Source organism: Kitasatospora sp. cg17-2, from assembly GCF_054031055.1.
Genome location: NZ_JBSSXW010000003.1, coordinates 1 through 57,671 on the forward strand (window position 1 = coordinate 1; position 57,671 = coordinate 57,671).

At 74.0% G+C, this 57,671-nt stretch carries 44 protein-coding genes and 1 pseudogene (1 of these 45 running past the window's edge); 16 read left to right on the forward strand and 29 right to left on the reverse strand.

Annotated features, from left to right (window positions below):
- Window positions 1–543: 543 nt before the first annotated feature.
- The 9 genes from ACW14Y_RS41840 to ACW14Y_RS41880 all read left to right on the forward strand — a co-directional run bounded on the left by ACW14Y_RS41840 (window position 544) and on the right by ACW14Y_RS41880 (window position 16,988).
- Window positions 544–2,994, forward strand: coding sequence for a Helicase associated domain protein (locus ACW14Y_RS41840; protein WP_456988790.1), 2,451 nt, complete (start codon window positions 544–546; stop codon window positions 2,992–2,994).
- 110 nt (window positions 2,995–3,104) lie between these two features.
- Window positions 3,105–3,620, forward strand: coding sequence for a hypothetical protein (locus tag ACW14Y_RS41845; protein ID WP_456988792.1), 516 nt, complete (start codon window positions 3,105–3,107; stop codon window positions 3,618–3,620).
- Window positions 3,621–3,754: 134 nt separating this feature from the next.
- A complete protein-coding gene (locus ACW14Y_RS41850; protein ID WP_456988794.1) occupies window positions 3,755–4,648 on the forward strand; it encodes a hypothetical protein in 894 nt (297 codons plus the stop codon).
- Entirely contained in the window at window positions 4,633–8,181 is a 3,549-nt protein-coding gene (locus ACW14Y_RS41855; protein ID WP_456988796.1) for a DEAD/DEAH box helicase, read from the forward strand. Before ACW14Y_RS41850 ends, ACW14Y_RS41855 begins: the two co-directional genes overlap by 16 nt.
- Window positions 8,182–8,378: 197 nt before the next feature.
- On the forward strand, window positions 8,379–8,765 hold the full coding sequence (locus ACW14Y_RS41860; protein ID WP_456988798.1) for a hypothetical protein: 387 nt from the start codon (window positions 8,379–8,381) through the stop codon (window positions 8,763–8,765).
- A gap of 185 nt (window positions 8,766–8,950) precedes the next feature.
- The gene (locus ACW14Y_RS41865) at window positions 8,951–9,358 is read left to right on the forward strand and encodes a hypothetical protein (protein ID WP_456988800.1); all 408 of its coding nucleotides are present in this window, start codon (window positions 8,951–8,953) and stop codon (window positions 9,356–9,358) included.
- A 282-nt stretch (window positions 9,359–9,640) separates the two neighbouring features.
- Window positions 9,641–10,873 carry a restriction endonuclease-related protein gene (locus ACW14Y_RS41870; protein WP_456988802.1) on the forward strand — a complete coding sequence of 411 codons (1,233 nt, stop codon included), beginning with the start codon at window positions 9,641–9,643 and terminating at the stop codon, window positions 10,871–10,873.
- Complete coding sequence (locus ACW14Y_RS41875; protein ID WP_456988804.1) at window positions 10,870–14,238, forward strand: hypothetical protein; 3,369 nt, start codon at window positions 10,870–10,872, stop codon at window positions 14,236–14,238. Before ACW14Y_RS41870 ends, ACW14Y_RS41875 begins: the two co-directional genes overlap by 4 nt.
- On the forward strand, window positions 14,235–16,988 hold the full coding sequence (locus ACW14Y_RS41880) for an RNaseH domain-containing protein (protein WP_456988806.1): 2,754 nt from the start codon (window positions 14,235–14,237) through the stop codon (window positions 16,986–16,988). The genes ACW14Y_RS41875 and ACW14Y_RS41880 overlap by 4 nt, the downstream gene beginning before the upstream one ends.
- Window positions 16,989–17,471: 483 nt before the next feature.
- On the opposite strand, the gene ACW14Y_RS41885 is transcribed toward ACW14Y_RS41880, so the two are convergent.
- The 5 genes from ACW14Y_RS41885 to tap all read right to left on the reverse strand — a co-directional run bounded on the left by ACW14Y_RS41885 (window position 17,472) and on the right by tap (window position 22,387).
- Window positions 17,472–17,696: a hypothetical protein gene (locus ACW14Y_RS41885; RefSeq protein WP_456988808.1), complete on the reverse strand. Its 225-nt coding sequence runs from the start codon at window positions 17,694–17,696 to the stop codon at window positions 17,472–17,474.
- 25 nt (window positions 17,697–17,721) lie between these two features.
- Window positions 17,722–17,946 (reverse strand): hypothetical protein, encoded by a 225-nt coding sequence (locus tag ACW14Y_RS41890; RefSeq protein ID WP_456988810.1) that lies wholly within the window; start codon window positions 17,944–17,946, stop codon window positions 17,722–17,724.
- 357 nt (window positions 17,947–18,303) lie between these two features.
- On the reverse strand, window positions 18,304–19,230 hold the full coding sequence (locus tag ACW14Y_RS41895) for a hypothetical protein (RefSeq protein WP_456988812.1): 927 nt from the start codon (window positions 19,228–19,230) through the stop codon (window positions 18,304–18,306).
- Window positions 19,231–19,576: 346 nt separating this feature from the next.
- Entirely contained in the window at window positions 19,577–20,131 is a 555-nt protein-coding gene (gene tpg / locus ACW14Y_RS41900; protein WP_456988814.1) for a telomere-protecting terminal protein Tpg, read from the reverse strand.
- A gap of 6 nt (window positions 20,132–20,137) precedes the next feature.
- Window positions 20,138–22,387 (reverse strand): telomere-associated protein Tap, encoded by a 2,250-nt coding sequence (tap, locus tag ACW14Y_RS41905; RefSeq protein WP_456988816.1) that lies wholly within the window; start codon window positions 22,385–22,387, stop codon window positions 20,138–20,140.
- A gap of 613 nt (window positions 22,388–23,000) precedes the next feature.
- Between tap and ACW14Y_RS41910 the strand changes: the two genes are divergently transcribed.
- A complete protein-coding gene (locus ACW14Y_RS41910) occupies window positions 23,001–23,546 on the forward strand; it encodes an NUDIX domain-containing protein (protein WP_456988818.1) in 546 nt (181 codons plus the stop codon).
- A gap of 133 nt (window positions 23,547–23,679) precedes the next feature.
- On the opposite strand, the gene ACW14Y_RS41915 is transcribed toward ACW14Y_RS41910, so the two are convergent.
- On the reverse strand, window positions 23,680–24,123 hold the full coding sequence (locus tag ACW14Y_RS41915) for a hypothetical protein (protein WP_456988820.1): 444 nt from the start codon (window positions 24,121–24,123) through the stop codon (window positions 23,680–23,682).
- 152 nt (window positions 24,124–24,275) lie between these two features.
- The gene (locus tag ACW14Y_RS41920; protein ID WP_456988822.1) at window positions 24,276–26,009 is read right to left on the reverse strand and encodes a helix-turn-helix domain-containing protein; all 1,734 of its coding nucleotides are present in this window, start codon (window positions 26,007–26,009) and stop codon (window positions 24,276–24,278) included.
- A 371-nt stretch (window positions 26,010–26,380) separates the two neighbouring features.
- On the opposite strand from ACW14Y_RS41920, the gene ACW14Y_RS41925 reads away from it, so the two are divergent.
- Window positions 26,381–26,782 carry a hypothetical protein gene (locus ACW14Y_RS41925; RefSeq protein ID WP_456988824.1) on the forward strand — a complete coding sequence of 134 codons (402 nt, stop codon included), beginning with the start codon at window positions 26,381–26,383 and terminating at the stop codon, window positions 26,780–26,782.
- 236 nt (window positions 26,783–27,018) lie between these two features.
- Window positions 27,019–27,279 (forward strand): helix-turn-helix transcriptional regulator, encoded by a 261-nt coding sequence (locus tag ACW14Y_RS41930; RefSeq protein ID WP_456988826.1) that lies wholly within the window; start codon window positions 27,019–27,021, stop codon window positions 27,277–27,279.
- Window positions 27,280–27,321: 42 nt separating this feature from the next.
- Here ACW14Y_RS41930 and ACW14Y_RS41935 read toward each other — a convergent pair whose 3' ends face one another.
- Window positions 27,322–28,854, reverse strand: a complete 1,533-nt coding sequence (locus ACW14Y_RS41935; RefSeq protein WP_456988828.1) for a hypothetical protein — start codon at window positions 28,852–28,854, stop codon at window positions 27,322–27,324.
- A 488-nt stretch (window positions 28,855–29,342) separates the two neighbouring features.
- On the opposite strand from ACW14Y_RS41935, the gene ACW14Y_RS41940 reads away from it, so the two are divergent.
- Window positions 29,343–29,654, forward strand: a complete 312-nt coding sequence (locus tag ACW14Y_RS41940) for a hypothetical protein (protein WP_456988830.1) — start codon at window positions 29,343–29,345, stop codon at window positions 29,652–29,654.
- Complete coding sequence (locus tag ACW14Y_RS41945) at window positions 29,651–31,096, forward strand: DnaB-like helicase N-terminal domain-containing protein (protein ID WP_456988832.1); 1,446 nt, start codon at window positions 29,651–29,653, stop codon at window positions 31,094–31,096. Before ACW14Y_RS41940 ends, ACW14Y_RS41945 begins: the two co-directional genes overlap by 4 nt.
- 809 nt (window positions 31,097–31,905) lie before the next feature.
- Here the strand turns inward: ACW14Y_RS41945 and ACW14Y_RS41950 are convergent.
- The 5 genes and pseudogenes from ACW14Y_RS41950 to mobF form a co-directional block, all read right to left on the reverse strand.
- Window positions 31,906–32,970 (reverse strand): PhlD, encoded by a 1,065-nt coding sequence (locus ACW14Y_RS41950; protein ID WP_456988834.1) that lies wholly within the window; start codon window positions 32,968–32,970, stop codon window positions 31,906–31,908.
- Window positions 32,971–33,525: 555 nt separating this feature from the next.
- Window positions 33,526–34,200, reverse strand: coding sequence for a hypothetical protein (locus ACW14Y_RS41955; protein ID WP_456988836.1), 675 nt, complete (start codon window positions 34,198–34,200; stop codon window positions 33,526–33,528).
- A 526-nt stretch (window positions 34,201–34,726) separates the two neighbouring features.
- Window positions 34,727–35,008: pseudogene (locus ACW14Y_RS41960) on the reverse strand (WhiB family transcriptional regulator); the annotation flags it as partial.
- Window positions 35,005–36,930 carry a hypothetical protein gene (locus tag ACW14Y_RS41965; RefSeq protein WP_456988838.1) on the reverse strand — a complete coding sequence of 642 codons (1,926 nt, stop codon included), beginning with the start codon at window positions 36,928–36,930 and terminating at the stop codon, window positions 35,005–35,007. The gene ACW14Y_RS41965 and the pseudogene ACW14Y_RS41960, both read right to left, overlap by 4 nt.
- Window positions 36,931–37,109: 179 nt before the next feature.
- Entirely contained in the window at window positions 37,110–41,918 is a 4,809-nt protein-coding gene (gene mobF, locus ACW14Y_RS41970; protein WP_456988840.1) for a MobF family relaxase, read from the reverse strand.
- Window positions 41,919–42,313: 395 nt separating this feature from the next.
- Here mobF and ACW14Y_RS41975 point away from each other — a divergent pair, with 395 nt between their 5' ends.
- Window positions 42,314–42,919 (forward strand): hypothetical protein, encoded by a 606-nt coding sequence (locus tag ACW14Y_RS41975; protein ID WP_456988842.1) that lies wholly within the window; start codon window positions 42,314–42,316, stop codon window positions 42,917–42,919.
- The gene (locus tag ACW14Y_RS41980) at window positions 42,919–43,377 is read left to right on the forward strand and encodes a hypothetical protein (protein WP_456988844.1); all 459 of its coding nucleotides are present in this window, start codon (window positions 42,919–42,921) and stop codon (window positions 43,375–43,377) included. Before ACW14Y_RS41975 ends, ACW14Y_RS41980 begins: the two co-directional genes overlap by 1 nt.
- Window positions 43,378–43,468: 91 nt before the next feature.
- Here ACW14Y_RS41980 and ACW14Y_RS41985 read toward each other — a convergent pair whose 3' ends face one another.
- The 16 genes from ACW14Y_RS41985 to ACW14Y_RS42060 all read right to left on the reverse strand — a co-directional run.
- Window positions 43,469–44,047: a hypothetical protein gene (locus ACW14Y_RS41985; RefSeq protein WP_456988846.1), complete on the reverse strand. Its 579-nt coding sequence runs from the start codon at window positions 44,045–44,047 to the stop codon at window positions 43,469–43,471.
- A gap of 135 nt (window positions 44,048–44,182) precedes the next feature.
- Window positions 44,183–45,640, reverse strand: a complete 1,458-nt coding sequence (locus ACW14Y_RS41990; protein ID WP_456988848.1) for a hypothetical protein — start codon at window positions 45,638–45,640, stop codon at window positions 44,183–44,185.
- Window positions 45,641–46,456: 816 nt separating this feature from the next.
- Entirely contained in the window at window positions 46,457–46,933 is a 477-nt protein-coding gene (locus tag ACW14Y_RS41995; RefSeq protein WP_456988850.1) for a hypothetical protein, read from the reverse strand.
- A 284-nt stretch (window positions 46,934–47,217) separates the two neighbouring features.
- Window positions 47,218–47,775: a hypothetical protein gene (locus ACW14Y_RS42000; protein ID WP_456988852.1), complete on the reverse strand. Its 558-nt coding sequence runs from the start codon at window positions 47,773–47,775 to the stop codon at window positions 47,218–47,220.
- Between the two features lie 118 nt (window positions 47,776–47,893).
- Complete coding sequence (locus ACW14Y_RS42005; RefSeq protein ID WP_456988854.1) at window positions 47,894–48,475, reverse strand: hypothetical protein; 582 nt, start codon at window positions 48,473–48,475, stop codon at window positions 47,894–47,896.
- Window positions 48,476–48,904: 429 nt separating this feature from the next.
- Window positions 48,905–49,399, reverse strand: a complete 495-nt coding sequence (locus tag ACW14Y_RS42010; RefSeq protein ID WP_456988856.1) for a hypothetical protein — start codon at window positions 49,397–49,399, stop codon at window positions 48,905–48,907.
- 465 nt (window positions 49,400–49,864) lie between these two features.
- On the reverse strand, window positions 49,865–50,299 hold the full coding sequence (locus ACW14Y_RS42015; RefSeq protein ID WP_456988858.1) for a DUF6283 family protein: 435 nt from the start codon (window positions 50,297–50,299) through the stop codon (window positions 49,865–49,867).
- Between the two features lie 160 nt (window positions 50,300–50,459).
- The gene (locus tag ACW14Y_RS42020) at window positions 50,460–50,987 is read right to left on the reverse strand and encodes a hypothetical protein (RefSeq protein ID WP_456988860.1); all 528 of its coding nucleotides are present in this window, start codon (window positions 50,985–50,987) and stop codon (window positions 50,460–50,462) included.
- A 687-nt stretch (window positions 50,988–51,674) separates the two neighbouring features.
- Window positions 51,675–51,974, reverse strand: a complete 300-nt coding sequence (locus tag ACW14Y_RS42025) for a hypothetical protein (RefSeq protein WP_456988862.1) — start codon at window positions 51,972–51,974, stop codon at window positions 51,675–51,677.
- Between the two features lie 223 nt (window positions 51,975–52,197).
- Window positions 52,198–52,935 (reverse strand): hypothetical protein, encoded by a 738-nt coding sequence (locus ACW14Y_RS42030; RefSeq protein WP_456988864.1) that lies wholly within the window; start codon window positions 52,933–52,935, stop codon window positions 52,198–52,200.
- 55 nt (window positions 52,936–52,990) lie between these two features.
- The gene (locus ACW14Y_RS42035; protein WP_456988866.1) at window positions 52,991–53,803 is read right to left on the reverse strand and encodes a hypothetical protein; all 813 of its coding nucleotides are present in this window, start codon (window positions 53,801–53,803) and stop codon (window positions 52,991–52,993) included.
- A 407-nt stretch (window positions 53,804–54,210) separates the two neighbouring features.
- A complete protein-coding gene (locus ACW14Y_RS42040; RefSeq protein ID WP_456988868.1) occupies window positions 54,211–54,675 on the reverse strand; it encodes a hypothetical protein in 465 nt (154 codons plus the stop codon).
- A gap of 225 nt (window positions 54,676–54,900) precedes the next feature.
- Window positions 54,901–55,059 carry a hypothetical protein gene (locus ACW14Y_RS42045; protein ID WP_456988870.1) on the reverse strand — a complete coding sequence of 53 codons (159 nt, stop codon included), beginning with the start codon at window positions 55,057–55,059 and terminating at the stop codon, window positions 54,901–54,903.
- A gap of 450 nt (window positions 55,060–55,509) precedes the next feature.
- Complete coding sequence (locus ACW14Y_RS42050; protein ID WP_456988872.1) at window positions 55,510–56,298, reverse strand: diguanylate cyclase domain-containing protein; 789 nt, start codon at window positions 56,296–56,298, stop codon at window positions 55,510–55,512.
- A gap of 532 nt (window positions 56,299–56,830) precedes the next feature.
- Window positions 56,831–57,202 carry a hypothetical protein gene (locus tag ACW14Y_RS42055; protein WP_456988874.1) on the reverse strand — a complete coding sequence of 124 codons (372 nt, stop codon included), beginning with the start codon at window positions 57,200–57,202 and terminating at the stop codon, window positions 56,831–56,833.
- Between the two features lie 217 nt (window positions 57,203–57,419).
- Window positions 57,420–57,671, reverse strand: the 3' portion of a protein-coding gene (locus ACW14Y_RS42060) for a hypothetical protein (RefSeq protein WP_456988876.1). 30 nt of this gene lie beyond the right edge of the window; only the last 252 of its 282 coding nucleotides appear in the window; its start codon lies off the right edge, out of view; it ends in the stop codon at window positions 57,420–57,422.

The window sequence follows — 57,671 nt, forward strand, 5'->3', positions numbered from 1 at the left end:
GCGGCAAGCCGCTGCATAGGGAACGCCTTCGCTTCGCTTCGGCGGGTTTTCCGCGCAAGCGCGGAAATCGGATTCCGCAAGCGGAATCACTGGTGGTGAACCAATTCGCGCAAGCGCGAATTGGTGGGATTCCCGCAAGCGGGAATCCGGCTGGCTGGGAGGGGTGGTGGCTCGCTCTGATGCACCGTGTAGGTTTTGACTTGGCTTGCCATTGCCTCTCTTGTCGTCTTGTTCGGTTCCTCTCGGTGAAGGCGTGCGCCAGAGGAGCCGCAGGGTGTGGTCGTCGGAACGGTCCGGTCTCGGCCGGCCTCCGGGGTTGCAGCTTGACCTGATGCCGTGGCGGAGACCGTGTTCGACTCGCTCTTGAGTTGACTCTCGGGGCCGACTGCTTCGATCCGGTGAAGCCTGTTCGGCGACTCTTGATGCACTATGATGCACTGTGTAGCTTTTGATTTCTGGTGCCACCCCCTCCTCGGAGGGTCTCCTGTTTTCCGATCTTCAGCCCGTTCGACTCGCGCCATGCACTGGGAAGGGAATTCAGAAATGGCTGTGAAGCTCCGGCCCCATCAGGTGGAAATGGTGGAGGCGATCGTGCGCGGTCTCGACATCCCGCCCGGCGGCCTGGTGCCCGCCGGGGGGCTGCGGGTGACGGCGGTCTCGCCGTGCGGTAGCGGGAAGACGATCAGTGCCGCCTCGGTGGCGCTGCGGATCGCGGGGGGCGGGCGGGTGCTGGTCCTGCTGCCCACGCTGGACCTGCTGACCCAGACCGTGCAGGAGTGGCGGAGGGTCGGGCACGAGGGGCCGGCGGTGGCGGTGTGCTCGTTGCAGGACGACGTGCTGCTCTTCTCCCTGGGTATCCGGTGCACCACCAACCCCCTGCAGCTCGCGCTGTGGTTCGGTACCGGACCGGTGACGATCTACGCGACCTACGCCAGTCTCGACGTGCTCGCGGCCGCCTTCCAGGGCGCCTACGGGCAGCGGCTGGAACCGCTGGACCTCGCCGTGGTGGACGAAGCGCACCGGACGTCGGGTTCGTTGGGGAAGGCGTGGGCCGACATCCATCACCAGGGGGTGATCCCGGCGGTGCGGCGGCTCTACATGACGGCGACGCCGCGGGTGTGGCAGGAGCGGGCGGGGCGGCGGCCGCGGGAGGGGGCGAGGGATCCGCTGCCGGAGGAGCTGGCGGCGTCGATGGACGACGAGACGATCTTCGGTCCTGTCGTGTACAGACTGACGATGGGGGAAGCGGTCTCCAGAGGGATCCTGGCGCGGTATCAGATCATCGTGGTGGAGATCCCCGACCCCTACCTGACACCGGAGCGCCTGAGCGGGCCCGAGCGCAACGAGGAAGAGGTGCGGGGGCTGCGGCTGGGCGCCGTCCAGGCCGCGATGATGCGCACCGCGGTGGAGCACCGCCTCCGCACCATGATCACTTTTCATCACCGGACCGTGGAGGCGGAGGCTTTCGCCGCCGGCCTGCCGAAGGTGGCCGCGCAGCTGCACGCGGACATCCCGAGCTTCTATCCGGCGCCGGAGGAGGTGTGGGTGGACTGGCTGTGCGGGGAGCACGCAGCGGACCAGCGGCGCAGCGTGCTGGGGGCGTTCGGCAGTTGGCCTGGCATGGCGGTGCTGTGCAACTGCCGGGTCCTGGGTGAGGGCGTGGACGTGCGGGCGGTGGACTCGGTGGCCTTCCTGGATCCGAAGGGCTCCCCCGTCGAGATCGTGCAGGCGATCGGGCGGGCGCTGCGCAAGAGGCCGGAGGACGAGAAGCTGGCGTCGCTGGTGGTGGTGTGCTTCACCCGGCCCGGGGAGAGTGAGGAGGACATGGTGACCTCCGCGTCCTACCGGCCGCTGGTGCGGGTCCTGCAGGGCCTGCGGGCCCACGACGAGGAGGCCGTGGACCTGCTGGCCGTCCCCACCACGAACACCCCCAACCAGCCGCCGGTGAGGATCGGCGCCGCGCCGGGCGAGGGTGAGGCGGAGGACCGGTTGCTGGTGCGGTTCTCCTCGCAGCGGGACCCGTACTTCCTTGCGGATCTGGTGCAGTTCAACGTGATCGACACCGAGCGGATGGACTGGGCGCGCGGCTACATGGCGGCCAGGGCGTTCCGGAAGCGGGAGAAGCACCTGCGGGTGCCGTACGAGCACCAGGAGGGCGGGTACGGGCTGGGGCGGTGGATCAGCGTGCAGCGCCGTGTCCACGGGGCCGGCGGTATGGAGGGCGGGCGGTACCGGCGTCTTCAGGCGCTGGGGATGGTGTGGGACGAGCAGGAGGCCGCGTTCCAGGAGAACCTGGCCGCGGCCCGGGCCTGGTACGCCGAGCACGGCACCCTGGCCGCCCCGCGGGGCGCGGTGGTGCTCGGGCGGGCGGTGGGTCAGTGGCTGTCGAACTGCCGCCGGCCAGGAGCGATGGACGGGCAGCCCGGGCGGGCTGAGGCCCTCTCCGGGATCGATCCGGACTGGAACCCGGACTGGCCCCTCGCCTGGCAGCGGCACTGGGCCGGCGTCGCCCTGTGCCTGGACGGCGGCGCCACCCTGGCCGACCTGGTCCCCGGGGTCAGCGTCGACGGTGACGACATCGGACGCTGGCTGGAACGCCAGCGCCGGCCCTCGGTGTGGAACGGTCTGCTGCCCGGCCAGCGCGAACGCCTCACCCGCCTCGGCATCCACCCCCACCCCTCCCCCGGCATGCAGGGCGCGGCGCAGGGCGGGGATGGTGGGGTGGAGAGCGGTGGGGGCGCGCGTGGTGGTGGAAAGGGTTCGGGTGGGGGTGGTGCGGCGTTCCGGCGGGGTGTTTCTGCCCTGCGGCAGTACGCGGAGCGGGAAGCGCGGGTCGTCGTCCCGCGGGGCCATGTCGAGGCCTTGGCGGACGGCAGTGAGGTGAAGCTCGGGGTGTGGCTGTCGAACGTGAAGAGCCGCCGGGATCGTCTCGATGAGGCGCAGCTCGCCGAGTTGGCGGCTCTCGGCCTGTCTTGGGCTGTGGTGGTGGTCTGACGGGTTCGTGTGGGGGCTTGAATGGCTGTTGGTGGCTGTCATGGTGGGGCGGGTCGGTCTGCAGAGGGTCGGTCGACGACGAGTGGTACGTTCCGGGGAGGGGTGCGCGGATGGGGTACGAGGTGGAGGCCGAGGCCACCCTGCGCCAGTGGGTGGATGCCTACGCGAAGCTGCGGGTGGGAGAGGCGGGCTGGCGGTTCCGGTCGTTCGCGCAGGCCGTTGGCGAGCTCGGCACCGTGCAGCGGCCGGCGCCGTGGCCAGGGGACAGGGGGCAGTGGGCGCGCGGGCGGTGCTTCGCTGCCGCCACCGACTACGCCGAGAGCACCGGTGCGGTCTATGTCGAGGGATTCGTGCTGGTTGCGGATCTGGCGCAGTGGCCGGTGTTCGAGCATGCCTGGTGCCTGCGCGAGGGCGCGGTCGCGGACCCGTCGCTGCCCGACGGGTCCGCGGTGCTGTACTTCGGGATTGCGCTGGCGGACGGGTACCGGCGCGCCGAGCAGGCCCGGCGTGGTACCCATGCGGTCCTCACGACCGATCCGCAGCAGCCCTGGTCCCTGGTGAACGACGAGGCCTTGCGCCGGGGCCTGCCGGAGGCGGCGGTCCTGTCGGGGTTCGGTGTGCCGTAGGGCGGGCCCGGCTCATGCCCTGGTGTCTGGTGGGCGCGATACGGTGTCGTGGTGAACGGTGAGTGGGCCACGAGGGTGGCGGGCGTTCGGGTGGGGCGTCTCGCTCCGGAGGAGCCGGGGGCAGGCGGTCAACGATGACGTCGATACCCGCGTCGGAGGCCCTGCGTCACGCCGCGGCGGTCGGTGGTCGGCTGGTGGACCTCGTTCAGCAGCAGGACTGCGGAGCCGAGCAGAAGTGCCCGTGGAGCCTGGTTCGCGCTGTGGGACTGTCGGCCGAGAAACGCGCGGCCGCTGCCTGGATCGTCGCCGACGAGATCATGACCTCCCGCACCGGCGTCGAGCGCGCCATCTACGCACTGTGGCGGGAGGCCACACTGTCCGGCACCACGCTGACCGGCGCAGACCGGACCAAGGTGTACGCCTATGCCTTCAGCGTGTTCGGCACCCCCTCGGCGGTCAGCGGTACGGGCCACGGCCTGCCCGGCTACATCGGCGAGTGGCTCTGGTACTTGACGACACGGGATCTCCCGCCGCCGGCCGGGCGCAGCGTGGAGTTCCTGGCCGCGCCGTCGTTCGAGGTGCGCGACAGCGGTGGCGACGGGCTGATCATCCACCGGGTCGCTGAAGGCGGTCCGGAGCTGGTCTTCCGCCTGTGGGAGATGAAGAAGTACACCGGCGCGGACCCGAGCCTGACCGGAACGATCACGGAGGCCTGGAAGCAACTGACCGAGCACGGTCCGCGCTACTTGGCGCAGATGTCGTGGGGCGGGAGGCTCCTCGCCCCGGACACGGAGGTGTTCGTGAGCGGGCTGGTGGGGCACTGGGTGGACGCGCACCCGGCGAGCAGCGGCGGGGTGAGCGTGGCGACGAACGCCGCGAGCATCCCGAAGAAGAAGGCGTTCCAGCTCGCGCACAAGCACTTCCCCTCCCACACCCACCCCGGGGCGATGCAGGGTCTGGTGGTCGCGGTCGACAATCTTGACGAATTCGCCCAGGCCGTGAGGGGGTACGTGTGGAGCGCACTCTAGATCCGGCGGTGCTGGCGGCGGCGCTCGGTGTGCACCGGCCCGGCGGCGTCCTGCCGAGCCCCGAAGCCCTGCTGAAGACGATCACCGACCTGGAGATCGCCGCGTTCCGTTCCGAGTTCGAGGTGACGGACGAGACGCTGGGCACGGCGTGGCTGCTGCACGGGCTGGCCGCGCTGGATTCGCGGGCTCCGGAGTACGACCGGGCGCGGATCCGGCACGCGTTCGCGGTCAGCGCGCACGTGCTCGACCTGGCGCTCGCCGACGAGCGCCGCTCGCCCGCGGACCGGCTGCAGATCGCCTTCGCCGCGCAGGCTGGCTACCGGCGCTGCGAGCAGGACCCGAACGCGACCGCCGTCTACCGGCGCGTCGCTGATCTCGTGCACACCGAGACGGAGATCTACACGCACATCGGGACGCTCGCGGTGGAGGCCGGTGTCGCCTTCCTCGGCCTGGACCGGCCCGCGCTGGTCGGCGCGCTGCGGGCCTGGCGGCGCCAGCTCGCCGGCCTGCGTGAGCTGATGGGGCGCGAGTCCCTGGCGGGCACCATGTTCGGCCCGGGGGAGGCCGTCGTCGAAGCCGTCCACCACCTCCAGCTCCACCTGGTCCTCGGAGAGGAGGAGCACCTGCGGGCCGCCCGCGAGTTCCTGCTCTCGGTCCTGGAGCAGCGGGCCGGACACGGTGACCGGCTGGCGCTGTGGGTGGCCGCCCACCTGCTGGAGCTGAGCGGAGAACTCGCGGACAGCAGCCTGTACACCCTGCTGCCGGCTGGTACCCCGGGGGCGGTGGCACGCACCTTCGCCCTCTCCAGCCCGCCGGTGCTGACCCTGTGGCCGCCGCAGCGCCAGTTGCTGCGGCTGGAACGCGGCAACCCGGTCGACCCCGCCACCGAGCGGAGCCTGATCAGCGTGCCCACCAGCGCCGGCAAGACGCTGATGGCGCAGCTGGTCATCTGCTCGCACCTGGCGCAGCGGCCCGGTCGGGTGCTGTATGTCTCGCCGATGCGCAGCCTGGGACGGGAGATGCGGGCGGCGCTGCGCAGCCGGCTGCGCGGGCTGGGCCGACGGCTGGCGGCCGAGCGGCCCGACTTCCCCGTCGACGTGATCGACTTCGCCGCCCGGGGGCCGCTGACCGGCGACGTGGACATCGTGACCCCGGAACGGCTCATGCACATGATCCGCAACAATCCCGAGATGACGTTGGACGACGTCGGGCTGATCGTCGTCGACGAGGCGCACCACCTCGCGCAGGGCCGGCGCGGGTTCGTCCTGGAGGGTCTGCTGGCCTTCCTGGCCGCGAGCACCTACCAGGTGCGGCTGGTGCTGCTGTCCGCGGCGGTCGGAAACCGGGCCCAGCTGGCGTCCTGGCTCGACCCCGGCCGGCCTCCGGAGGAAGTGGCCTTCACCGACACCTGGCGCGGGCCTCGGCGCCTGCACGGCCTGATCTACCCGTCGCTGCTCAAGAACCAGGCCGAACTCGCGGACCGGCGGCCCAGCGCGAAGCAGCTCTCGACGACCAAGGCCACCGTGCCGGTGGCGATGCGCCTGGATCTGCGGCCCACCGCCGGGTCCGAGGTCGCCCACCTCATTACCGGCCGGCTCGGGGAGCGGACGTTCGCCGCCGCCAACCCGTGGGAGTGGAACGCCCAGACCAAGCTGTCCGGCGGGATCACGAACTACGCGGTGTTCGCCGCCGGGGCGGCCGCCCTGACGAAGACCGGCAGTGTCCTCATGGTCGTCGACACCAAGCGGATGGCCCGAAACACCGCCCTGGCCATCGCCGGGAACCTGGAGGAACGCCCCGAGGCCGGCGCCCTCACCGAGTTCCTCGCCGACACCCTGGGTCCGGAGCACCCGCTGGTGCGCTGCACTCGCAACGGCGTCGCCTACCACCACGGCGACCTGCCCGACGACGTGCTCCAGGCCGTCGAGACCGCCCTGCGGGAGAACCGGCTGCGGGCCATCGCCAGCACCAGCACCCTCACCGACGGCGTCAACCTCCCCGTGCGCACCGTCATCATCCACAGTGGCCTCGACGGCGACCAGACCCTCTACCAGGGCCAGCGGCAGCTGCGTCCCGCCGAACTCCTCAACGCTGTCGGCCGGGCCGGCCGGGCCGGCCGGGAAAGCGAAGGCTGGATCCTGCTGACCCGCCCGTACCCGCCCGCCCCTGCCGACTTCGACGCCCTCACCCCCGACACCGACCAGCTCACCGTCGCCTCCGCCCTGCTCGCCGAGGACGCGCTGGCCGAACTCGCGGCCGCCGAGGACCGACTGCGCGCCGACGCCGACGCCGTCTTCGCCCTCGCCGGCACCACCACCGCCGACTTCGCGGCGTTCGTGTGGTTCGTCCTTCAGGCCCAGGCCTCGACTCCCGCCCTGCCGACGGGTCATGACCGGCTGGCCGCAGTGGGGAAGCTGCTGGCCATGGACACAGCCGGCGACACGGCTGCCGCGACGCGGTGGCGCGCCTTCGCCCGCAATGTCATGGAGGCGTACGACCGCACCGACCCGGCAAGCGCGCGACGCTGGTCCACCACAGGAACGAGCCTGCGCTCCGCACGGGTGCTCGACCGCCTGGCCCAGGACCTCACCCGCGCCCTGGCGCAGCACGCACAGGAGGCGCCCGCCGACCCGGCGACGGCCTGGCTCACCGCGACACCGCAGTGGTCGCTGGAGAGGACCCTGGACTTCCTGGCCGAGCACCAGGTGTTCGAGCAGCTCCTCGACCTCCCCGAAGCGGCCCGGGCCTGGAACTTCACCACCCGTGAGAGCGCCGGATCACCCGTCGAGGTCCCCGTCACCGCAGCGGTGCGCAACTGGGTGAGCGGCGAGAGCATCCCCCGCCTCGCCGGCGCCTGGATGCCCGGCATCCCGGCCGAGTGGGCCCTGGAACAGGCCGTCCGCTGCATCAGCAGCACCTTCGAACACGTCCTGTCCTGGACCCTCGGAGCCCTGGTCAACCTGGTGAACGAAGCCGGCACACACGTACCGGGAACGCCGCTGCTCAACTCCCAGACGGCCTGGCACCTGCGGCACGGCGTCGACACCGAACAGGCCCTGACCCTGCTCACCTCCGGCATCACCTCCCGCCGGCTCGCCCACGCCATCGGCAGCGACGCCGCCGCTCACGCAATCCGCCCTGCGGACCTCCGCGGCTGGCTCACCAACCAGGACGCCGACGGCTGGGCCGCGTCCTACGGCGCGACGACCTACGAGATCGACGACCTCCTCGACTACGTCCGCACCCCCTCCACTCTCGTCAACGACCTGCTGGCCCGCAGCACCGTCGCCGTCCAGGTCCGCGCCCTCCTGCCGATCGCCGATGCACCCGCCACCCTGGTGCGGCCCAGCAGCACCAGCGCGAGCATCGGCGTCCACGTCGACAGCCGACTCGTCGCCACCGTGCCCCCCGACCGCCACCTCGACGTCCTGGCGATGCTCGATGCCGGCTTCGACCTCCACCACCGACTGCGCGGCAGTGGCCTGATCACCAGCCGCGCACCCATCCCCGGAGAGGGGCCCGACCGGCCGTAGCGAACGACGCCGACACGAGGCCCTCGCCGCTGACCGCCGAGGGGGGTGCCGAACACGCAGCCGGAGGTTCGGGGGCGGGCCGGCGGCGGGTGTCGGTCGGTTCGTCGGCGGATTTCGCCTCCGCCGGCCCGGGTGGTGGCCGATGATGGGCCTGCCGGGGCCGTGGAGGCAGCCCGGGGCGGGGGAAGGGGTCGTGTGTGGAGTTGACCGGTACGGGTCTGTGCGGCTCGCCGTGGCCGGAACTGCTGCCCGACCGGCGCCCCGTCCTGGTCGTGCCCGCCGCGGCCGCCTCTCCGGTGGTGGCCGGGGAGGACTGGACGGCGCACCCGCCCGGGCACGACCCGGCCCCCGGATGGTCGGCCGTCCTCGACGGGCAGCACCTGACCGTGCGCCGGTCCGGCGGGTATCCCTGGTTCGAGGGTTCCGTCGCCGTCGGCCGCCAGTGGCAACGCGCGATCCGCGCGCACCGCACCCTGCTGCTGGTCACCGGACCGTTCACCGGCGTCCTGGACTTCAGGGCCGCCGCCGACTCCGGCGGGCTGCTGCTCCTCACCGTTGCCGCCCGCCTCACCGAGACGCCCTGACCCGCCGTCCGCCCCGGGCGGGGTACGCAGACCGGTCGGCACGGCGCAGCGGCCACGGTCGGACCGCTGGCGGCGCGCGTTCGACGCCGTAGAGCCAGAGTCGGGCTCACTGGCTGGTGGCGGAGGAGGGGTTCCGGGAAGGGGTCGGGGCTGAGAGGATCGAGGCCGTTTCCGTGGAGGTCGTCGTGCGTCGACTGTTCGAGCGCTGGGGTACCGGGCGGGCCGAGGCCCAGGTGGTCGCGGATCTGCGCGAGGCGGCCCTGCGTGCCATCTACCTGCGGGAGAAAGCCGCTCAGCCGGACGGGGCACGACCGGACATCAACCCGCACACGCCCGACAACACCACGTACTCCCTGGCCTCCATGCTCACCTTCGACAGCGGCGGAAGCCGTCAGCCCGGGTCGCTCGGCCGGGTCGTCCACATGGTGTTCGGCGGCCAGCCGGAACGCGTCGAGTCCCGCCGCCGGTGGCTCGTCTGGGAACTCGAGCGGCTCGGCCACCCCGAGGCGGCCCGGTTGCTGTCGGACCTGACCGCGCAGGACGCCGTACGGTACATGGGGCCCGGAACGTTCCCGCTCGGCCCCGGGGCATGACCGGCCGGGCCGGGGGCGGCCGGTGACGGCGTTGCGGCACCGGTAGGGGCGACCGGGCCGAGCTGTCGCCCGTACCGTGCCCAGGGGCCACGAGGCGGGGCTCGTGGTGACCCGTCGAGTTCCCCCGCGTCCGGTGACCGACGGGCCTTCCCCGGGCCGGGCCTTGTGTCCATGGGGCCGGTCCGCGTCACGGTGTGTGCCTGAACGCCTGGATCACCCGATCGGGGGAACGTCACCGAACTCCCGTGCCCTCCTGCGGGGCAGAGGGGTTGGGGTTGCGGGATGGGCTCGATGCGGTGCGGGGAGGACCGGGTGTCGGTGGTGGCCGGAACGGCAGCGGCCGTTCACGAACTCGACGAGGAGCAGCGCGCGGCGCTCGATGCCTGCGTGGTCGCGGCGCTTGCTCTGAGCAGCAGTGAGGGTGAGGCCCAGGGGCGCATGCGGCTGCTGATGGAGTGCCATGGCCGCTATGTGCGTTCCTTCGGGGTCCTCGGGCAGGCTCCGTCGTACGAGGTGTTCGCCGACCGGATCCGCGGAAGCAGGGTGGCCGACCTCCTGCCGGGGCGGCCCGGACGGTCAGTGCTCGGCGAGCTGTGGCTGCTCGACGACGACGGCATGCCCAGTTCGGCGCTGCACCGGCTCGCGGTGGAGGCCTCTGAGCACGGCCACCAGGCCCCGGGGATCGGTGCCGACATCCGCCATCTGCACAGTCTGCTGCGGGCGGTGGGGATGCTGCCGGCGGGTGCCGGGATGTCGCGGATCTCCGGCGAGACCGTCCAGCACGCCGTCTTCCGCTCGTTGAGGGCCGCGGGCTTCGAGGCGTACACCCGGGGGCGGGAGGCGATGGTCCGCACCCCTGTCCTGACACGGCGTGAGCTGTCCCGTAACACCGCGTTGGTCGAGTTGGGCGCGTACACCGGGATCTCGCCGACGCGGCAGTTCGGCGGCCTGTGGGCGGCGTGTCCGATGTGCGGTTGGACGATGCGGGCCGCCTACCGGCCCAACGGCACGGTGGACCTCGAGTGCGAGGACGAGCGCCACAGTCTGTTGGGCGCCCGGTACCGGGCCGAGCCGACTGCGGCGGAGGGCTGGTGCCTGGCCCCGCGCGGCGAACTGCGCACCGTGCCGGAGCTGCGGCCCGTGGAGGGCTGCGTGGCGCTGCCCTACGCCCTGTGGCTGTGGGTGACGCTCCCGGGCCTGCTGGAGGTCGAGCTGCGCGACCGACTGGTCGCCTTGGGCGCGCAGGTGCGGCTGTGGCCTTTCGGTGACGCCTACGACCTGCACGTCGCTCGTCCCGGCCGGTCCAGGGTGTGGCGGGTCGACGTCAAGACCTGGGCCGACCCGTACGGGCTGGCCCAGAAGCTGCGCGAGGACCCGGAAGGGCCCGGTGAGCTGTGCTTTGTGGTGCCCGAGCACCTGCGCGGGTACCTGCCGCTGCTGCGCCGCCAGGTGCAGGGCAACGGGGCCCGTGTGCTGACCGATACCGATCTGGTGGCGGAGGTGGAGGGGGCGTGAGCAGGACCCTGGCCGCGGCTCTGGCCCTGGCCGAGTACCTCCTTCCCGCACGGTTCCGCGACGGAGAGCAGGTGGTGCGCGTCGCGGACGCCCATGTCCTGCTGAGCGGGCACGCGCCGCGCGTCGTGGCGGGCTGGGAGCAGTGGCCGGAGGCGGACAAGCGGCGCCTGGGCGCGCTGCTGGGCACCCGCCACCGGGGGGAGGCACTGCTGCACCATGTGGAACGGGCCGTCCACGACGTCTTCCGTACCCCGGACGCGGACGATCCGCTGCCCGACCTCTACGCGCTCGGGTACAGCGAGCGGGGGCGGGCGCTCGACGTGCTGCCGGCCCACGGGCAGGACCCCTCGGAGGTCGCCGACCGCCTGCTCGTGCCGACCGGGCGCGGGCGGCTGCTGCGGGTCGCCAGTGGATCGGGCTGGTCCGCGCCGACATCGCGCGGGCGGGTCCAGCTCGCCTTCCCCGACGAGCAGGGGGTGTACAGGCCGCCCCGGGTCGTGACCGCGCCGTCGGTGGACCTGGTGGTGGACGCCGACGAGCTCGGCTGGCAGAGCAGGGACACCGACCAGGGCATGGAGGGTCCGGTCTTCCGCGAGAGGCAGATCGCGCTGCTGCTGCGCGGGACCGTCGGTCGGGGACAACGCCCCTTGGAGCCCGTCGTCCTGCCGCCGGGGCGCATGCACCTGCTGAGCGCGCCCCCGGGCGTGGGCAAGAACGTCTTCGGCCGGGGGCTGGCGATCCAGCAGGCGGCCCTGGAGCGCACCACCGTGCTGGTGGTCAGCGACAACGGCGACGTGTACGGCGAGGCCGCCACTTTGCAGCAGGAGCTGCGGGCGGCAGGCGTCAAGGCGACGGCCACGCCGTTCATCGCCCCCAACAGCCGCTACGGGTTCGCGCTGCGCTCCGCCGCGAAACTGGAGGGCACCGGCGTGCCGCTGGCGCAGGCCTCGGCGAGCATCGCCTTCCTCATCGACAACTCCGCCTACGGGTGTGCCACGAAGGCGCAGCTCGAGGGACGGGACGACTTCGAGGCCGGCAGGGAGCCGTGCACGGTCACCGCCTCGGACGCCTTCGAGCGGCCGGAGCGGGCGCTGTGCCCGTACGTGTCGTCCTGTGGGAAGTTCTCCCACGTCGAGGCCGCGACGACGGCCAGGATCATCGTGACCACCCACGCCTGCTTCCAGTCCGGGATGATCAAGGTTCCGGTGGAGGTCGACGGGGAGGTCCGCAACAGCATCAGCGCGCGGGAGTTCCTGCTGCGCCTGGCGTCCTACGTGGTCGTCGACGAGGTCGACGCCTACCAGTCACGGGGGTTCGAGGAGTGCGGCGAGCTGGAGCTCGCCTCCCGCTCCCGCCCGAACACAGTGCTGCGGCGCATCCGCGACAGCCTGCACCAGGCGCCACCGCGGCTGGCGGTGACGGTGCGCCGGCCCCTGACCCGGGCGGTGTTCCTGGCCGAACAGCTGCTCGACCTGGTGGCCGCAGAGGAGATCTGCACCGAGGTCGCCCAGGCCCGGGCCATGGCCCGCGGGCAGGACCCGCGCCGGACCCGGCAGGTCCTGCAGGACCGCAAGCGCTGGTACCAGCCCCACCAGTGGGACCGGCACCTGCTGGAGAACCTGATCGGAGTGGATCCCGAGGCCGCGGCCACCGCCGAGCAGGCCGACTGCCTGCAGGCCCTGCTCCCGCGCGTGGCCACCCGGCCGGGGGACCGCCCTCCCGCCGCTGTCCTGCCGGACCGGCTGCAGCCCATTCCGGACGTGCTGCAGCGGATGCTCACCATCGACGAGGGCGGCGAGTGGCAGCTGGCTCCTCTCAAGGACGAACTGCGGGAGCTCGTCCACGCCGCGCTGCCCGCCTACGCCGCCACCGAGGGCGGAGGCGATGAGGCACCCGTCGAATCGGCGGTGCCGGCGCAGCGCGGGCCAGGCGGGCCGGGGCCGGTGAGGGTGGTCTCGCATGTCGAGGCCACTGCGGGCGTCCTGCACGCGCTGATGATGAAGGTGTGGCTGACGGCCATCGTCCACACGATGTTCGACCTGACGGACCGGGCGGGCGAGCTCTCCGGGCACGGCATCGACGCGGCCTCCAAGCTCGCCGACGCGATCGGCCACCAGGGCGGCGGCACTGTCGTCCCGTTCGGCCCGCTGGGTCGCCAGCTGGGCGGTTTCCGCTTCGAGGGTCTGGACGACCCCGGCGGTCATGCGAGTTTGACGATGGAGGTGCTGCGTTCCGACCCCCACACCGAGACGCAGTTCCTCGGCAGCATCGTCTCCCTCGCCCTGAGCGGCCGCCAGCGCGCCGTGGTGGGCATGTCGGCCACCGGCTACATGCCGGGCGCGTCGCGCACCCACCTGCTCGCCCGCCCCGACTGGGCGATGCCGGACACCCTCCAGGGCGGCCTGAGCATCTTCAACAGCACTCCCGTCGCCGATGGGAAGTTCCTGGCGGTCGGCAGCACGCCCTACGGCGAACGCGACCAGCGGGTCGTCTCGCTGGCGGCCGGCTACGCGCCGGGCCTGGTGCGCGACCTGGCCCGGCTGGCCGCGGATCCGCGCACCCGGCACCGCGCGCGGGCGCTGGTCACCGTCAACTCCTACCGGCAGGCCCGCCTGTTCGCCCAGGTGCTGTACGACACCGCGCTCGCCCTGGGACGGCGGCTGCGTATCCACGTCGCGGTCGCGGACACCCCCGACCCCTCCCTGCCACCGGTGTGCGACGCGATCGGCCGGCTCACCCGCGACCGTTTCGCGGAACTGGCCGACCTCGACGGCGAAGTGCTCATCTCGCCTCTGCCGCGCACCGAACGGGGCCTGAACGTGCTGACCGTGTTCGAGGGCGTCGCCGTCTCGGCCATCACCCTGATCGCCATGGCTGTGCGGCCGGTCATGCCGGCCGACGAGGCGCCGGTGCTGGCCGCCAGCGTCGCCGCCCGGGCCTGGCGCGACACCGTCCCCGGCGACGACCCCGCCGCCGTTCTGGCCCGGGCCCGCGCGGCGGCCGACGCGCACCTGCGCCTCAACCTGAATGCGCCCCAGCGCTTCTCCGCCCTGCCCGACGAGCTGAAGTACGAGCTCGTCGCCACCCTCCTCGGGCAGAGCGTCCAGCTGGCCGGCCGCGGACGCCGCGGGCAGACCCACGTCGAGCTCCACTTCGTCGACGGCGCCTTCCACGACCCCACCTGGGGATCCGACCTGCCCACCCTGATCCGGGGCCTGCTCGAGCAGGCCCCGCCAGACGACCTCGCCCAGCTCGGCGCCTCCTACGGCCGCACCATCGAGGAATTCGCCGAGTACGCCCACGCTCCGCACCTGCTCCCCGCGCTGCGCGCGGGCTTCCACTCCTACCTGGGAGAGCACGCATGAGCCGCCCGCTCGACAGCGTCGCCCGCAAGCAGGCCCGCCTGCTGCAGTTCCGCACCGCCCCCTCCGATCTGGGGCAGGTGATCGCCTACCGGCCCGACACCGCTGCCCTGGACCTGGCCGGAGAGCTCGCGCAGGAGTACAAGCGCAACGTCGGCTCCGGCCTGGACGTGCAGCCGCCCTACCGCGCGCTGGAGGCCGTCCTGCGCGCAGCCGCGGGCACGTGGGCGCGCTGGCAGTGGAACGACGGCTGCTACGAACTGCTGTGCGCGGCGCCGATCAGCGCCGAGGACCGGCGCGACGTGTTCAGCTACTGGGCCGAGGCCGTGGTCCCCGGCCCCGACGGCCTGCGCATCGGCGAACAGCTGGCCGAACTCCTCGCCCGGGCCGAACCCCGCCCCGCCGTCCTGCCCGAGCCGCCCCGCGCCGGCAGGCGCTCGCGCGGCTGGTGGCCGGGCGAACTCGCCCGCTGGCGCCTCGCGGAGGAACTCGCCGCCCTCGAGTGGCCCCGCAACAACGGCACACCCGTGCGCTTCGCCCTGTGCACCGACGGCCGCCTGGCCGCGATCGGACACGAGCTGCCCGCCGAACCCGACCGCAAGGGCACCGTCCGCCACCTGCTGCCCCGTATCACTGTCGGTACCGCCGCCAGTGGGCACTCCGGGCGCCACGCACTGACCGTCAACGCCGTCACCACCCTCCTCGCCACCTCCTGGAAGGGCGTCTCCACCGTCCTGCTGGCCAACCCCGACCAGCCGCTCGTCGTCGCCGCGGCCACCGACGGCCCGCCGTGGAAGCGCCGCCTGAACGTCCCCGCGGTCGCCGCCAGCCGCCGCTTGGCCGCCCTGCCTCGCCTGAGTAGGAGCGTGCCGCCCTTTCCCGAGCACCTCGCCGACGACGCCCTGGCCGATGCCGCCCCCGGGCCGGTGTGGGCCGTCGCCCCCGCCAGCGTGCGCACCCCCGGCCTGGGCCGCGGACACGGCATGGAGTTCTTCCGCCGCCTCGAGGAGGCCATCGACACCCGGTGCGAGAAGTACAGCCACCGCAGCCCCGTGTTCATCGAGGTCCCCGGCATCAAGGTGCCGCCCACCGAGAGCGGCTCACGCGTCAGCGGACCCGTCCCGCTGCAGCGGATCCCCGCGGCACTGGACGCCGCCGGCGTGGGCACCCTCCTCGTCCCCGTGCTGTGGAGCACCGACGAGGTCCGCGCCCGGGTGAAGGGCGCGATCGCCGCCCAGTGGGGCTGCGGTGAGGACTGGAAGGCCGTCGAAGGCGTCGCCGAACCCGCCGCCGGCGGACGCATCGAGGTCGTCTTCCTCCACGACAAGGCCGGCGCCCTCGGACACGGACCGCACACCGTCGCGGAGCGCGAGCGGGACCTGGCCCAGATGCTCGCCCCCCACACCCGCGAGAACACTCTCGTCGCGGCGGTCTGCGAGACCGACTGGGACCCCGACCGCTGGTACCCGAGCGTCGAAGCCCGCGAGAGGGCCGAGGCCGAGGACGGCAAGTGGCCGTCCAAGCAGGCCCTCGCCCGCCTCGCCGCGACCTCCCAGTACATCAAGCAGGCCCCACCGCCGGTCCCCACCCACACCCGCGAGGGCAAGCCCTACAACGAGAAGTACCGCGCGAAGAAGGTCGCCTCCCGCCAGAACGGGCTCGACAGCTCGACCGCGAACGTGCTGCGCGAGATCCTCAGTGGCGTCGGCGCCACCGACCACCGCCTCGGTGCCGCGTTCGGCAGACTGCCGCTCGAGAACTGGTGGCACATCGGCGTCCACGTCCGCCGCCACGCCCAGCGCCGCACACCCGGCAAGCGCCGCACCACCCAGCCGGCACCGATCACCGCCACCCTCACCGCCATGCGCCCCACCGGCGGGAAGGACGACCCCTGGCAGGTCTGGGCCTACAGCCCCCAGTGCGGGCGGTGGCAGCCCCGCGGCCCGGCGACCACCGCGCTGCACGCCGCAGACCTCGCCTGGGACGTCAGCGGATACCGCACCGCCGCGGACGAGACACTCCAGGCCCGCGCCGCCGCGGACATCGTCGAACAGGCCCTCATCGCCACCCGCACACAGCTCCCCGCCGCAGCCCCCGCGGTGCTCTACGTCGACGGAGACTCCGCCGAGTACATCTGGGCAGGTCTCACCGACGAAGCCCTGAGCCAGGACCCTCCCCCCGACATGCCCCGCCCGGCATCCTGGCTGCCCGGCCACAGCCTCCCCCGCGCCCAACGCCCCCTGGCCACCGTCCGTGTCGTCAGCGACCTGGAACGCATCGGCCGCCCCACAGGCGCCCACATGCGCACCGGCGACGGCACCTGGCGCGCCACCGACACCACCAACAGCCTCTTCCAACTCGCCACCGACGACGGCACCCTCACCTACCCCGACCTCCTGCTCGTCAACGTCCCCCGCACCTGGGCCGCCGGCCCCGCCAACCGCTTCGGCAAGGACGAGACACGCTTCGACAGCGGCAGCCAGAACAAGAACGGCTACGCCCACACCGCCACCCGGTTCACCGTCATCGCCCAGAGCCCCGACGCCGACTGCGACCTCATCGGAGCCGCCGCCGCCGTCCTGACCAACCAGGGCATCACCTCCGACGTCCGCCAGAGCACACCCACCCCCCTCCACCTCGCCCGCAGAATGGACTCCACCCACCCCTACTACCGCCGCACCGCAGAGAGCACCGAGGAGGACCCCGACGACGCACCGGCCGAATCCGGTGCGGACGAAACCCCCGGAACGTGAGCCGCGCACAGCCGGCCGGGCCGGCATCCGTCCGGGGCCGGCTGCCACCGGCCGCTCCCGCAAAGGCACCACGCCGGTGCGGCCGACGTCCACATGCTCGCCGGGACCGGTGACGCACCCGGCCCGGTGACCGGGCACGATGCCGAGGCCGAGGTCTTGCGGGGCACCGTCTCCTCGAGCCGCAGAGGCTACGAAGCGGGCCGACCGGCCCTTCGACGGCGGTGACCCGGCGCCGTCAGGGATGGGGCGCGCCCAGGACGGGCAACGCCGCCGCGGCACGCAGGTCTCGGTGAAGGTGGCGGGCGCGGAAGCGCGGGCCGCTCGACCGGGTGTCACGGCCATTGTCGGACATCGGGCTCGCCAACGGGCTCGGGCCGGGCAGTACGCGGCCCACGTGCCGGGTGGGCTGTCTGGGTCAAGGAGCGTGCCTGGACCGCCCGCCAGCCCCGGGCAAGGGCACGGGACGCCGCCGGGATGCGAGGCCTACACCTCGACGTAGCCGACGACGACGATCGTCCGGCGGACCGTGACGTGGTAGATCACGCGCACGCGGTCGATGTCGTCGCGGTAGTCGCGCAGCTGCCCGCCCGGCAGCGGGTGGCCGATCTCGGGGCGCACCGAGATCGCGACGAGGGCGCGGTCGAGGCGGTGGACCTGGGGTGCGGTCAGCTTCTCGACCTGGCGGGCCGCGAGGTCGGAGAAGGCCACGTCGGCACGGCACGGGAGCGGGGGTTCAGGCGACACGCTGCTCAGTGTGCCCGGTCGCCAGCTCCGCGAGGCGCTGTTCGCGCAACTCCTCCCAGGGCACGCACGCCTCGGGGTCGGGAAGGCCGTGGGTGGCGATGTCCTCCAGGAACGCGGCCAGCTGCTCCGCCCTGCCCCGTTCCTCCTCGGCCAGGGCGCGCAGCGAGTCGGCCGACCCGCCGTCGAGCGGTACCCGATTCTCGTTCGACGTCATCACGCTCTCCATCCGGCCCCGGGTGGACTGGGCCCGGGAGCAATGAACCCACGGTATCCACCATCGCGGGAAAGGGAACCGTACTCGGTGAAGTCCGCGAACGCGCCCTCTCCCTTCCCGGAACCGGGCGCCCTGCCCGCCTGCGTCCGTGCCCTGGCTGCTCGGGAATGAGCGGGATCCGTTTCCGCGAACTCAGCCGGTCCATCCCTTCGCTTTCCGGGCGGGCGTCCGCAATAACACTTCAACGGGCTCGCATTTCCACCGGAAAGCCAGGTTCTCGTTCTTGAAATAGGCCACCGAAAGGAATGGGAAGAAAACAAGGCAGGATCTTTGGTCGTCGTGGGAGGCGGTCGGCGGTCACGCGAAGGCCCGGCGGTCGCCCTCGGCGGACAGTGCCGCGAGGTCGGCCGCCGTGCGCGGGGATCGCTGGGCGGTGCAGCTGACGGTCCACCGGCCGTCGGGGGTGCGCAGGGTCATGACGCATCCCTCCCGGCCGGCGGGCCGCTCGCAGGCGCACCAGGCCGAGGCGGCCGTCCATCCGGGCCCGCACGACCCCGGCCCCAGCAGGCGGGCCAGCTCCGCGCACGGCGGTCCGTCCATCGTCTCCAGTCGCAGGCCCCCGTAGGCGGCCCACGCATCGGTGGCCTGGACCGCCCCCGTGCCGGCGGTGGCCCGGATGCGGCGCAGCAGGGGGGACAGGAGCGCGGTGGGCCGCAGGGCGGTGTCGCGGATGCCGGCTTCGGCCGCGTGCTCGTCGGGCGTCCAGTCGGGGCCGGTGACCAGGGGGCCTCGGGAGCGCTCGGCCGCGGCGGCGGCGCGGGGCCACCAGCGGGCGGGGAAACCGGTCAGGCGCAGCAGGCCGGGGGTGCGGGGCCGGTAAAGGTGGACGGCGGAGGCGGTGGTGTGCCAGCGCAGGCCGTACACGCCGCCCACGCGGTCGCGGGGGTCGGTGCGGGTGTGGGCGTCCCAGGCGTGGCAGGGCAGGAGGGCTTCGGCCCACAGGCGCACGATGTAGGGGCGGGGTGTCAGGCGCAGGGTCAGCCGGTGCGGTTCGGGGTGGAGGGAGGCGATGCCGAGCGGGTGGGCGCCCTGGATGCCGATGCGGCACACCGCGAGGGTGGCGGCGGCCTCGAGCTCGGCCTGCTCGGGGTCCGCGGCCGCGATCGTGCGGATGTCGGCGCCGGAACGGTGGAGGGCGGTAAGGGCCTGGTGGGACTCGCCGGTGCAGGCGCGGCGGTCCCTGGTGGCGGCCAGGAGAGCGGGACGGGTGTCGGGCCTGATCATCGCGTGGGTCTTTCCGCGCCGGTACAGCCCCCTCCTGTTCCGGCGACGGCGGTGACGGCCCATCAAGACCTGTGCATACGTGTGGACGTGGGGTTTCTGGCCGGTCCTGGGCTGCGGGACCGAGGAGGGGGCCTCCCGCAGCGCGGCCGGGCACCCACCGGGGCCCGAACCGCATCATCGCGCCCGCGCCGGGTGCGGGGCAAGGCGCCACGCCGCGCCGGGTACGGGGCTGCGCAGGCCGGCGTCCGGGGCAGCACCCGCCGGCGGGCGCGCCGGCCGTACGCTCCTGCCGGGTGAAGCGCTCAGTCACAGCTTCACCCGGCCAGTTGAGCGCCGTATACGTGGCTCAGTAGGCGATGTCGATGGCCTCGATACCGGTGAACTCGACCTTGAGGCCTGCGGCGCGTCCGCCCTGCTTGAAGTAGACCTCCTGGAAGCCCTCGGCCATGATCTCGCGCAGCTTCTCCTCCCCCTCCCCCTGGTCCTGGGCGGCGAAGAGGCGCTCCGCGTAGGCCGGGGGAAGACGGACGGTCAGCGGGCGCAGGCGGGCCTCGTCGGTGGTGCCGACCGGGGCGGTGTAGCCGAAGTAGGCCCGTACCTCCACCGTGATGCCGCCGGTGCCGGCGGCCCGCTGGCGGGCCTTGCGGCGGATGCCGGGCTGCCAGGTCCTGCGCAGTTCGCGTTCCAGTGCCTCGCGCAACGCGGCGCGGGGGTGTTTGCGCTGGCCCTTGAGGTAGCGCTCGACGGTGCGGCGGCTCACGCCCAGGCGCGCGGCCGTGGCGGCTGCGTCGCCTTTGAGGGCCTTGACCAGGGCCCGCATGCGGGCCTGCGCGGACTTCGGCAGCGGCTGGGTGAAGTGCCGGGGTGCGGCCCGGTCGAGGGCGTCGCCGATCTCCTCCACGGCGCTCTACTTCCCGTCCGTGATGCTGCTGTCATAGCCCTTGATGTGGCGCGCGGGGTTGAGCGGCTGCTCGCCCTCCAGCCAGTCCACGACGGTCAGCATGCTCTGGACACCCTCGACCTTCGACAGCCCCGGGGTGGCACCGAGGCGGAACGTCCCGGGAAGGATCCTCCCGGAGCCGGTGAGCGGCAGGAAGTCCAGCGGGCCGGGGCCGGGGCTCGCGTAGACGACGCAATCGTTGTTGACACCGAGCGGGTAGCGGCCGTTCACACGGGCGACGTTGGCCATCTTGCGGTGCATGTTCACCCGGGCCTTGGCGATGACCGCGGCACGGATGTCGGGGCGCCACGTCGGCCGCTCCAGCGCCGACCAGGCGTCGCCGGGTCGATAGGTCAGGCCCCGGGGACGCTCTCGCAGTTTCCCGATACCGAACTTCACCGTCGACTTCACCGCCGACAGGACGATGGCGATCTGGTGGTGGCGCCAGCAGGCTGCGGCAAGTTGATCGTCGCCCGTCTGCGCCAGGTGGCCCAAGCCCTCGGCGGCCAGGGCCCGCCGCAGGGCGTCGAGGTCCCCACCCGTGTCCTTGAGGAGGCGATGGGCGGTCATCGCGGCGAGGAAGGCGCGCTCGTCGGTGTCCTTGTCGACCGGGATGCCGGCCTCGGCCATGGTGGTGACGTAGGCCTCGCGCAGGCGGTCGTGCCACGGGTCCAGGTAGGCACCGGACTGCTCGCGCACGTACGCCTCGATGGGGGCGACGTCGAAGCCGAGCTCCACGGCGTAGGCGACGGTGGGCGTGGCGTACCAGGCCGGGCCCGTCGGGGGCCGGCCGGTGGGGGTGAACGGGGAGGGCAGGCGCGGGTCGGTGGGAATGTGGGACAGGTCCACCAGCCAGGACCCTGGCAGCTTCTTGTCGAAGCGCGGCCGGTGGACGTGGACCGGGCCGGACAGGCCGACGGAGAGCCGGGCGGCGGCGGCGAGGTAGGCGGTGTTGATGTCGATGCCCACCGCGAACGGCTCCAGCATCTCCGCCTCCGAGAGGGTCTCCAACGGGCGGATCCACTGGTACGACTCCTCGTCCAGGAACCCTCCCTCCCAGCCCTGCGCCGCCGGATGCTCGACCAGGACCTCCGGCGGCGCCGCCTCGTGGACCTCGGTCAACGCGCCCGGATTGGGTCCGGAGACCCACCCGCCGGTGGCCCCGTCGCGCACCGCCCGGGTCGGGGGCCGCAGCGCGGTCATGAGTTCCAGGCCGCAGGTCGCGGTGGAGCCGCGGGGGGTGATGACGCGTTGGGCGTAGATGCCGAGGACGCGGGCCAGGTCCGGGGCGGGCAGGGTGGCGGCGTCGCCCCAGGCACGACTGTCCAGGGCGTGCCAGGGCAGGATTGCGAGCTGCACGCACTGGCGGCGTCCGTCCTTGACCGGCCGGTAGATGCGGGCCCAGGGGCCGAAGCCGCGGCGGGTGAGCTGCCACTTCGAGCGAGCAAGGGCCTTGACGACCTTGTGGTCCTCCGACAGGCGCTGGGAGCGTCGGGTGGCCGGGTCGTCGTCCAGGGTGGCCGGAAGGCCGAACTTCTCGGCCGCCTCCGCGGTGAGAACGATCAACGGGTCGCCGTCCCGGCCGTTGCGATGCAGGCGGGCGGCGCCCAGGCCGGACTCGTCCAGCGCCCAGGTGACCAGCTGCGCAAGGGTCGTGGCCGGGCATTCCAGGAGCAGGCCGCCGACGCCGTGGGCGGTGCTGTTGCCGTCCAGCACCACTAGCGGCCCGTTCGGGAAGTGCCCGTCGAAGTAGGGGGCCGGACGCGCCGAACGGCGCAGCACCGGCTGCCCGTCCGAACGAGCAGCCACAGACTGGACGGCGGGCGTCTGCGGAGCGGACTCGGTTGCTTCCTCCGCCGCAACGGGCTGCGGCTCGGTGTCCGTCGGCACCACCGGGGCCGGCACGACCGATGCCGGGGTGAAGACCGCCGGAACCTCCACGACGGTCGAGGTGGCCGGAGCCGGAGCCGGGTACTGCCTGGCCCAGCCCTCCAGGAGGCGCGCGTAGGCCTCCAGACGCGGCGGGCGCGGCTCGGAGCGCCCAGATTCCCAGTTCTTCACCGACTGCACCGTCGACTTCAGCGCCCGTGCCAGTTCCGCCTGCTTGACTCCGGCGGCCTCCCGAAGCCGCGCCCGCTCCGCCGGTTCCGGCAGCCGCGGTCCCGGCCCGGCCAGCAGGGCGTCCACCGCCGCGAACAGCTCTTCTTGTGTGGGCATCGGAACCCTGTCTCCCTTGACTCCGCTCCAGTTCGGATTTAACCCTCACATAGATACCAGAAGCATGGCGGCATACACCAAATGCCTGTTCAAGTAGGCTAGTTGCCAGGCCTCTGGATTCTTCTGGCGATGATGTCTTAACCTTGGACTATCATCGTGCGGGCTGGGCGCCGGGAGTCCGTACGGCTGCCGTTCGATGCCGTTCGCCTTGCCTGCGGCCCAGTCGGTTTGGCCTGCCGCTCGGTGCTACCGCAGACGGCCGCACGGACCGGACGAACGGCTGCGCGACCGACCGTCGGCGCCAAGCCCTCGCCCACGGTGTCAGCCACCGGGCGGTAGGCCCGATGCGTGGCCCTTGAGGTGAGCGAGAAGCTGGGACTGGAGCCGCTCAACGCGACATCAACGCGGTCCGTACCCGGCTGGAGCGCGTTGCCAAGGACCGCCGGGCGCAGCGGCCCGGGCGCGGCCTGTACACCGTGGCGGCCCAAGGGGCAGGGTCCGGGACCTGAGCCGAGGGAAGGGGTGTCGCTGTCCGGTGAGGCCGTGATCGCCGCATCCGCCTGCTGCCGGGGCCCGGGCCGGGCAGCGGTCGGATACCCGTACGATCCGGGGCGTGCCAGACAACATCGACCATGGTCCCCTGTCCCCGGCCGGCTGCGAACCGGTGCCCGGGATCGGCGTACGGGTCTGCGCGGTGATCCTGCAGGGCCGGGAGATGTGCCTGCTCCACCGTCCGAGCCCGGAGGGTGACCAGTACGTGCTTCCGGGCGGGCTCGTCCTTCCCGGGGAGGATGTCTCGCAGGCCCTCGGCCGCGCGCTGGGCGCGTTGATCGGCCTCGACGTCGCCGCGCTGCCGGCCGCGCCCCGGCTGCAGTGGGTGCAGGACCAGCTCGCGGAACGGACTCCCTCCGGGGCTCGGGTCCTTCGGCGCCTGCATCTGATCCACCTGCTGCGGGTGCCTCTCGTTGAACGGCGGGCTATCGCAGAAGCCGGGCGGGCTACCGGAAATCCGGCCCGGGTGGTGTGGCGGGACGTCCTGCAGGCGGCCGCTCTGGACCTGTCTCCCGCAGTGGGCGACGTACTCGGCTCCCTGTCCGGTCCCGATGCCGCGGTCCGGGTGCTGCTGCCCACGATCACGCACCCTGTCCGTGGAGCCTGAGGCCGACCCGCGGAACCAGGACCGGTACCCGGGTGTCCCGAACGTACACAGCCTCCTGGGGGCCTGCACCGTCGGCGCGGCCGCGCTGCACACCCGTGCATCGCCGGACCACGGCACCCGGTGCGGGGCGCGGTCAGAGCAGGCCGAGGTCGAGCGAGGCGATCGCGACCGATTCGCTGGATGTGGGCACCATCAGGTCGGCCGCGGCGCCCAGCACGGTCCAACACACCTCCCGGCTCGCCCTGTCCAGGTGCGCGGGCGGGCTGGCGACGAGCAGGCCGCGGATGTCGGTGACGGGGGCGGCGACGAAGGTCACATGGGTGGGGTGGTCGACGGGAGGCCGTAGCGGTGCGGACGCGCGTGCCGGGCCGGTGATGTCGATCCACCAGCTTGCCGGCGCCAGGGCGTTGAGAGCCTCCCGCAGGTGGTCGGCGGACGGAGGCATGTCGAAGGCGGTGAGAAGGACACGGGCGCCGGCGCGGGGCCAGGTCGCGGGCGTGCCGGGCGGGTCGGCGACAGTGAAGCCTGCTGCGGCCAGGCGCTGTCTGATGCGTCCTGCCGTCGGGCCGGTTCCCATGACGATGACGGTCCCTGGTCCCACTGTGTGTCCTCCCCCTCGGATCCACAGGTAGTCAGTGTCGCCGATGGTCCAGGCGATCGGCGTGAGGCGCGCGGCCCCGTACCGGGTGGGGGAGAGCCGGGTGCGCCGTGCTCAGCTGCGTGTCGCCGTCATATTCGGACAATGTCGTCGCACAGGGTAGCCAGGGCCAGGACGACGTCGTGAGCGCCCGCGATGTCCGGTTCGGTGTCCGCGTCGCAGGGAGCGGCAATGAGCAGGCGGCGCTGCAGCAGGCGTTCGGAGTCGCGCAGGTGCGAACGGACGGTCGCGGCGTTCATGTCGAGTTCCGCAGCCGCAGTCTCGACGTGGGTGTTGGCCCGTGCCCAGGCCGCCAGTGTGGTGAGCAGGGGCTTGCGGTCGGTGCGCAGTGGCTGGAGGAACTGCTCGACCCAGCGTCGTACTTCGTCGGTGTCGAGGAGTTGGTTGATCTCCACGGACTCGGTGTCGGGCTGGACCCGGTGGAGGCGGCGGGATCTGATCTCCAGTGCGAGGCCCAGCACGGCCCGGTGGCCGATGTCCTGGAGGTCGGCGCCCAGGAGGTCGGCGGCCTCACCGAGGCGGCGGGCGACCGTGTTGCGGTGGGTGCCCAGGATCCGGGCAGCGGCGGCAGGCTGGAAGTCCAGGCCCAGTCGCAGGGCCGACAGGAGGTGGCTGCGGCGGTCCTCGGGAAGGCGCAGGAGAGGGGCGAGATATGCCTGGGACCAGGACCAGGCGCGGATGTCGAGGACGTGGGCGAGCTGGATCTCGGTGATGTAGAGGTGGACCCGGGAGGGAACACGCCGGGCCACGGTGAGGGCGCGGCTGGCGTCGAGGTAGGCCTGGTTCGTGTCGCCGAGCCGGTGGACGCAACTGCCGCCGAGGAAGCGGCGCGGGGCGTCCTGGGCCACCTGGGTGAGGCCGTCGAGGACGTCGTGGTCGGTGCTCCGGCAGGGGGCGACGACGATCACCTCGTCGGGGAAGGCGGGGCAGGCGGAGACGAGGGCGCTGGCGCCGACAGCGTCCTGGCACTGTTGGACGACGACTGGTCTGTCGGTGCGCGAGGATGCCTTGAGGACGAACACACGGCACTCCTCGGTGTCGAGGACGCCCGGGGCGATGCCTGCGGCGGTGCGCTGTGCGTCGGTGGTGTGGCCGGTCATCAGCAGTTGGAGGACAGCCTGGCGCACGGCGGCTTCGCCCTGTCCGAGGCGGGCTCCGGCGCGCGTGGTCTTCTCGACAGCGCTCTGTGCGGCCAGGAGGTCGAGCACACGGGCGACCACGGAGTTGGCTTCCAGTGGGAAGGCGGGGGCGGTCAGGGCGAGGACGGGGGCGGGGCGCAGGTCGCCGATCGTGAACAGCCGGACCTGGCGACCCCCGACGTCCAGTGCCGCCGAGCGGATTCCTCCGTCGGCGAGTTTGGCGATCTCCCCGTGGACGGGTCTCAGCAGGTCCTGGGCGTCGGCGGGGGCCGCTGCCGTGACGGCCGAGCCCGGGCAGACCACGGCCGCGCGGACGTGCAGGGCGGAGGCCAGCCAGCCGACGATGCGCTGGGTGCCGTCCGGCTGGCCGAGGTGGTGGATCTGGTCGAGGACCTCGCGCTGGAGGCCGGTGGTGCGCACGAGCTTAGCATGGTGTTCCTGCGTCAGGGCACGGTGGAGCACCAGCCAGTGCGCCGGCTCGTCGCTGATGGACAGCAGGGGTATCCCGAACCGGGCTCCCGCGCTGCGCAGTGCGGCCGGGACGCCGGAGGCGTCGGGCGGCTGGGCCACGGCCACAGCCGTGGCCTGGGCACGCTTGAGGCGCGCCAGGGTACGGGTCAGCTGGACGGGGTCACCCAGTCGGGGGTCGTGACGCTGAATGACCACCAGATGACGGTGGGCCAGGGCAGGCTCGAGGTCGCTGCCCGGGACCAGGGCGAGGACGCCCTCCAGTGGCCGGTCACCGTCCGCCGAGGGGCAATCCTCTACGAAGCGCAGCCCTGCGTGGGGCACACTGGTCGCGAAGTGCAGTGTGGGCAACCTGACCTCCCGGGAGCGGGTACTTACTCGTACGCCCGGCGCCCTCCTCTCGGCGCAGGCGCTGGGCGGGCGTCCGGGGGTGTAGCGACATGAAACCTGAACGGATTCAGAGATTGTGACGGACCGGTCGAAGTATCCGACCGACGTCGACAACACGGTATGCGGTCGCACCGACACGTGGCGGCATGTTGGAGTGATTGCGAGAAGGGGGAGCAGCCATGAGTGGTGCTGATGACATGCCAAGGAACACCCTGGCCGAGAAGATGGAGAACCTGCGGCAGGCGCTGACGCCGGAAGGACAGCGCCCCTTGTCGGACGCCGCTGTCGCCACCGCGATTGCTGCGGCCGCCGGGGACGATCCCGCGATCAACGAGAACACGCTGTACAGGCTGCGTACGGGGCGCATCGACAACCCGAGCATGCGGACCCTGTCGGCGATCGCGAAACATTACGAAGTCTTGACCGACTACTTCGACCCCCACGCGTCATGGGATCCGTGTGAACTGCGATTGGTGACAGCGGCCCTGGCCCGCGTGGAGGTACGCGGCGTTGTCCTGCGTCTGGCCACGTTGCCCGAGGACAAGGTCACCGCACTGGGGCGCCTGCTGGACGCCTCCTAGGTCGCGCACCCGGCGCACTCGGCAGCGGTGAAAGTGCGCCGGTGTGCGCTGGTCGAGGTTTCGGCCGCGGGCATGGTGCTCCCGTTCAGTACCGCAGTCTCCGGAGTTTGATTACGTTCAAGGTGTCCCGCCCGGCAGTACGACGCTGACCGCCAGACGGAGCACCCTGACGCGCTGGTGGTGTGCAGCCTCGGGTGCCCGTCGGCACGGGCGACCACTACAGGAGGCCGCTGACCATGTCCGTGCAAGACCTGCCCGCCCCCGCCGCCGCCGACCTGCAGGGGGTTCTCACGGCCTGCCGCAAGCGCAACAACGAGGTGTCGCAGGAGAAGGTCGCCCTGCTGGTCGGAGTCTCGGGGCGCCACTACGGAGATTTCGAGCGGGGCAAGGTCCGCCGTCCCTCCCTGCTTCTGCTGCAGCGGGTCGCGCTGGTGCTGAACATGAGCCCCTCCGAAGAACGGTCGATGTACGAGCTCTTCGAAGTCCCGGCCGCCTGACGCATCGGCGTGCGGCCGCAGGGACGCAGGCGCGGCCGGCCGTCACCGCATGCCGGTCTCGGGGGGTGTGGCTGGTCCCTGCCCCGGCCACCGCACGCCGTACTGCGGGTCGTTCACTGCGTGAGCCGCAGGGCCGCCCGCCGGCGGCATCACGGTGCGGTCGACTCCGCGGTCACGCTCACGCCGGCGCATCTCCTGCCGGATGTACCGGGCGCCGTACTCGTGCCACCGCCACAGGCTTCGCGCCGACCTCGCCTCCCGCAGGAGGGCTTCTCGCCGCGGCACCACGGACAGGCAGTCGGCCGCGACCGCTTCCTCCTTCAACCGGGGCAGCGCTGCCGAGAGGAGTCCCGCGTCGCCGATCGGGTCGCGCGATTCGGGGGCCGTCCGGCGGGCTTCGTCCAGGTGGCGGCGCACGTCCTGGCCGTACGTACCGGCCAGGGTGTCCAGGGTCCGGGCGTGGGCCCGGCACGCCTGGGCGCGCCGGTGCAGCCGGCGTCGACGGACCGGCGGCCAGTGCCCTCGCAGAACGACGGGCCATCGGGAGCTCAGGGCCAGCGCCTCGAACACTGCGGCCTGCCGCCGGCGGCCGACGGCGGCCCGGGCGGCCCGGACACGGTTCGCCTCGGCCTGCTGGGCCCGCCGCATCCACCCGGCCGCGGTCTCCAGCCGGTGGCGGCGCCGCTCCAGGGCTGCGGACTGCGGCCCCCGGCCGGCCAGGGCCTCCGCCCGCAGCCTGTCGGCGCCCAGGCAGGCGGCGCGGGCGCGCCGGTCGGCCTGCCACATCGCCCACTCGGCACACCGCAGGGCACGGGCGAGATCGTCGCCGCGGCGGTGGACGTGGGGACGCGCCGCCGTGGACATGGTGTCCGCGGCCGGGTCGCCGGCGTTTGCGGCGGCGACCGGGGGGGTCCAGCCGGTGGGTGGCAGCAGGTCGAAAACGCCCTCCAGCGCGGGGTCGGTGGGCCGTGGACCGGACGGTTCGGGGAACGCCGGCAGGTCGAGGTCGGCCTCCAGCGCGTGCAGCAACCGCTCGGCCGCGGCCCGTTCCTCTGCGGTGCGGGCCTCCAGGCGCAGACTGTCCGGCATGTCGCACTCGGAGTCCGGGACGGTGGGGGCGATGCCCTGTTCGAAGCCCCGGGCGTTGAGGTCACGGGCCTGCAGGTAGCGGCGCCGCTCGATGGCGTCCAGGCTCTCCAGCGGCGACGGCGTGGCCCAGCTCTCCTCGAGGACGGACTCGAACACGAGCTGGGCGAGCGGTTCGTCGGGCGCCGACGGCGAGGTGAGGAGCAGCCAGGCCCCGTGGAGGTGTTCCGGGGGAACGCTCGGCAAGAGGCGGTGCAGGGCGCCGGAGGGCCGCAGGGCGAACAGGGCGCGGGTACCGGTCACGACGTCGTGTTCGACGAGGGAGTAGAGGGTGTGCCCCACCTGCCAGGACGGGCCGATTCGGGTGCGGGGGTCCTCGGTACGGCGGGCGACGGGGTCACTGATGCCGAGTGTGCGCTCCTCAGGGGGAATGCGCAGCCACGGCCCCCCGGCCCCCTGGTCCCGCGGTGTCCACCAGTCGGGGTGCACCGTGCACGTCCTCCTTGTCCTGCGGCAGGGCGGGGGGAGTGGGAAGGACCGCGGGCCGCTCGGCGCGCAGGGTCAGGCGGCCCGGTGCTCGTAGCCGTCGTCGTCGCCGAAGACGTCCTCGGTCGTGCGGCCCATCGCCAGTTCCCAGTCCTCGTCGCTCGTCTCGTCGCGCTCCAACGCCGTGCCTCCTGCTTGCGAATGGGCCGGGACGGCGAGGGGTCATGGGGGGAGCTCGCCGTCCCGGGTGGCCGGTCCGGGTGGGCCGGGTCTCCTCCACAGTGCCTCCTCGCGGGCCCTTGCGCAGCCCGCCGGGCGGCAGATCCCGCCTGACGGGATCTGCCGCCCACGGTTTCCTCCAGGCGGGATCGGACGCCTTGTCAGCTGCCCGGCATGCCCAGTGCGGGCCTTTCATGGCAGGGCAGGCAAGGGCCCGCCCTGTCCGGCGGTCTTGCGGGTGCCGGGGTTCGACACGGGAAGGAGCGGGCGCCATGGGTCTGAGCGACGGACAACTGTCCTCCCTGGCGGACTTCGCCACTGCCCGGGCGGAGCGGCTGCGCTCCGGGCCGGTCAGCATCGTGGCGATGCGCCAGCACCTGGATACGGGCGACGCTGTCCTGCTGGGCGACTTCCCGGGGGCACCGGTGCGCTTCGTCGAGCGATGGTGGCGAGCGGACGAGGGGTGGTGGGAACCGCTGGAGGAGGCGGCCGTCGCGGCTCTGGACGAGCAGGCCCGGCGATGGGCGCTGTCCCAGCAGGCCGTCTTCACGCAACAGGCTCCGAACCCGGCGGAGCAGGAATGAACGGCCCGGAAGCGTACTCCGAGGAGGCCCTGCTGGGTTCGGTCCTGGCCGATCCCCGCCGGGCGCTGGAGGTGCGTGGCTGGCTGCGGGCCGAGGACTTCGCGGACCCGTGGCGACGGGAGATCTACCGCCTGCTGGTGGACCACCACCTCTACGCCCATCCGAGGGTTCTCGCCGCACCGCCCCAGCAACGGACCCAGGTGCTCGCCCGCCTGGTGCTGGAGGACCTGCACGCACGGGCCAGTGCCGACGGCTGGGCGAGTACCACCGACTGGAAGCAGGTCGCCGACTACGTCACGAGTCTGCCCGCCGGCGTGCCCGACGCCGCCAACGCCGCCCAGTACGGCCGGGTGGTGGCCCAGTCGAGTCTGGAGCGCACCGTCGGGGCGCAGGGCGAGTTCGCGGAGCGGGCGGTGCTGGCCGCCGTCCTGGCCCGTCCCGAGGAAGGCGCGCGGCTGGCCGGCTGGCTGGAGGGCGGCGACTTCCAGGACCCGTGGTTGGGGCAGATGTACAGGGCCCTTGTGGAGGAGAAGCTGTACGCCCACCCTGCGGTCACCGTCCGCAGCTCCCCCGGTGAGCGGCAGGAGGTACTGGCCCGGATGCTCTACGAGCAGCTGCGGTACAAGGCCTCCCACGAGCGGTGGACGGTCCCCGACTCCGTCTGGCCGGCCGTCGCGCAGCAGATCCACGCCCTCACGACCACGCAGCAGGTCCCCCACCCCGAGCACGCCGCGCAGCTCGGCCAGCGGGTCCTGCAGACCAGCATCCAGCTGGAGGTCGCCCAGGGCTCCTGGCGCGTGGAGAACACGCTGATGATGCTGGGCGCGCCCGCTGCCGAGATGGGGATCAACGCCGTGCTCGGCACCCTCCAGGCGTTGGAGGACCGCTGGGAGCAGGCCATGGGCCGCGTCGGGGCCGTCGGCGCCGTGATGGCTCCGCAGACCTCCCCGCGCCCTGAGACGGCGTTCACCGAGGACGCCGTGCTGTCGTCGTTGTTGCGCGATCCGGGCCAGCTGGAACAGGTCGCCCGCTGGCTGCGCGCCGAGGACTTCACCCAGCCGGGCCGGGCCCAGCTGTTCACCGCCATCCAGGACGCGGTCACCCACCGCGGCACGGTCGACCCGGCGCTGATGGTGTGGGACGCCCACAGGCGCGGCACCGCCGGGCCCGGGTCGCTCACCCCCGAGCAGGTCTGGGCGATGTACCAGGAGGGCATGCCCGGCATCGCCCACAGCGCGGGCCACCGGCTGGTGGAGGCCAGCATCGTGCACCACGTACGCGGCGCGACGTCGGCGATCAACGCTGCCGTGGGCGATCCCGCCGCCGCCCCCGGCATGGTCATCGGCACCGCCCGCGGACACCTGCAGCACGCCGCCGACCAGGCCTCCCGGCTGGCTATGGCCCCCTGGGCCGGTGCACGCACCGGGCAGGGGGTGCGGTGAGCTCCGCCGCCGCCGCGCCCCGCGCCCCCGACGGCCTGCTCGCGCCGTGGCGGCACCTGCCGCGGCTCGCCGGCGTCCTCACGCAAGCCTTCGCCCCGGCCGCCGCCCGCCCCGGGTGGATGCGCGCCCTGTTCGCCCCGTACTGGCTGATCGAGACGGCCGTCCACCGCTGCGCGGGCCGGGTGATGTCGCGGGGCCCGGCGACGCTCGTGCTGCGGCGGCCTCAACCCTGGACGCGAACCGCCTGGCAGAACGCGCTGCTCCTGCCCTGCGCCGTGGCCGCGTTCGCGGCGGTGCTCACCCCTCCGGCTCTGGCGGGGGCCGTCGTCGGCAGCGCCCTCGCGGGAGCGGACGGCGGCCGGTACGCGACGACCGCCGTACTGTTCCTGGTCGCGGCTCTGCTGCTGTGGCAGCTCGCCGCACTCGTCGGGGCGGCGCGTACAGGTGTGCGACTGCGCCGTGAGGTCAGGGTTCTGGCCGGGCCGTGGGCGGAGGTCGGATCGCTGGCCGGGGGCCGCGACGGGCAGGCGACCCGGGACCTGGTGCGTACGGTCCTCGCATGGGCCGACGACAATCGAGTCGCCCTGGTGGCGGTGGCCGCGAACGACCGGCTCGCCCGCCTGTACGCACGGGTCGGGTTCGCGCCCCTCTCTCCCGGATCGCCGGTCCTTGCCCGCCGGCCCCGTCCGGCCGGCTCCTCCTGGCGCCCGCTCCCGCGTCCCGCCGGCGACCGGGCACCGGTGCTTCGAGCACGGCGCCTGCACCGGTCCGCCCGGGACGCGTCGCCCGGGCGGACCGGTGGTCAGCGCTCAGGCCTTCGGGTCGATCCAGGTCACCAGGAGCGCGCCCAGCGCGACTCCCGGGCCCAGGCCGAAGACAAGGCCCCGCCCACCATCTGCGGGTGGGGTGCGGTACGTGCGCTCCAGCACGGAGAAGACGGTCGGCCCGCCGAGGTTGCCCTCTTCGGCCAGCACCTCGCTCGAGTGCCTGGTGAACTCCTCGTCGACGCCCAGGACGGCGGCGAGCTTGGCCAGGATCGCAGGCCCGCCGGGGTGGAGTATCCCGAAGTCCAGGGGCCTGTCGGCGTGCTTCTCCAACCACGCCAGCAGGGCCGGAGCCAGGTCGGTGACGGAGCGCAGGGAGGCCCGGGTGGAGGAGAAGTGGTCGCCGCGCTCGTCCGTCTCCTTACGGTAGCGGTCGGTGGTGTGGGGGATCACGTACTCGAGGGTGTGGTCGATGCGCAGGGACGCGTCCGGCCCGAGCGGCCGGGCCGCAACGACGGTGGCGGCCACCAGGTCGCCCCACAGTGCCTTGTAGATGAGGTCCTCGATCGACAGCAGCGACTGCTGGTACAGCGAGGACAGGAACTCCCCCGCGACGACGAGCACGTTGTCGTCCGGGTACCGGGCCAGGTGCTCCTCCGCCATGACCAGTGCCTGGACCCCGCCCGCGCACGCGAGCTGTGTCATGGGACGGCGCCGGATGTCGGGGCGCAGCGGCAGGGTGTTCTGCAGGTGGACGTCGAGTCCGGGCATGCGGTCGCCGGTGGAGCTGGTGGTGACGATGCAGTCGATGTCGGCGAGGGTGATGCCGGCGTGGTCCGTGGCGGCACGAGCGGCTTGTCGGGCGGCTTGGAGGATGACGTCGAAGACGTCGTCCTTGCGTTGGGTGGGACTGCGGTCGGCGACTATCTCCTCGTAGGGGCGCAGGTAGCGGCGTGTGCCGGGGAGGTTGGTCAGCGCCTTGCGGGCGACTTCGAGCTTGGGGTGGTTGGGGTTCCAGGCGAGGATGTCGTCCCGGACCCGGGCGGCGGCGACGACGTGCTCGCCGAGGACGAGGGCGGGTCGGCTGACGTAGGCCGTGGTGGTGGTCAACGGTGTCCTTCGGGTCTGACCCGCGGGGGCGGGCCTGATGGGTGCGGTCGAGCCTCCGGGCCCGGACGTCCGGCCTGCTGGGCAGGCGTGGGCGGGGGCGGGGGAGGTGGGGCACGCCGGCGGGGCGGCGTTGGGGGCTGCCCGGCTCAGGCGAACGGGCCGGGCGCATCCGGACTGTCGGTACCGGGGACGGGCCGGGACTGTGGGGCCGGCCCGCGGTGCGGACGCGTCACGCCGGCGGTGGCGCGGCCGGCTGCGGATGCCGGGCCGCGCCGCCGTGTGCTCGTGGCGCCCGGCCTGGGGGGGTGCGCGCAGCATGTGCGGAGCGCGGTGGGGCCTGCCGCTCCCCGGTGTCCGCACGGGGCTGTGCGCAGCGGTGCGACGGGTGAGCGCCGTGACATCCTTCCCCCCGGGTCGGCGGATGCTGATGGCGATCACGCTACCTGCCGGTACCGGATCCGCCATCGGCCGCTCGGAGGCGGGTGTCCTGCCGCGCGTTGTGCGGGTCGGGAGTTGACGAATGGTCACCCCTCTGTGTACCCGGGACAGCGGTCGTTAGGGCGCGCCGGCTCCGGTGGCCTGTTGCGTGATCTTGTACAGCTCGAAGCCGTCCAGGACCTGTTCCAGTGCGCCGGGGCCCGTGGTGCGCGCGGTGTCGGCGTCGGTGTCCGGCTCGGGGAAGAGGTCGAGGTCGAGCAGGTGGTGCAGGCAGGCGAGCGTGACCTGTGCGCCGCGGGTGACGAGCGGCACCAACGCGTCGGCAGGCTCGGGCGCGCAGGCCAGGGCATAGCCGAGGGGTTCGGCGGCGCTCTCGTGCAGGGGGCGGCCGCCGGGCATCCGCTCGGCCAGGGCAAGGCGGGTGAGTTCGACGAAGGCGTGGCCGAGGACGGTGGCGTCGGTGCTGAGCAGGCCGGCGTCGAGCCGGTCGAGGACGTCGGTGATGTCGCGGGCGTGGGCGGCTCCCGGGGCCGGCCGGTCCGCCAGGAACGGGGCGGTCGGCGGCTGGTGGCGCAGGGCTGCCGTGTGCAAAGCCGTGTAGGCCAGGCGGGCGAGGGCACCGGTGAGGGCGATCGCGGCGTCGGCCTCGGTCAGGGTCGGGTGGCGGTCGGCGAGGTCGCGCACCGCGTGCTTGGTGCGGGTGAGGACCGTCTGGTCGGCGGTCCTGCGGGCGAGGTCCAGCGCGAATATCTCGCTGTCCTCGTACAGGTGCCGGTAGGGGTCGCTGGGCACGGCGATCTCCGGTGGTGTAGCAGGACGGCCTGGGCCGGGCGCGCTGCAATCGGCTTGGCGGGTACGGGCGTTGCCTGGTGTCCAAGGAATACCATCCCGGTGCGAACGAGGCGGGGCCCACCCTGCTGTCCGTGGCTGTCGCGTCCGGGGTGGCATCGGTTCGCGGCGATGCGGGGGTACCCGTCGGCGCGCTGGCCCGGCTGTGTGGAAGGAGTCCGGGACGTTGGCGCGTACCTCCCGCACGTCCTGGCGGTCGGTGGCAGGGCGGCGGTGCGGCGCACGCCCTAGCGGCCACGTGGAGCCGCTGCGAGGGGATTCGGACGTGAGTCGCGGCGCCCTGACGCCCTGCGTGCGGTGGTCCGCAGCCACCGCACGGGGGACTTCGGCGGCCGGGCGCAGCCCCGCCGACCGGGATCTGCCGTACGGTCCGTCGGCGGGCCTATGCCCCGGCGAGGGCGGCTGCGGGCGTGGGCCGGGGCGGGCTCTGCTCCTGGCGGGCGGCCTTCTTTGTGCCGTCGGTGTCCTTGGACTTGTGGCGAGCGCGGGCGGCGCGGCGGCGGACGGTGCGCAGTTCGGCCTCGCCGAGGCCTCCCCATACCCCGCTCTCCTGATTGGTGGCCAGGGCCCAGAGCAGGCATTCGGCGCGTGCCGGGCAGCGATTGCACACTGCCTTGGCCTCGTCGATCTGCAGGAGGGCCGGACCCCGGTTGCCGATGGGGAAGAACAGCTCCGGGTCCTCCTCGCGGCATGCGGCGCGGTGCACCCAATCGCGCTGCGGGACTTCCTGGGGGGCGGCGGGGTCGGTCATCGGATTCCTCGCTTCACGGTGGCGGGAGGTGTCTCCTGCCGGGGCAGGGGCCGGGCCGGGCGCGGCCCCGGTTCGGTGGTGGCTGCTGGACCGGGGGTGGCCGCGAGGGCGCCAGTGAGACGCTCGGTGAGCCGGCGGCGGTGGATGGTCAGGCGGTCGGCGCCGTCGTCCGGCGGGGGCGGTGCGGGCAGGTCCATCACCGCGCGCAGGACTCTCAGTGCTGTCAGGGTGGCGGGTCTCTCCTTGTCGACGATGTCGTCGTAACGCCAGCGGGCGGCGTCCGAGCGGGCGCGTGCCCGGGTGACCTCCTCGGCGGTGGGCCGCAGTCGTACGGCCGGGTCGCGGTCCTGGGCGAGGAGGCCGTCCAGCTCCCGGCCCAGGGCGGCGACGGTGTTGCGGGCGCGGGTGACGGCCTGGCCGTCGATGCCGCCGGCGAGCCGGTCGGCCAGGCGGTGGTCGGGCCGGGGGTAGTGCGCGGCGACGGTGGCCCGCACCGCGGTGCGCTGCTCGGCGAGGACCTCGTCCAGGAGGGAGCGGGCGGCGTCGAACGTCGCTGTGTAAGCGACCTGCTCGGCGAAATGGACCTCCATCGGGCGCAGGCCGTGGGCCTGGGCGCGGGCGCGCGCCGCTCGGGCCGCGGTGGCCGCGACCGTGTGCAGGTGCGGCTCGTGGGCGTCTGCGGCCTGTTCGGCAGCGGCGAGGGCGAGCAGGCGTCCCAGGACGGCGTGACGCCCGGCGGTCTCGTCGGCCAGGGTGCGTGCGGGAACGGTACTGCCCCGGTCGGCCGAGGGCCGGCGGCCTTCGCCGCCCTCGCGGCGGGCTTGGGCCACGTAGGTGTGGGCCTGGGTGAGGATCGCGTCGGTGTCCTCGGCCGCGCGCTGCGCGGAGGGCACCCGGCGGCGCCACTGGAGCGCGGCGTCGGCGTCACCGGCGGGCTGGCCGGGCAGCGGGAGCGGCTGGGGCTGGCGCAGGACAGCGGCTGCGGTGCTGCGCACTGTCTCGCGCACCTCGCCGTCCAGCGGCAGGTGGTCCAGGGCGCCGGCGAGGGCGACCTCCAGACGTCTGCGGTCCGCCTCCTCGGCGTGGGCGGCGCTGTCCGACGACCGGTCGGCGGGTTCGGTGCGCACGTGGGCGGTGAACGCCTCGATCCGCTCCGGGTGCAGGTGCGGGGCCAGGACGAGGAGGTCGCGCTGCAGGTCCGTGGCGGCTTTGCGCCAGTGGGCGCGCTGGCCGTCGGTGAGGTGGGTGGGAGGCTGCGCGGTGACGGGGTCGAGGTCGGCCAGGCGCTCCAGGTACCAGGTGGCCGCGGCGACGGCCGCCGGTTCCTCGCGCGCCGGCCAGGAGGAGTTCAGGATCCGCCAGTTCGCGACCAGCCGCTGGCGGTCCTGCTCCCCCACGGGGCCGGCGGCCTGCCGGACGGCGCGGGCGGTCCGCATGGCCGTCGTCGCCAGCGTCACGTGCGGCTCCTGCGCCCCTGGGTAGCGGGAGGCGAGTTCGGCGAGCATGTCGCCGTTGGGCGGCGTGGTGAACGCGGCGCCCCACGCCGTCCCGGCGCGGGTCCAGTCCGGGCCGCCGGGCACCGCGCCGAACGGCTCGTCCCTCCCGTCCCACAGGCGGTCCTCGAGCCAGTCGGCCTGCGCTGTGCGCAGCGTGTCGCGGCGCGCGTCGCCGGCGGGCAGTTCCGCGAGCGCCCGGCGCACGATGTCGCCCGGCCCGATCGGTGTCAGGGCGCCGTCGTGCGCGGTGGCGTGTGCCATGACCTCCAGGTGGCCGAGGCGGTCGGTGTCGAGGAAGAAGTGCGCGGCGGTGGCCGGGTCCGTGGTGAGCAGCCAGGGTCCGTCCGTCCCGCCGAGGTAGGGGTCGGTGTGGACGCTGGTGAGCGCGTACTGCACGGGCTCGGGCTGCGGCAAAGGCGCGCTCAACGGCCTTCCTCTCTTTGCGGTGGCGGGGATCGGAGGGGGTCGGGAAGGCGAGCGTGCGCGGGTGGCGGGGGCGGGGACAACCGCGCCTGCGCCCTGGTCCCGGTGGGCGGGAGCGGTCGCCGGTCCCTCCCGTCCGGCGGGATCGGGCGGCGCCGGGCGCACCTTGGCGGGCGGGTGCGTCAGCGGCGTCGTCGGCCGCCGGGGCGGCGCGGGCGGGCGGGCTTGGGGCCGGGGGCCCGACGCGGCGGTGGGCCGGGCGGGGTGTCGGCCCCGGCTTGGGCGGCCTGCTTCGCGGCGGCCTCCAACCGTGCACGGTCGGCTTCGCGGCGCACGCGCAGCAGTTGCAGGCGGTCGGTGATGCGGGCGGTGCGGTAGAGGTCGAGGGCGTTCGACAGGTGTTGCCACTCGGTGGCCCGGTCGCTGTCGGGGGGCGGGCCGAGCGGGTCGGTTCCGGTGATCCCTTGGCGCAGCCGCCAGTCGGCGACGGCGGCGACCAGGCGCCGGTAGAGGTGTTGCTGGGCGGTGTCTTCCTCGTCGGGGGCGGGGATCCGCTCGACCCATTCCTCGGGCGCTCGCCGGCCGGTGAGGGTCGCGGCGAGGGCGTCCTGGGCCAGGCGTTCGGCGCGGGGCAGCGGGGCCGGCACGGCCGGTCTGCGGTCGGCCGCGGCTGGTGCGGCGCCGGATGCAGGGTGGGTCCCGGGGTTCGGGGTGCTGGGGGCTCGCAGCACGCGCAGTCGGGCGAGCTGCTCGAGGGCCTGGCGGTCGAGCAGCTCGGGCGGCGGATGGGGGTGGTGCCGGTGGGCGGTACGTGTGGCGCGGTACAGGGCGCGGATACGCTCCTCGAGGGCCGCCCAGGCGGCGGCGTGCTGCTCGGCTTCGGGCTTCGGGCCCAGTCCTGGCAGGTGGGCGGGGACCCGGTGCAGGGTGCGCCAGGCATCGGTGAGAGCCGCGGTTCGCTCCCACCGTGCGCGCAGGGCCCGGCCGGCCTGCGGTGGCGGGAGGGGGCCGAGCGGCGCTGCCCAGGCGGGGACGTCGGCGGCGAGAGCGGCGCCGCGGGCGGCGAGGTGGCGCTCGACGACGTCGCGGCGCTCGGTGAGGTGGCGCCGCCAGTTCTCGGGGGTGTGCGGGTCGCCCAGGGCGGTGGCGGGGGTGAGCCAGTCGGGCAGGTCCGCGGCGTCGCCACCGGTGGGCGGCCGGTCGGGCAGCAGGCGGCGCAGGTGCCGCTCCGCGGCTGTGCGGGCGCAGACGGCCTCGGCCCGCTGCCAGGCGTCGTGGGCCGCCGCGTTGCGCGTGCGGGCCCGCTCGGCGGCGGCTGCGGCCGCGCCGGCGGGGTCCGGCGCGGTGGCCGGGGAGCCGGGGCGGGTGCGCTGGTAGTCCTCCCGGGAGCGCTCGCGCCACGGCATCGCCCGGCGCAGCGCCTGCTCGGCGCGCAGACGCACCAGGTCCTCGACGGCGGCGAGTTCGGCCCGGTGGTCGCCCTCGTCGCCGGCCCGCAGCGCGGCGCGCCGCGTCGCGCGCACCCGTTCGGCGAGCTGGCCGGCGGTGAACGCGCCGTACGGCCGCCGGGGCCAGGCCGGGTGGCGGCGGCCGCCGGCGGTGACGGGCCCGGGGGCGGCGGCGGCCTGCGCGTCGGCGGCGTGCAGTTCGGCGAGGGCTCGGGCCCGGTGTGTGCGGGCGAGGGCGGCGATGCGCTCCAGCTGCTCGTCGGACAGGGTGCGCAGCAGGCGGGCGTTGGGGTGGGGATCGGCATCGGCCCGGGCTTCGGCGGCGCGGGCGGTGCGCAGGCGGCGGTCGATTCTCCAGGCCAGCACCGCGCCGGGCACGTCGGTGCCGGCCAGGGTGCCCTCGTGGTGGGCGGTGGCCAGGATCCCTTCGGGGGTGAAGCCGGCCTTCTCCGCACGGTCCAGCGCGTTGACGACGGCGGTGAACGCGTCGTCGGCGATCAGCGGTTCGGCGGCCGGGCCGAGGGCTGCGCGGGCAGCGGCGGCGTAGCGCAGGCGGGTGGCCTGTTCGGTGGCGTGGGCGTACTCGGCGGTCAGCTGGCGGATGCCCCAGGCGCGTTCCTGCTCGGTGCGGATGGTCTGGCGGGCTGAGGGGGTGAAGGAGGAGTAGGTGGCGATCCGGGTCAGGGCCTGGTCGAGGGTCTGGTCGTCCTCGAGGGCGATGTAGAGGTGGTTGCCCGAGCGGCCGCGGGTGGCGGCGACGTAGGCGGCTTCGCGGGAGGTGCGGGTGGTGAGCAGGGCGTGGGAGCGGGTGACGGTCATGCCCTGGGCGCGGTGGACGGTGGAGGCGTAGCCGAGTTCGCAGTGGGCCGCGAGGTAGTCGGCGGGCAGGGTGAGGCGGCCGCGGTGCTGGGTGTGGCGCACGACGGCGTCGCCGGCGGGGGTGTAGCGCTCGATGGCCCACACGTCGCCGTTCTTGACGAAGTCCTTGCCTTGGCGGCAGGTGAGTCGGCGCTGGTTGCGGCGGGTGGTGATGAGGTCGCCGACGTGCGCGCGGTGGCCGTCGCGCAGCTTGGCGGGGTTCGGGCGCCAGCGCGAGGGTGCCAGGAGCTGGCCGTGTTCCATGCGCCAGGCCTGCGCGCGGCGGTTGAGGGTGGCGACCAGGTTGCGGTCGGGGGCGGTCATCAGCGAGGTGTGTCCGGCCGTCAGGTCACGGCGCCAGGCGGTGAAGACGGCGTCCGCCATGGCGGCGGCGGTGCCGCCCTGGATGCGGCCCTGCTGCCGGTACCAGGTGAACGCCTCGCCCGCCTCGCCGTCGCGCAGCTTGAGGGAGGCGCCGGCTTCCTCGGGGTGGCGGAAGCGGTGGACTGCGTGGAGGTGGACGGCGCCGACCTCCGACTGCAGCAGGCGCAGCGCGCCGCCCGCTTCAATGGCGGCGAGCTGGGAGGGGTCGCCGATGAGGCGCACGTGCGCGCCGGCCCGCTGCGCGCGGCGCACGATGGCGGCCAGCTGGGTGGTGGCGGCCATGCCAGCCTCGTCGACGATGACGACGTCGCCCTTGCGCAGGCGCTCGGCGCGCGGCAGGACGAGTTCGCCGGCGTCGGCGAGGCGCTGGCGGCGCAGCCAGGAGTGGAGGGTGTGGGCGGGGCGGCGCAGTTCCTCGGACATGACGTGGGCGGCGCGGGCGGACGGGGCGAGTGCCACAGTGGTGCGGTCGGCGGCGGTGAGGGCGTTCGCGGCCAGGCGCAGGGCGGTGGTCTTGCCTGCGCCGGCGGGTCCGATCGCGGCGACCAGGGCCCGCTCGGAGGTGGCGAACGCCTTCGCCATGGCGCGCTGTCCGGTGTCGAGGGGGCCCTTGTGGCGGGCGGCGGCACGCTCGAAGGTCCGTTCGCTGCAGGCGGGTTCGGTACGGCGGCGGGCGGCGGCGACGATGCTGTCCTCGGCGGCGAGGACGGCCGGTGTGGTGTAGAGCTCGGCGCCGCGGCGCCGGTAGACGCTGGTGCCGTCCGCGCGCTGCAGCGGCGCGAACGGCGGGTTGATGTCGGGCGGTGTGAGGTCCAGGCACAGCCGTGCCAGGGCGTGGTCGGTGATGGCTTCGGCCCACCCTTCGCCGCCGCGGCCCAGGGTGGCGGCGGTGACGTGGCGGTGGGCCTCGGCCAGCAGGTGACGCCTGCCGAAGACGGCGCGGTGCAGGGAGACGGTGGCGACCACCTCGCGGGCGGCCGCGCCGACGTTCAGGCGGGGCGGGCCCTTGTCGCGGTGCACGTCGCGGGCCGCCGCGCGGGCATGGTGCAGCAGGTTGTCGACGAGGGGCCTGCCGAACGCGGCCGCCACCCCCAGCTGCCAGCCCTCGCGCAGCACCGCGAGCGCGGTGGCCGGTTTCTTCTCGGGGCGGGTCTGCAGGGCGGCCCGGCGCATCAGGGCCAGGCGGGCGGGCAGGGAGGGCTCCTTGCCGTGTGCGGCGCGGTACGCGGCGATCAGGCGGGGCAGTTGCCGGCGGATCGCCCTGGTGCGGGTGGAGGTGGCGTCGATCAGCTCCGTGCTGATGCCCGCGATCTCCATCACCGGGCGCCGCCCCTCCTCGATCCGGCGCTCTCGCACCACCAGGTCCAGGGCGGTGCAGGTGCGGCGCAGAACCTGCGCGTTGTAGAGCTCGGAGGCGGCGACGGCCTGGGCCAGCAGCAGCCGGCCGTCGATGGTGCGCCAGCGTCCGTCCGGGCCCTGGACTTTGTTGGCGATCAGCACGTGGTCGTGGAGGGCTGCGTCGCCGCAGCGCGAGTCGAAGTGCCGGAACCGGGCGGCCACCAGGCCGCTGGTGACGTCGTGCTGGGCTACGCCGCCGGGTCCGGTGCGGGTGGCCAGTGCGTTGTCCTCGATCCAGGTCAGGGTGGTGGCGATCGCCTCCTCGTGGGCCTTCTCGACGGCGGCACGCACGCTCTCGTCGCCCAGCGCCCACAGCAGGCTGACCGACTTGGGCGGGCGGAACACCGGGTGGAAGGCGGCCACGGGCTGGCGCGGGGGCCGGGTGCGGCGGGTGATGAAGCGGTGCAGCTCGGTGCCGCCGGTCGGGTCGCGCTCGTACTCGGCGCGGAAGGCCACCGCCCCGACCTGGCGGCGCAGCGTTCGGCGCTCGGTGTCGGTGGCCCGGCGCCCGGCGCGCTCCTCGAGGGCCTGTATCCGCTCGTCGATCGCCACGGCGAGGGCGGTCGGTTTCTGTCCGAACCGGTAGAAGCCGGCGCCCAGGCGGGCCGCCCGCTGGGCCTGGCGCACCGTTGCGCCCGCGCGCAGCTGCTCGGTGACGATCTCGTCCGCCCGCGGGTGCAGGCCCTCCCCGAACAGGGCCCGCATCTGCGGTTCCGTCACCTCGCCCTCGACACCGAGGAGGGTGGCGGCGCGCCCCGTCCACCGCCCGGGCGGCACTTCGAGGGCCGCCTGGTGCTCGGCCAGGTCCCGGCTGCGGGGGCGCGGGTGGTCCCCGCTGGTGATCTGGCGCATGAAGTAGCGGTAGCCGTCGCCCGGGGTGGTTTTGCCGAAGTCCACCGTCATGGGCGCCAGGGTCGGTGCCGGCCGTGCACGGATGCAAGAGCTGTCGGGAACTCGGCCCCTGCCCCCGGGGGCAGGGGCCGAGGGCGGGCCCGGTGCCCGGTTCGGTCGCGGGCCGCCGCCGGTGGCGTTGTCACAGGCCCGAGGCATGGCGGCGGCTGCGTGGGTGGGGTGCGGGCGCGGGGTGGGCCCGTGCCTGCGGGTGGGAAGTGCCGGCGGCGCGGGTGCGCCGGATCCCGCCGGGCGGGATCCGGCGGGGTGCGTGCTTTGGGTGGCAGGGCGGTGGCGGGTTGCCTGGAGCGGTGGCGCGGCGCCCGGGCTCGTTCTGGCCGGGTGACGGCGAAGGTGCCGCAGTGCGCGTCGTCCGGTGCGGGTTGAGCGAGAGAGGCGGGACGGACATGGCGAAGGGGGTCCAGCGCAAGGCCGTGGGATCGGTCGCGGCCCGTCGGCGGGCGCGGGAGTTGCGCAGCGAGTACGAGGCCCGTGATCTGGCGCTGCTGGAGGGGGCGGAGGAGTTCCTGACACTGCAGGAGCGGGCGGCTGCGGCGGTGGAGGGCATCGAGGATCAGATCGAGAAGCTGGAGGCGGCACGGGAGCGGGCGCGGCGTCAGGGGTGGGAGTCGGGCGCGGTGGTGGCGGCGCGGATGCGCGGGCTCCAGGTGCGGGGGGTGGCGGTGCGCGAGGACGAGGTCGCGGACCGGCTGGGTGTGGACGTGGGTGAGCTGCGGCGGATGGTCGCGCACGTCAAGGCGTCCGGGGGTGGGGACGCGGCGGCGGCGGATCCGGCGGGCGCCGCGGTGGCGGCCGGTGGGGCGCGGCGCGCGACGGGTGGCGGTGCCCCGGTGGCGGGCGGCGGTGGCGGGCCGCTGGTGCCGCCGGCGCCGGTGCGCCCTGGGGTGGGCGCGACCGCGGGAGCCGGGGTGCAGGGCCCGGGCGGCGGAGCGGCGGCACCGGGGTCCGGTCCCGGTCCCGGGCCGGCTGACGGAGTGCGGGAGGTGCGGTGATGGTCCAGGTGTCCGAGGTGACGGCGGGCGAGCTGGACCCGACGTGGCTGGGGGGTGCGTTCGAGGTCGTGGAGGAGGGCCGGGACGGTCCGCTGGTCCACGGGATGCGGCTGGTGTCGTACCGGAAGGTCCGGGGGCGGGGCCGGGTCGTGCTGGTGGGGGAGAACACGAGCGTGGTGGTGGACGCCTCGGTGTCCCTGGCGTTCCACGTCGCGGCGGCGTGGGGCCGGTGGACGGGAGGGGTGGTCGACGGGGCCGTGCCGCAGCCGGTGCCGGTGGCACAGCAGGGTCCGGTAGCGGGGTATCCGGCGGCGGGCGGGTATCCGCCGCCCGGGCAGCCGGTACCGGGGCCTGGTCCTGGGGCGGTGGCGCGGCCGGGGCCCGCTGCTCCCCCGTCGGGTCCGGCGGAGCCGGGCGGTCCTGCGGCGCCGTGGATGCGGCGGCCGTCGGCGGGGTGATGCCGGTACTGGCGGGTGGTGGCCGGGCATGGCGGTGCCCGGCCACCAGTGGGTCTCGGTGGCCGGGCGGGGGTGGCGGGGTGTGCGGTGGTCAGTGCGCGTTGGGGCGGTGGTCGGACGCATCGAGGGCGTCGAGGACGACCCGGGCGATGGCGGCGGCGCTCTCGCGGGTGAGGGTGGCTCCTTCGCCGCGTCGGGCGGCGGGGGTGTGGGGGTCCAGGTGGACCGGGACGGTGCGCGCGGCGCGGGCGATGGCGTCGAGGACGTGGCGGCGGTCCGGGGTCGGGCTGTGGGTGGTGGCGGCAGGTGCAGGGCGGTCGGTGGCGGCCGTTGTGTCAGCGCGGGTGAGGATCAGGCGGGCGGTTCCCGCCTCCCAGGTGATGGTGAAGCCGTAGTGGGGGGCGCGTGCGACGGCCCACTCGTAGTGGCCGCGGATATCGGCGCAGGAGGGATCCTCGAGGTCGGCGCCGTCGAGCTGGTGGCCGTGTGCGTAGCGGTAGTCGAGGACGATCCGCTCGGCGGCCTTCACGGGCCGGGTGCCGGTGTGCCCGCCCAGGGCGGTGGCGTTGAGTCCGTCCGTGGCGTCGGGGGTGTGGCGGGGCAGTCCCATCGCGGCGAGCAGTTGGTCGACCTGCTCGACACTGATCCTGCTGCGGGGCTCGGGGGGCATGGTCGTCGTCTCCGTGGCTGGTTGTGCCCGGCTGGGCGGTCGCACCCTACCGGCGCCGTTGTTGCGGTCGGCGGTGAGTGGTCTACGGGGCCGCCGCCCGCGGGGGCGGGGCGGGCGGCGGGCCTGTGGTGGTGGTCAGGGTGCGGTGGGCTGGTTGCTCCGGATCCGCAGGCGTGGGTGGGTGCCCTGGGCGAACAGGCGCAGGATCTCGGCGTCGGTGACAGGGCGGGTGGTACGGGCGCGGTCGGGGTTTCCGAGGATGGCCGCCGGGTCCGGTCGGCCGTGGACGGTCGGGTGGATCCGGGCGAGGTAGGTGCGGAGCATGTCGGGCCAGGGCAGGCCGAGCAGGGTGCCCCAGGCCGCGGCGCAGACCAGGGGCGAGAAGATGTCGCCGAGTTGCTGGCACTGGCTGGTGCGGGAGCCGGTGACCGGGTGGTCGCCGGGCAGGCCGACCAGGGCGCAGACCTCGGGGATGGTGAAGCGGCGTCCGGTGTCCTGGCAGTACCAGCCGCGGATCTTGCTGGTGACGGCGGTGATGGTGCGGTCGAGGTCGAACAGGTTGCCGCCGCTGGTCCTGCGTTCGCCGCGGGTGTTGATGCGGGTGTCCGGCGGCCAGCCGAGCGCGAGGGCGGCGTTGGTACGGATGCCGGGGGAGGTGACCGGGCCGGGGCGGCGGTACCAGTGCGCGGACATGATGGCGCGCTTGCGGTTGCTGGCCGAGCCGAAGTCGGCGGCGTCCAGATCCTGCCACTGCACGCTCTCGCATCCGGCGGTGGTCAGTTCGTCCTTGATGTACTGCTGGACGTCTTCGGGCAGGGCCGAGCTCTGCTCGATGACGACGGACTGGATCGGGGCGCCGATGGAGCGCAGGCCCAGGATCCAGATGACGGGGGCGAGCATGAGTCCGGCGGTGGCGGCGGTCATGTCGTCGACCAGTGACCACAGTTCGGTGATGGGGGCGCCGGACGGCTCGATCCTGTGGTCGAAGCAGTGGTCGTTGCAGTCGTCGGGGTCGTCGTGGTCGCACAGTTCGGAGCCGTCGACCCACACGTTGCCCAGGTGGGCTGCGACCCCGTCGATCGCGTCGAGGAGGATCTCCAGGTTCTCCTGGCGGCGGCCGGCGCCGAGTCCGGCGCGGGTCCAGTCGGTGCACGGCATCGTGCACATGATGCGCCGGGTCCAGCGCAGGGTGGGGTGGCGGGGGTCGAGCGTCCTGATGTCGCGCCGGATGACGGTGCATCCGGCGGCCGTGCTGGTAGCGGCAGGGTCCTTGTTCAGCTCGATGCACACCATGTCGACGCGGACGCCGAGGACCAGGCGCAGCCCGGCGCAGCCGCCGCCGCAGCCGGCGCACAGGTTCAGTTGGCGGGGGGCGTCGCCAGGGCGGGGCGGGTAGAGCCAGCGGGTCGGGTACAGGCCGGCGAGGTGGTCGCGCTGGGCTGGGGTGAGGGAGTCGAGGAGGGCGAGGAGTTCGGGGCCGTCGAGGGCGAACAGGTCCTCGTGGGTCGGTGTGCCTGTGGGGGGTTGGTCGGGGTCGAGGGCGAAGAGGGGCAGGTCCTCGTGCGTGGTGGGGCGGGCGGCGGGTGTGGGCAAGCGGGCTCCCGGCCTGGTGTGTGGGTGACCGGCGGCCGGGCTCCGGCCCGTGGGGCGGGAGCGGACGGCAGGGGGCGGGTGGCGCTCGGTGCGCTCTGCCCGGCGGGGCCTGGCCGGTCTCGATGTGCCTGAAGGTAGGCACGGCAGGCGGCGGGTCAATGCCCGCGCCGGGGGGCGGGTGGCCGGGGTCGCACGGCGGGCCCGGTGCCGGGTCTTCCCCCTCGGTTGCCCGGGTGCGGGAGGACGCGGGTGGGCACCCGGCCTCGGCGGGCGCCCCCGGGTACAGGGGCCGGGCGCAGCGGGGACCGCGCGGCGATGGGCGGGCGCGGGCGCGGCTGCTGGCCCGGAGCAGGGACCGGGTCCGGGGGCGGAAACGGAGTGGCCGGCGGAGCTACGGCCGACGCCCCGCGGCGCAGGGCTGCGGTGGGGCGGCGGCAGCGAGTTCGCATGCGGGTGCGGTGCGCAGGGGCCGGGAGCAACGCGCGCCGGGCACGGGGCAAGGCGGCGCTGCTGCGGCGGCCGGGCTACGAGCGGGGCGGCTCGGGACCGAACCGGACGGCGACGCCCGGCGGCGGGGTGTGCGGTGCCGAGACGGGGCGGCGCGCGGCGGTGGGCGGACGAGGACGCCGTCCTTCGTACTGGCCGCCGTCGGCGCCCGGGCCGGGACGGCACAGCGGGGCCGCCCGGGAGTCGCAGGTGTACGGGCCGGCGCCGGAGTCCTGTCATCCGGCGGGTGGTAGCGGGCGCGGGCGAGCTGTCAGGGGTGCGGCCGAGCGGAGCCAGCGGTCCGGTGCCGCTGCGCTGTGCCGGATCGGTTCACGACACCTCCCGGATGTGCTGGCCGAGGTCGGCCAGACTGCGGATGCAGTGGACGCTGGTGCGGGTGCTGGCGCCGTGATCAACGACGAGGAACAGGTGCCTTCCGCTGCGCGGGTCGTCCGCGAAGAGGAGGGACAGGGTCGGGCGGCCGGGGCGCTCCGAGTTGCGCAGGCAAGCGGTGGCCCGGCGCGTGTGGACAGTGAGGAACGCGTCAAGGGGCGGTGGGACAGGGCCCAGGTCCGGGCTCCAGGCCAGCGTGTCGGTGCCGGTGTCCGGGCCGAGGGTGGTGGAGGTGTGGAGGGCGGCGTGAATGAGCGTCGCGGGGTCGTAGGCGGCAACCTGACGGTTGGTGGCCTCGACCGCGGCCTGCATCACTTCAGCGGTTGGGCTCTTGGCCTCGTTGGCACGGCGCTTGGCGGCCTCTATGGCGAGCGCCGTCAGGGGTACTGCCGGACCGGTGTAGGGCATGACCATGGGGCGTCCTTGTTCGGAGCCCGGCCCGCCCGTGGTGCGGCGCCGGCCGGGGCTGGGTGGTGGCGTGGGCGCTGGCCCGGGGCGGAGGCGGGCGGCGCGGGCGCGGTCGACAGGGTAGGGCCAGCGGCGGCCGCGCGGCCAGCGGGCCGCCGAACGGGGGGCCGGGAGACGAACGGTCGAGTTCTCCGGTCCCGGCAGGCCCCGACCGGGCCCGGTGCGGTACGGCCGAGTGCCGGCCCCGGGTGGGGTCAGCGGCTGGGCCGGCGGGGGACGGTTCCGGACTGTCAGTGCTGGTCGCGGTACCAGGTGAGGAAGTCCTCGGCGCGGGCCTGGTCGAGGCGCACGGTCAGTGTTCCGGCGTCCAGGTTCTGGTCGACGCCCTCGGCCGGGCCGTCCGGGGTGGCGGAGCCCGGCCAGCGGGCGACAAGGGACAGGAGGGCACCGGCGGCCGGGCCCTCGGCATTCAGCTCGAGGACGACGGTCAGCACGTCGTCGTCGATGCCGAGGTCGACCAGGCAGCCGGGGGACGTCGTACGGAGCCGCTCGAAGAGCCGGGGGTGGTCGGCGATCGCCGAGCCGAAGGCGTCGGCGTTGGCCTGGGCCTGCGCGGTGCGCGCGAAGAACGTGTCGATCAGTTCCTGGGCGCTGGAGCGGAGTTCGGCGTGGGTGATCTCCTCCAGTGTGCGGACGGTGTGCTCGATCGCGTCGGGTGGGGTGAGCGGGCGGAAGCCGACCTGGCGCCGCATGCCGTCGGCGTCGTGGAGGGTCAGGATGGTCAGGTTGTGCACGGGGTGGAGATTGATCGTCCACCGGTCGGGCAACGGGTTGGGGGGCATGGACATGGGGCTCTCCTGGTGGTGAGTGTGCGGGGGTGGCGCAGTCGGTGCCGCGGGGTGTGGTCGGCGGTCCTGGGGCTGGAGCTCGGCCGGTCGGCGGCTGGTCAGGGTCGCGGCGCGCCTGTCAGCGGTTGGGGCCGAACCGGTGCGGGTCCAGCAGGCGGATCGCGGTGACCAGTGCGCAGGTTTCTTCGGTGTAGAGCGGGCTGTTCGCCAGGAACCAGTCGGCGGCGTCCGGCTCGGGGCCCTCGAAGACCAGTTCTGGAGGGTCGCCCACCCGGTTGGCTTCGGAGACCAGGTATCCCCACAGATGGTGGGCCGTCGCCTGCGCGGCGGGCACGATCAGAACGGGGAACTCCGCCTCCCACGGGTCGCAGTCCCACGGGCGGCCCTTGGTCAGCATCACGGCGGTGCCCGGGTCCTCGATCTGGGTGCACTTCGGGCAGGAGTCGCGGGACTCGGTGAAGGCGGTGGGGTGTGTGTGGTACGCCTTGGTGAAGTAGTTCGAGGTGGGACTTCCCCCGTCGGCGGGGTGAGGGAAGTCGGCCAGGATCAGGTCACCGGCTTGCACGTCGCGGGCTTCCACGACGCGGGCCGAGGCGGGTGTGAAGGACGGCCAGCTGCGGTTTCGGTCGGTGGACGGGCCGGTCACGACGACGGGGAAGAACGAGACATGCCGGTCGGCGGCGACGGGCAGGGCGGTCATGTTGTGCTGCTCCGTTCGGTGAGGTGATGTGCGGGGCGAACCCGGGGAATCCGTAGCGAGGTACCGGGGCCGGCCCGCGCGACCGGGCAAGGGGCGCAGCCGTGTGCGTGGGCAGGGCGGTGCCCGGGCGGTGGTGCCGGATCGCAGTCGACGGGTCGTGACGCGCCGACACACGCCGCTGGGTGCGGGGCTCCGCCCGTCGGTGTGCCGCCCCCGCCCGGGGGGATGCGGGGGCGGCACGGGCGCCTCGACCCACCGGGGGGGTGGGGAGGCGCCGGGGAATCCCGCACGGCCGGGACGGTCACGGCCGACGGGCGGGAACAGGACACACCGTAGACCCGGCTCCGGGCCGGTCAACCCCTCGAACTCCGGGAGGGCCGCGCCCCGGGCAGGGCCGGGGGCGCGGCCCTCCGGCGACGCGCTCCGTCGCTAGTCGGGGGTGGGCGCAGGGACGCGCTTGCGGCGGAGGGGCCTCGTGGCGAGGTGGTGCGCGAGCGGGTGGAGAACGACGGCAGCGCAGCTGACGAGCACACTGACGACGACGACGGCGGCGGCGGCGCCTTCGCCGACTACGGTGGTGATCACCGTGTTGTGCTCCGCCTGCAGCAGGCTGGCGATAGCGAACGGGGCGAGCACTGCGAAAGTCAGGTCGAGGGCGGCGGCGCGACTCGCCCAGCCGGTGCGCACGTCGATCGGGTCGATCTTCTCGAGGTCGTCCGTCGCCGTCTCGACAGCGGTGCGCCGGGCAACGAGGGAGAGGACGCAGTTCACGAGGACGACGACCACCAGCAGGTAGGCCAGATAGCCCGGTTGGTGGATGAGGGCCGTAACGAGGAGGACGATGGATTCGGCCGTGAGGATGCGGTGCAGAGGACGGCACCAACGGTGCGGGCAGGCCCTGGTCAAGGCAGAGGGCTTGCGCATCTGGGCTCCTTCGGGAGGGTCGGGGCGGGTTTGTTGAACCGCCGCGGCGACGGGCGCCCCGGGGATGGGAAGTCGCCGGGCGGCGGGAGCAGGACGCACCGTAGGAGCGCGAGGCGGCCGGTCAACCCCACCCGGGCTCGCCCCGGACCGGGCCGGTCCGGCCCGGTCCGGTCCGGGGCGCGACGGCGGTGTTGGACCTCGGGTGCGGCGGGCAACGCGTTCGGACCCGCCGCAGGTGCGGCAACGACGCGCCGTGCTGCTGCCCTTCGCCGACCGGTCGCAGGACCCGTCCTAGGACTCCGGAAAGCAGTGGCGGGCTTCGGGCCGGCCTGAGAGCCAGGGGTGGGGCTCGACCGCAACGGCGTTCGGCGGGACGCCGGTCGACCCAGGCCACAAGACAGACCGCGGGTCGGGACGGATATGCGCCTCCGCGGGGGCTGGTGTGCCGGGGCAGCGGTGGGGTTCTCAGCTCGGACGAATGTCCGAGCGCACGCGCAGGATCTTTCCGATCAGGTGGTCGGCGGCGGTGCCTGGCAGGTCGATCTCGGCCCGGCCGTGCTGGGCCGCCTCGGTTCCCGAGGTGAACAGCGGCACGGGCGTGGTGTAGATGGTGACCGCCTCGTAGGTCGGCTGATCCATCGTTCCTGTCAGCACGGCGATGCGAGGGGCGAGGAGCTCGGCGCCGTGGCATCCGGCCCAGCCGGCGCAGACCCGGCTGCTCGCGCTGTCGGCGTCGTTCTGGTGGCACAGGAATACGGCGTGCGGCTGCTCACCGGTCGGGACGTCGTAGGCGCGGAGTTTGTCGTACTCCTCGGCTGCCCAGATCCCGGACGGGACGTCCCTGCGGTAGGGACAACTGTCGCACGGACGCGGCGCGGGTGGGCGCAGGGACGGGGTCATGGGTGCTTCCGGGCTCTTCCTCGGGCGGTGGCGGACAGGGCTGTGACGGCAGGTCCCGGCGGGCGGGCTCGGCTGCGGGACGATACAACGGGAAGCCGCCCGGGACGGTGCGCGGGCCTCCGGGTGGCGGGTGGGACGCTCCACCTCCTCTGGCGGGGTGTCAGTCGCGGGGGACGTGCAGTCCGCGTTCCTCGCGCCCGCGTTCCCAGTGGGCGCGGCCCACCTGTTCGCCGGGTCGGAAGTCGGTGCACGCGAAGACGCTGCCCTCCGGGCTGTGCTGCTGCCGGGTGTTGTGGCAGTTCAGGCACTGGGTGATCGCCAGCCGGTACTCGAAGCATACGGCGCGGTGTTCGTCCAGGGCAGCGGCGAAGGCGTGGTGCGGGGTCCGGTGGTCGTCCTCGTTGTCTGGGTTGGTCCACAGCTCGGGGTCGGTGCAGGCTTCTGCGGTGGCGACGTCGAACCGGCCGGAGTACGACCACGGGCCGACCGGGGTGAACTCGGCCGGGTCGTGCGGGCCGATGACCATGTTCTCGGGCCAGACGCTCACCAGGCAGGCGCAGCCGGGCACCGTGCGGTCCCAGCCGGCGAGGTATGCGCCGTCGTCCCAGACGACGGGCGTGAACGTCCCGAACGCGTGCGGGGCGAGAGCGGCGGCGGCGTCCGGGTGGAGAGTGATCGTGCGGGTCATCGTGTGGTCTTCCTGTCCGTTCGGTTCGAGCAGGGCATCGGGCGCAGCAGCGCCGGGCCGGACTGGACCGGCTGCCTGGGCGGGGCGCGTGACGGTGGCGACTCGGGGACGGCCTGCGCGCTAGCCCGGGTGTCGGCGGCGGGCGGGCCCGCCCGGTCCCGGCCGGGGGCATCCGGCGGGTGGGCGGCCGGGGCCCGCACGGCGGCCGGGGCCCGCACCGGGTGCGGGCATCCGGCCGCCGGGGTGCCGCCCCCGCCCGGGGGGATGCGGGGGCGGCACGGGCGCCTCGACCCACCCGGGGGGGGTTGGTGGGGAGGCGCCGGGGAAGCCCGCACGGCCGGGACGGTCACGGCCGACGGGCGGGAACAGGACACACCGTAGACGCGGCCCCGGGCCGGTCAACCCCGTCGGCCCCGGAGGGCCGGAAGGCGGCCGGAGGCGTTGCGACGGGCACGGACCGGGCTCGCCGGTCATCCGGCGGCCGGGCAGCGGCGGCCCGGGCTCCTGCAGCGGCGCCCCGCCCTGGCCTGGCACCGTGCAACGGGCGGGGCCTGTCAGAAAGGCGGTTCAAGGGACTGCAGCTCGAAAGCAGGCCCCGGTCGCCCCTCGGGGCGGCCGGGCTGCACGGTGGGCGGCGGCCTGCGGGATGGAGCGGCAGTCGCCGGGGCCCGCGGGGGTGAGCGTGTGTCAGGTGCGGCGGTAGTCCTTCGCGCCGAGGTTGGACAGGAAGAAGTAGAGGAACGCGGGGACGTCGTGGACGGTGCCGTCGTCCAGGGTCATCCTGTAGGCGTCCCAGCCCTGGTAGTCCAGCATGGGGCGCATGTGGTCGGGGTTCAGGTCGGTGTGGTCGATCCGCTCGATCGCGGTGATGGTCTTGGGGCCGTCGTAGGCGAGTACGTCGCCGACTTCCAGGTGGGCGGCCGTCGCGCGCGGGATGGGCGGCTTGCAGCCGAGTCGGGGGGTTCCGTAGTCGATCACTCGTGCCATGGCGGGTCCTGTCTCGGGTCGAGGGTGTGGTGGTGGGTCGGGGCAGGCCCGGGCAGGGCGGCGTGGGCGTACTGGAACCTCGGGGCGGGGTGAAGGCCCGGCGGCTGGGTGGTGATCACAGCCCGCCGGGCCGGTGGGACGGGTGGCAACGTAGTTGGCTAGGCGGGCCGGTCAACCCCGGCCGGACACGGGGTGCAGGGGTGCGTCAGCAACTGCGGGGTGGTCAGATCCGCGGGTGGGCGGCGTCGTACGCCTCCGATGCCTCGAAAGCCTCGGCGGTGGCTGTGGCGGCTTCGGCGTCGCCGGCGGCCAGGAGTCGGCGGACAGGGTCGTTGGCGCGCTCTCGCGGGGTCATTTTCAGCTCGGCGAGTTCGGCGAAGACGTCGGCCAGGCGGCGTGCGGGGATGCGCTGCTCGGCGTCGGTATCGGTCCAGACGTGTCCGCCCTGGTCGACGTGGAACGGGCCGGTGTGGCCGACGGTCAGGGCACAGCGGTGCGCGAAGTCGGGTCGTTCGGCCTGTGGGGTGCTGCTGGGGCACTGTGTGGTGGGCGGCTGCTCCTGGTCGTCGCCCTCGTCCGGAGCGTGGAACCAGTCGTAGTAGCGGCAGGCGTCCGTCCACAGGTCGGCGGACTCGTAGCCGTAGGCGGCGCGGAGCTGGGCGTACAGGTCAGGGAAGCGGCCGGCCGGGTCGGTTTCCTGGTTCTCGTCGTCCATGCGTGCAGCGATGCCGGCGGGGTCGCGGGGCGGCCGGGGCGAGGTGTGCTCCAGCTCGCGGTCGTAGGGCGCGCAGGCGATGGCGAGGTCCTCGGGGTGGGCCGTTGAGGTCCGCTGGACGAGGAGTGCGTGCCCGTATGCCTCGGCGGAGATCGCGTGCGCGAACGGGCCGAAGCGGCGCGTGGCGTAGTGGGGTGCGGTCAGGATGACGGCGTACTGGGGTTCGGGGGCTGCGGGGGTGCTCACAGGGTTCCTCGAGGGGGGTGGGTCCGGCCGCACCGGCGGCCGGACCGGGGCGGGGTCAGGCAGTCGGGGTGGAGGTACGCAGGCCGATGCGGTCGGGGTCGTGCGAGCGGCCGCCGCGGTCCCGGCTGTGGCCGTCGCAGGGCGCCTCGGGCGGGCCTGCCGGACGGTTGTGGGCGTCGGCGAGTACGCGGACCGTGTCCGGGTCGAGCGACCTCGCGTCGACGACGTGGGGCCGCAGCACCTGCCGGGCGGCGTTCAGCACGGCGTCGAGGAGCCGGGCCCAGGCAGTGACGGCGTCGATGCCGTGCTCGCGGCCGAGCGCGGCGTACCGCATGCCGAACCACAGCGGGTCGGTGCCGTACACGGCCCGAAGGGTCAGGTGGTCGAGCAGGCAGGCCGGGATCGTGAGGGGGTAGGTGTAGAGGGCGGTGGTGCGGTCGGTCTCGGCGTCGATGAGCTCCACGACCCGGTGGAGTATCTGCCCGGTGGTGGGGACGACCGCGGGCAGCGCCCCGGCGTGGGTGCGCAGCGCGGCGGCGACGGCCCTCGCCATGGTGCGGGCGTTGAGCGGATCGGTGTCGGGTGCCGGGGCGCAGCAGGAGGGGTCGGTGCAGGTGTGGAACAGGACGTCGAGGTGTTCGCCGTGCGGAGTGTAGAGCTCGGCCCCGAAGCCCGTGGGGGCCCGGTCCGGCCCGGGGAGGATCTCCGGGCTGCCGATGAGGACGAACGTGTCGTCGGGGCCGGGGATGCGGAACTGGAAGCCGCCGCCGTCGGCCGGGTGGACGGTCGCGGCGAGTTCGGCGGTGTGCAGCTCGGTCAGGGCCGGGAGCATGGCCGGGTGCAGTTCGGGGAGCAGGTCGGGTCGCACAGGTTTGCCTTTCGTCGGTCAGCGGGGGAATCCCGCCGGCGGGCCGGGGCGGCGGAAGGCTGCCCCGGCTGTCGGGTGACTGGGGTGGCGGGTGGCGGGTGGCGGGTGGCCCGGACCGGTCGGGGCCCTGGGCGCAGAACGCGAACGCCGGGCAGCGGGGCCGCCGCAGGAGCCGGGCCGGGGAGCGCTGGGGTACGGGGGCTGCAGGGGCACCCGCTGTCCGGCCCAGAGGGGAGGGGCTGGCGGCGGGGCCGGCACCGTGAGCGCCCGGCCGACGGCGGAACACGGGATAGGAGCGGGGGGACGGCCGGGATCCGCTCGGGGTGAGACGATCCCGACCGCCCCGCACCCTGCGGGGCCCGTTGCAGTCACGCGATACCGACGGGCCGGGAGGTGGCCGCTGCTGCCTAGGCCCGCCGCCCTGCTCGCAGGAAGCGGGAGATGCGCGCCTTGTTGTAGGCGATGAGTCGGGGGACGTCCGCAGGTTCTTCGGCCACGGTCCGGCCGGTGTGGTGGGCGGTCAGTCGGGGGTCGTGCGGGTGCTCGCGGAAGGTGTCACGGTCGTTGTCCGCGCACCAGGTGGCGATCTCGCAGCACGCCGTGCAGTCGGCGGGGCGGTGCTCGGTCATGCGGGTGGCCCGGCTTCGGGGCCACCCGGTCAGGACGGCCTCCGCGCGCTGTCGGCTCTCGTGGATGGGAGCCAGCAGGATCCCGGCGACGGTGACGCTGCCGTACCTGCCGTCGGAGCGGAGGAAGGTGTAGCCGAGCCCGGTGCTCGCCGTCGGGGTGTCGGGCGTGGTGAGGGCTCGGAAGTCCGTGGCCTGGATACCGAGTCCGGTGACCAGGGCGCGGGCAGTGTCAGGGTTGAACATGGTGCCTCCGTGCGCGGTGAGTGTCGGCCGGGCAGTCACCGGCCCACGAGGGGTGGCGGGTGTGCTAGGGCGACCGGGACCCCGCTCGGGGTGGAAGGAGGGTCCCGGCCCCAGGAGGGGAGGGGCTGGCGGGGTGCCGGGAAGGCCCGGACCGCCGCAGCGCGGCGGCGCTCGGCAGCGGTCCGGGCGGGAACAGGACACACCGTAGGAACAGCAGACCGCCGGTCAACCCCGGCACGGTCCCGGGCTGGGACCCGTGGTGGCCGTGGTGGTCTGCACCACGGCGCGCATGGTGTGGTTGTCCATCACGCGTCGGGCCAGTTCCTTGATCCGTACGGGGTCGAGGGACGCGAACTCGGTTGCCAGCGTGATGATCTCGGCCACGGCGGAGCGGTGCCCGGGGCGTGGCCGAAGAGGTCGACGCGATCACCGCGCGGCCCATGGGTGGCGTTCATCGGCGCCGTGACGGTGCGGTGGACGGGGATGGAGGAGTTCGGGCCGGCGAGACTCAGTGCGCCCGTGCGGCGGGCACAGTGGCGGGGGGAGCGCAGCCGGCCGGTGGTGCCGGACGTACAAGCAGGGGCTGGTTCGGCCACGACGGCGAGCGCGGGCGGGTCGCGGCGCGGGGAGGACCGCGGCGGGCCGGCCGGGTCAGCGGGTGACCAGGGTGCTTCCCGGAGCGTGCGGGGCATGTCCTCGCTGCCGAGCGTTCGGTGCGGGCGCGGGGGGCCGGTCCCAGCCGGTGAGGGGCGTGCGCAGGCCGATGACACACCGTCCGGCGCGCACAGCGACGGTGCCCGGCACCTGTGCGGGGTGCCGGGCACACTGGCGGAGCTACGCGCCGCTGGGCCCTGCGGCGGAACGTCCCCGGCGGCCGGAGCCCTTGGCCTCGTACATCGCCCGGTCGGCGTCGCCCATCGCACGGCCCAGACCGGCTGTCACCTCGGCCGTACCCGCCGAGACGCCGACCTGCAACCGCTCGCCTTCGTGGTCGACGGGAGCGGCGACGGCCTCGCGCAGCGCACCGACGCGGCCCGCAAGGCGGCTGTCGGCCACGGCCAGGACGACGAACTCGTCGCCGCCGAGCCGTGCCGCGCTCTCAGCGGGGCCGAGCCAGCGTGCGATCCGCTGTCCGACCGCCGCGAGGACGGCGTCCCCGGCCGCGTGCCCGTACCGGTCGTTGACCGGTTTGAAGTCGTCCAGGTCCAGCAGGACGACGCTGTACCCGTGCGCGGCCCCGGTTGCGCGGAGCAGCTCGCCCGCGCGGCGGGTGAAGGCCCGGCGCACGGGCAGACCGCTGACCGGGTCGGTGCGGGCCTCGTCGAGCTCCGCACGCAGCTCCTCGCATTCCCGGGCCAGCTCGCGGGCCCGTTCCTGTGCGTCCGTGAGCCGCTGACGCAGCCGCCGGTTCACCTCCAACAGGCTGCGCACCGCCTCACGCAGGGCTTCGTTGCGGACGCTCGCCGGGATGCGGGCCAGGACCAGCGCCCTGGCCGCAGCGATCGTGAGAGCGCTCCCACCGACGCCGGGGACGGCCTGGGAGGACCGGGCAGGTACCGCCGACGTGACCGGACCGCCGGTGGCGATCGTGGCGGGCGTGGCCGGGCGGGACCTTCGGGTCACGGGCTGGGTGACTCGCCGGGGTGCGACTGGAACCCTCGAACTCGGATGTGCCATGGTAGATCCACCTCTCCTGCAACGGAGTTGAGGACCCCGCCCCGGGGTGCGGTCACCGTCTGGCCAGATGAACGACCACGCTCCGGGGCTTCGGGGCCCGGGCAGTGGCCCCGCGCGTCTTCGTACCCCGGCCCCTCCCCTGCGCGCCGTCCGTGCTGTGTCAGTCCAGCCCGAGCAGCGGGGTGGAACGGCACAGACGGGAGGAGTCGAGGGGGTGAGGGCACCTTGGGGTGAGGGCAGCGCTCGGGCCACCCCGGAACCTAGGCATGGCATATCGCCAAGCAAGCCCCAACCGGGGTTCATCGAAGCCGGGTTGCAGGACGGCACGGCCGGCGGCGAGACGCCTGCCGCCCAGCTCCCTGTTCCATCCAGCCGGCGCTGCGCCCGCCACCCCGATACCGGTCACCTTCGACTGCCGCGGCGCCACCGGCCCACCGGCAACCGACGGGTCATCCCCGGCCCGGGGCACGCGGCCCCGTCAGGAGACGGGGACGGCAGACACGGCCTTCAGCACCAGTCGTCGGTCACGGCGCCCGAGAACGCCGAGAACCTCCCTCAGGTTGATCTCGTGGTCCCCGGCCAGGGACGCGGCCACGGCCAGGACGGCCAGAGCAGCAGCGTCGTCGCCGAGTTCACCCGCGACCAGGCCCAGGCCGACCCGCTGCCAGTCGAGGAAGACGGTTCCCGGACGGCAGTAGTGCGCGGCCGCAGTGCCCAGCCGTACCAGCCACCGACCACCGGCGTAGTCGTCGAGCAGCCGCACGGCGATGCGGTGGTGGGGGTTCCCGGTCTCGCCGGTGGCCAGCATCCGCACGCGCAGCGCGTCAGCGGGAGTGGGGGAAACAACCATGGCGGGTCCTCCATCGTGAATCGGGCAACACCGGACCTGACCCAGCCGCCGGACATGTCGACCCAGGGACTGCCGGACCGGCGGGACGGGTGGCAACGTAGTCGGCCGGCCTGGCCGGTGGCGCGCTCCGGGCGCAGCCCCGCCACGGGGCCGCCTCTGCCGCCCCGGAAGTGCTTCCGGGGCGGCAGAGGCGGGTGGGCGAGTCCGTGCTCCGCGCTCACACTCCCCGGCCGGGGTCGGCGCCGTCGGCGACGAGCCGGCGGCGGATGCTGTCGCGGCGTTCCTCGTCCAGGGCCGCGTCGGGGTACGGGGCGAGCATGGCGTCGATGGCGGGCATCAGCTCGCCGACGGTGGTGATGTACGGGTAGAGGCCCAGGTCGTGGAGGGGCTCGTGGCTGTCGCCGTCCTGCCACAGCTGCGCGAAGACGTTGTGCAGCCGGCGGTCGTGGCCGTACTCCAGGTTCAGGGT

Bases quoted from the DNA above. Each gene is read 5' to 3' on its own strand.
- ACW14Y_RS41840 (WP_456988790.1), top strand. From the start codon at position 544: ATGGCTGTGAAGCTCCGGCCCCATCAGGTGGAAATGGTGGAGGCGATC.
- ACW14Y_RS41845 (WP_456988792.1), top strand. From the start codon at position 3,105: ATGGGGTACGAGGTGGAGGCCGAGGCCACCCTGCGCCAGTGGGTGGAT.
- ACW14Y_RS41850 (WP_456988794.1), top strand. From the start codon at position 3,755: ATGACGTCGATACCCGCGTCGGAGGCCCTGCGTCACGCCGCGGCGGTC.
- ACW14Y_RS41870 (WP_456988802.1), top strand. From the start codon at position 9,641: ATGGGCTCGATGCGGTGCGGGGAGGACCGGGTGTCGGTGGTGGCCGGA.
- ACW14Y_RS41880 (WP_456988806.1), top strand. From the start codon at position 14,235: ATGAGCCGCCCGCTCGACAGCGTCGCCCGCAAGCAGGCCCGCCTGCTG.
- ACW14Y_RS41890 (WP_456988810.1), bottom strand. From the start codon at position 17,946: ATGACGTCGAACGAGAATCGGGTACCGCTCGACGGCGGGTCGGCCGAC.
- ACW14Y_RS41895 (WP_456988812.1), bottom strand. From the start codon at position 19,230: ATGATCAGGCCCGACACCCGTCCCGCTCTCCTGGCCGCCACCAGGGAC.
- tap (WP_456988816.1), bottom strand. From the start codon at position 22,387: ATGCCCACACAAGAAGAGCTGTTCGCGGCGGTGGACGCCCTGCTGGCC.
- ACW14Y_RS41915 (WP_456988820.1), bottom strand. From the start codon at position 24,123: ATGGGAACCGGCCCGACGGCAGGACGCATCAGACAGCGCCTGGCCGCA.
- ACW14Y_RS41925 (WP_456988824.1), top strand. From the start codon at position 26,381: ATGAGTGGTGCTGATGACATGCCAAGGAACACCCTGGCCGAGAAGATG.
- ACW14Y_RS41930 (WP_456988826.1), top strand. From the start codon at position 27,019: ATGTCCGTGCAAGACCTGCCCGCCCCCGCCGCCGCCGACCTGCAGGGG.
- ACW14Y_RS41940 (WP_456988830.1), top strand. From the start codon at position 29,343: ATGGGTCTGAGCGACGGACAACTGTCCTCCCTGGCGGACTTCGCCACT.
- ACW14Y_RS41945 (WP_456988832.1), top strand. From the start codon at position 29,651: ATGAACGGCCCGGAAGCGTACTCCGAGGAGGCCCTGCTGGGTTCGGTC.
- mobF (WP_456988840.1), bottom strand. From the start codon at position 41,918: ATGACGGTGGACTTCGGCAAAACCACCCCGGGCGACGGCTACCGCTAC.
- ACW14Y_RS41975 (WP_456988842.1), top strand. From the start codon at position 42,314: ATGGCGAAGGGGGTCCAGCGCAAGGCCGTGGGATCGGTCGCGGCCCGT.
- ACW14Y_RS41980 (WP_456988844.1), top strand. From the start codon at position 42,919: ATGGTCCAGGTGTCCGAGGTGACGGCGGGCGAGCTGGACCCGACGTGG.
- ACW14Y_RS41985 (WP_456988846.1), bottom strand. From the start codon at position 44,047: ATGCCCCCCGAGCCCCGCAGCAGGATCAGTGTCGAGCAGGTCGACCAA.
- ACW14Y_RS41995 (WP_456988850.1), bottom strand. From the start codon at position 46,933: ATGGTCATGCCCTACACCGGTCCGGCAGTACCCCTGACGGCGCTCGCC.
- ACW14Y_RS42000 (WP_456988852.1), bottom strand. From the start codon at position 47,775: ATGTCCATGCCCCCCAACCCGTTGCCCGACCGGTGGACGATCAATCTC.
- ACW14Y_RS42005 (WP_456988854.1), bottom strand. From the start codon at position 48,475: ATGACCGCCCTGCCCGTCGCCGCCGACCGGCATGTCTCGTTCTTCCCC.
- ACW14Y_RS42010 (WP_456988856.1), bottom strand. From the start codon at position 49,399: ATGCGCAAGCCCTCTGCCTTGACCAGGGCCTGCCCGCACCGTTGGTGC.
- ACW14Y_RS42015 (WP_456988858.1), bottom strand. From the start codon at position 50,299: ATGACCCCGTCCCTGCGCCCACCCGCGCCGCGTCCGTGCGACAGTTGT.
- ACW14Y_RS42020 (WP_456988860.1), bottom strand. From the start codon at position 50,987: ATGACCCGCACGATCACTCTCCACCCGGACGCCGCCGCCGCTCTCGCC.
- ACW14Y_RS42025 (WP_456988862.1), bottom strand. From the start codon at position 51,974: ATGGCACGAGTGATCGACTACGGAACCCCCCGACTCGGCTGCAAGCCG.
- ACW14Y_RS42040 (WP_456988868.1), bottom strand. From the start codon at position 54,675: ATGTTCAACCCTGACACTGCCCGCGCCCTGGTCACCGGACTCGGTATC.
- ACW14Y_RS42055 (WP_456988874.1), bottom strand. From the start codon at position 57,202: ATGGTTGTTTCCCCCACTCCCGCTGACGCGCTGCGCGTGCGGATGCTG.